Source organism: Enterobacter quasihormaechei (assembly GCF_004331385.1).
GTDB classification, from domain to species: Bacteria; Pseudomonadota; Gammaproteobacteria; order Enterobacterales; family Enterobacteriaceae; genus Enterobacter; species Enterobacter quasihormaechei.
Window position 1 is genome coordinate 170,909 of sequence record NZ_SJON01000006.1, and the last position, 43,777, is coordinate 214,685.

General features: G+C 56.0%; 42 protein-coding genes and 2 pseudogenes. 23 read left to right on the forward strand and 21 right to left on the reverse strand.

Features of this window, described 5'->3' with window-relative positions:
* The first annotated feature begins 146 nt into the window (after nucleotides 1-146).
* Nucleotides 147-938, forward strand: coding sequence for a DNA-binding transcriptional regulator KdgR (gene kdgR / locus E0L16_RS10805; protein ID WP_063449625.1), 792 nt, complete (start codon nucleotides 147-149; stop codon nucleotides 936-938).
* 64 nt (nucleotides 939-1,002) lie between these two features.
* Here the strand turns inward: kdgR and E0L16_RS10810 are convergent, their stop codons facing one another.
* The gene (locus E0L16_RS10810; protein ID WP_063449624.1) at nucleotides 1,003-1,242 is read right to left on the reverse strand and encodes a YobH family protein; all 240 of its coding nucleotides are present in this window, start codon (nucleotides 1,240-1,242) and stop codon (nucleotides 1,003-1,005) included.
* 160 nt (nucleotides 1,243-1,402) lie between these two features.
* Between E0L16_RS10810 and mgrB the strand changes: the two genes are divergently transcribed.
* The 6 genes and pseudogenes from mgrB (at nucleotide 1,403) to rlmA (ending at nucleotide 5,762) form a co-directional block, all read left to right on the forward strand.
* A complete protein-coding gene (gene mgrB / locus E0L16_RS10815) occupies nucleotides 1,403-1,546 on the forward strand; it encodes a PhoP/PhoQ regulatory lipoprotein MgrB (RefSeq protein WP_063868482.1) in 144 nt (47 codons plus the stop codon).
* A 74-nt stretch (nucleotides 1,547-1,620) separates the two neighbouring features.
* The gene (locus E0L16_RS10820; protein ID WP_131636902.1) at nucleotides 1,621-1,908 is read left to right on the forward strand and encodes a YebO family protein; all 288 of its coding nucleotides are present in this window, start codon (nucleotides 1,621-1,623) and stop codon (nucleotides 1,906-1,908) included.
* A gap of 670 nt (nucleotides 1,909-2,578) precedes the next feature.
* A pseudogene (locus E0L16_RS10825) lies at nucleotides 2,579-2,723 on the forward strand (DUF2627 domain-containing protein).
* Between the two features lie 12 nt (nucleotides 2,724-2,735).
* Nucleotides 2,736-2,945: a transcription antiterminator/RNA stability regulator CspE gene (gene cspE, locus E0L16_RS10830; protein ID WP_001062678.1), complete on the forward strand. Its 210-nt coding sequence runs from the start codon at nucleotides 2,736-2,738 to the stop codon at nucleotides 2,943-2,945.
* A 216-nt stretch (nucleotides 2,946-3,161) separates the two neighbouring features.
* Complete coding sequence (ftsI, locus tag E0L16_RS10835) at nucleotides 3,162-4,907, forward strand: peptidoglycan glycosyltransferase FtsI (protein WP_063868484.1); 1,746 nt, start codon at nucleotides 3,162-3,164, stop codon at nucleotides 4,905-4,907.
* A 39-nt stretch (nucleotides 4,908-4,946) separates the two neighbouring features.
* A complete protein-coding gene (rlmA, locus tag E0L16_RS10840) occupies nucleotides 4,947-5,762 on the forward strand; it encodes a 23S rRNA (guanine(745)-N(1))-methyltransferase (RefSeq protein WP_131636903.1) in 816 nt (271 codons plus the stop codon).
* Here the strand turns inward: rlmA and mntP are convergent.
* From mntP to manX, 5 genes are all read right to left on the reverse strand, one after another.
* Nucleotides 5,759-6,325: a manganese efflux pump MntP gene (mntP, locus tag E0L16_RS10845; RefSeq protein WP_063449661.1), complete on the reverse strand. Its 567-nt coding sequence runs from the start codon at nucleotides 6,323-6,325 to the stop codon at nucleotides 5,759-5,761. The genes rlmA and mntP overlap by 4 nt on opposite strands.
* 397 nt (nucleotides 6,326-6,722) lie before the next feature.
* Nucleotides 6,723-7,181: a DUF986 family protein gene (locus tag E0L16_RS10850; protein ID WP_131636904.1), complete on the reverse strand. Its 459-nt coding sequence runs from the start codon at nucleotides 7,179-7,181 to the stop codon at nucleotides 6,723-6,725.
* A 54-nt stretch (nucleotides 7,182-7,235) separates the two neighbouring features.
* On the reverse strand, nucleotides 7,236-8,087 hold the full coding sequence (locus E0L16_RS10855; RefSeq protein WP_006810994.1) for a PTS mannose transporter subunit IID: 852 nt from the start codon (nucleotides 8,085-8,087) through the stop codon (nucleotides 7,236-7,238).
* A gap of 12 nt (nucleotides 8,088-8,099) precedes the next feature.
* The gene (gene manY, locus E0L16_RS10860) at nucleotides 8,100-8,900 is read right to left on the reverse strand and encodes a PTS mannose transporter subunit IIC (protein WP_063868486.1); all 801 of its coding nucleotides are present in this window, start codon (nucleotides 8,898-8,900) and stop codon (nucleotides 8,100-8,102) included.
* Between the two features lie 47 nt (nucleotides 8,901-8,947).
* The gene (gene manX, locus E0L16_RS10865; protein WP_131636905.1) at nucleotides 8,948-9,910 is read right to left on the reverse strand and encodes a PTS mannose transporter subunit IIAB; all 963 of its coding nucleotides are present in this window, start codon (nucleotides 9,908-9,910) and stop codon (nucleotides 8,948-8,950) included.
* Nucleotides 9,911-10,373: 463 nt separating this feature from the next.
* Between manX and yoaE the strand changes: the two genes are divergently transcribed.
* A complete protein-coding gene (yoaE, locus tag E0L16_RS10870; protein ID WP_063449617.1) occupies nucleotides 10,374-11,933 on the forward strand; it encodes a CNNM family cation transport protein YoaE in 1,560 nt (519 codons plus the stop codon).
* A gap of 6 nt (nucleotides 11,934-11,939) precedes the next feature.
* Here the strand turns inward: yoaE and E0L16_RS10875 are convergent, their stop codons facing one another.
* The 4 genes from E0L16_RS10875 to pabB all read right to left on the reverse strand — a co-directional run bounded on the left by E0L16_RS10875 (nucleotide 11,940) and on the right by pabB (nucleotide 17,126).
* Nucleotides 11,940-13,538, reverse strand: a complete 1,599-nt coding sequence (locus E0L16_RS10875; RefSeq protein WP_131636906.1) for an EAL domain-containing protein — start codon at nucleotides 13,536-13,538, stop codon at nucleotides 11,940-11,942.
* Between the two features lie 129 nt (nucleotides 13,539-13,667).
* Nucleotides 13,668-15,032: an L-serine ammonia-lyase gene (gene sdaA, locus E0L16_RS10880; protein ID WP_047354210.1), complete on the reverse strand. Its 1,365-nt coding sequence runs from the start codon at nucleotides 15,030-15,032 to the stop codon at nucleotides 13,668-13,670.
* Nucleotides 15,033-15,216: 184 nt separating this feature from the next.
* Entirely contained in the window at nucleotides 15,217-15,795 is a 579-nt protein-coding gene (locus tag E0L16_RS10885; RefSeq protein ID WP_063868489.1) for a CoA pyrophosphatase, read from the reverse strand.
* Nucleotides 15,792-17,126, reverse strand: a complete 1,335-nt coding sequence (gene pabB, locus E0L16_RS10890) for an aminodeoxychorismate synthase component 1 (protein WP_131636907.1) — start codon at nucleotides 17,124-17,126, stop codon at nucleotides 15,792-15,794. The genes E0L16_RS10885 and pabB overlap by 4 nt, the downstream gene beginning before the upstream one ends.
* Nucleotides 17,127-17,187: 61 nt before the next feature.
* On the opposite strand from pabB, the gene E0L16_RS10895 reads away from it, so the two are divergent.
* Nucleotides 17,188-17,370, forward strand: coding sequence for a YoaH family protein (locus E0L16_RS10895; RefSeq protein WP_003859925.1), 183 nt, complete (start codon nucleotides 17,188-17,190; stop codon nucleotides 17,368-17,370).
* A gap of 5 nt (nucleotides 17,371-17,375) precedes the next feature.
* On the opposite strand, the gene E0L16_RS10900 is transcribed toward E0L16_RS10895, so the two are convergent.
* Nucleotides 17,376-17,720, reverse strand: coding sequence for a RidA family protein (locus E0L16_RS10900; protein ID WP_003859927.1), 345 nt, complete (start codon nucleotides 17,718-17,720; stop codon nucleotides 17,376-17,378).
* A 133-nt stretch (nucleotides 17,721-17,853) separates the two neighbouring features.
* On the opposite strand from E0L16_RS10900, the gene yoaA reads away from it, so the two are divergent.
* From yoaA to rnd, 5 genes are all read left to right on the forward strand, one after another.
* Nucleotides 17,854-19,764 carry a DNA repair helicase YoaA gene (gene yoaA / locus E0L16_RS10905; RefSeq protein WP_131636908.1) on the forward strand — a complete coding sequence of 637 codons (1,911 nt, stop codon included), beginning with the start codon at nucleotides 17,854-17,856 and terminating at the stop codon, nucleotides 19,762-19,764.
* Nucleotides 19,765-19,830: 66 nt separating this feature from the next.
* Nucleotides 19,831-20,526 carry a tRNA (adenosine(37)-N6)-threonylcarbamoyltransferase complex dimerization subunit type 1 TsaB gene (tsaB, locus tag E0L16_RS10910; RefSeq protein WP_131636909.1) on the forward strand — a complete coding sequence of 232 codons (696 nt, stop codon included), beginning with the start codon at nucleotides 19,831-19,833 and terminating at the stop codon, nucleotides 20,524-20,526.
* 37 nt (nucleotides 20,527-20,563) lie between these two features.
* Nucleotides 20,564-21,145 carry a Slp family lipoprotein gene (locus E0L16_RS10915; protein WP_063449611.1) on the forward strand — a complete coding sequence of 194 codons (582 nt, stop codon included), beginning with the start codon at nucleotides 20,564-20,566 and terminating at the stop codon, nucleotides 21,143-21,145.
* Between the two features lie 203 nt (nucleotides 21,146-21,348).
* Nucleotides 21,349-23,034 carry a long-chain-fatty-acid--CoA ligase FadD gene (gene fadD, locus E0L16_RS10920; protein WP_129741659.1) on the forward strand — a complete coding sequence of 562 codons (1,686 nt, stop codon included), beginning with the start codon at nucleotides 21,349-21,351 and terminating at the stop codon, nucleotides 23,032-23,034.
* Between the two features lie 83 nt (nucleotides 23,035-23,117).
* A complete protein-coding gene (gene rnd / locus E0L16_RS10925) occupies nucleotides 23,118-24,233 on the forward strand; it encodes a ribonuclease D (protein ID WP_131636918.1) in 1,116 nt (371 codons plus the stop codon).
* A gap of 93 nt (nucleotides 24,234-24,326) precedes the next feature.
* Here rnd and minE read toward each other — a convergent pair whose 3' ends face one another.
* Genes minE through minC form a run of 3 tightly spaced genes read right to left on the reverse strand, consistent with a single transcriptional unit; the run spans nucleotide 24,327 to nucleotide 26,139 of the window.
* Entirely contained in the window at nucleotides 24,327-24,593 is a 267-nt protein-coding gene (minE, locus tag E0L16_RS10930; protein WP_003859937.1) for a cell division topological specificity factor MinE, read from the reverse strand.
* A 3-nt stretch (nucleotides 24,594-24,596) separates the two neighbouring features.
* A complete protein-coding gene (minD, locus tag E0L16_RS10935) occupies nucleotides 24,597-25,409 on the reverse strand; it encodes a septum site-determining protein MinD (RefSeq protein WP_063449608.1) in 813 nt (270 codons plus the stop codon).
* Nucleotides 25,410-25,431: 22 nt separating this feature from the next.
* Complete coding sequence (gene minC / locus E0L16_RS10940; protein WP_063868495.1) at nucleotides 25,432-26,139, reverse strand: septum site-determining protein MinC; 708 nt, start codon at nucleotides 26,137-26,139, stop codon at nucleotides 25,432-25,434.
* Between the two features lie 123 nt (nucleotides 26,140-26,262).
* On the opposite strand from minC, the gene E0L16_RS10945 reads away from it, so the two are divergent.
* The 3 genes from E0L16_RS10945 to E0L16_RS10955 all read left to right on the forward strand — a co-directional run bounded on the left by E0L16_RS10945 (nucleotide 26,263) and on the right by E0L16_RS10955 (nucleotide 27,779).
* Nucleotides 26,263-26,538 (forward strand): YcgL domain-containing protein, encoded by a 276-nt coding sequence (locus tag E0L16_RS10945; RefSeq protein WP_063449606.1) that lies wholly within the window; start codon nucleotides 26,263-26,265, stop codon nucleotides 26,536-26,538.
* Between the two features lie 47 nt (nucleotides 26,539-26,585).
* A complete protein-coding gene (locus tag E0L16_RS10950; RefSeq protein WP_063449605.1) occupies nucleotides 26,586-27,245 on the forward strand; it encodes a fumarylacetoacetate hydrolase family protein in 660 nt (219 codons plus the stop codon).
* Nucleotides 27,246-27,338: 93 nt separating this feature from the next.
* Nucleotides 27,339-27,779: a YcgN family cysteine cluster protein gene (locus tag E0L16_RS10955; protein ID WP_063449604.1), complete on the forward strand. Its 441-nt coding sequence runs from the start codon at nucleotides 27,339-27,341 to the stop codon at nucleotides 27,777-27,779.
* Between the two features lie 73 nt (nucleotides 27,780-27,852).
* On the opposite strand, the gene dsbB is transcribed toward E0L16_RS10955, so the two are convergent.
* Both dsbB and nhaB read right to left on the reverse strand, forming a co-directional pair.
* Complete coding sequence (gene dsbB, locus E0L16_RS10960) at nucleotides 27,853-28,383, reverse strand: disulfide bond formation protein DsbB (protein ID WP_063868496.1); 531 nt, start codon at nucleotides 28,381-28,383, stop codon at nucleotides 27,853-27,855.
* A gap of 46 nt (nucleotides 28,384-28,429) precedes the next feature.
* Nucleotides 28,430-29,968 carry a Na(+)/H(+) antiporter NhaB gene (gene nhaB / locus E0L16_RS10965; protein WP_131636910.1) on the reverse strand — a complete coding sequence of 513 codons (1,539 nt, stop codon included), beginning with the start codon at nucleotides 29,966-29,968 and terminating at the stop codon, nucleotides 28,430-28,432.
* A 202-nt stretch (nucleotides 29,969-30,170) separates the two neighbouring features.
* Between nhaB and fadR the strand changes: the two genes are divergently transcribed.
* Nucleotides 30,171-30,890 carry a fatty acid metabolism transcriptional regulator FadR gene (gene fadR / locus E0L16_RS10970; protein WP_003859951.1) on the forward strand — a complete coding sequence of 240 codons (720 nt, stop codon included), beginning with the start codon at nucleotides 30,171-30,173 and terminating at the stop codon, nucleotides 30,888-30,890.
* Between the two features lie 114 nt (nucleotides 30,891-31,004).
* On the opposite strand, the gene E0L16_RS10980 is transcribed toward fadR, so the two are convergent.
* The gene (locus E0L16_RS10980; protein WP_063449601.1) at nucleotides 31,005-32,537 is read right to left on the reverse strand and encodes a SpoVR family protein; all 1,533 of its coding nucleotides are present in this window, start codon (nucleotides 32,535-32,537) and stop codon (nucleotides 31,005-31,007) included.
* A gap of 322 nt (nucleotides 32,538-32,859) precedes the next feature.
* Between E0L16_RS10980 and E0L16_RS10985 the strand changes: the two genes are divergently transcribed.
* The 3 genes and pseudogenes from E0L16_RS10985 to E0L16_RS22350 form a co-directional block, all read left to right on the forward strand.
* On the forward strand, nucleotides 32,860-34,158 hold the full coding sequence (locus E0L16_RS10985; RefSeq protein ID WP_131636911.1) for a D-amino acid dehydrogenase: 1,299 nt from the start codon (nucleotides 32,860-32,862) through the stop codon (nucleotides 34,156-34,158).
* 9 nt (nucleotides 34,159-34,167) lie between these two features.
* The gene (gene dadX, locus E0L16_RS10990; RefSeq protein ID WP_063449599.1) at nucleotides 34,168-35,238 is read left to right on the forward strand and encodes a catabolic alanine racemase DadX; all 1,071 of its coding nucleotides are present in this window, start codon (nucleotides 34,168-34,170) and stop codon (nucleotides 35,236-35,238) included.
* Nucleotides 35,199-35,363 (forward strand): annotated as a pseudogene (locus tag E0L16_RS22350) (hypothetical protein); the annotation flags it as partial. The gene dadX and the pseudogene E0L16_RS22350, both read left to right, overlap by 40 nt.
* Here the strand turns inward: E0L16_RS22350 and E0L16_RS10995 are convergent.
* Together E0L16_RS10995 and ldcA are read right to left on the reverse strand one after the other, a co-directional pair.
* A complete protein-coding gene (locus E0L16_RS10995) occupies nucleotides 35,301-37,034 on the reverse strand; it encodes a potassium/proton antiporter (RefSeq protein ID WP_131636912.1) in 1,734 nt (577 codons plus the stop codon). The pseudogene E0L16_RS22350 and the gene E0L16_RS10995 overlap by 63 nt on opposite strands.
* Nucleotides 37,035-37,131: 97 nt before the next feature.
* Complete coding sequence (gene ldcA / locus E0L16_RS11000) at nucleotides 37,132-38,046, reverse strand: muramoyltetrapeptide carboxypeptidase (protein WP_131636913.1); 915 nt, start codon at nucleotides 38,044-38,046, stop codon at nucleotides 37,132-37,134.
* 107 nt (nucleotides 38,047-38,153) lie between these two features.
* On the opposite strand from ldcA, the gene emtA reads away from it, so the two are divergent.
* Nucleotides 38,154-38,765: a membrane-bound lytic murein transglycosylase EmtA gene (gene emtA, locus E0L16_RS11005; protein ID WP_131636914.1), complete on the forward strand. Its 612-nt coding sequence runs from the start codon at nucleotides 38,154-38,156 to the stop codon at nucleotides 38,763-38,765.
* A 37-nt stretch (nucleotides 38,766-38,802) separates the two neighbouring features.
* Here the strand turns inward: emtA and ycgR are convergent, their stop codons facing one another.
* Entirely contained in the window at nucleotides 38,803-39,534 is a 732-nt protein-coding gene (ycgR, locus tag E0L16_RS11010; protein ID WP_063868503.1) for a flagellar brake protein YcgR, read from the reverse strand.
* A 159-nt stretch (nucleotides 39,535-39,693) separates the two neighbouring features.
* Here ycgR and E0L16_RS11015 point away from each other — a divergent pair, with 159 nt between their 5' ends.
* On the forward strand, nucleotides 39,694-41,796 hold the full coding sequence (locus tag E0L16_RS11015) for a TonB-dependent siderophore receptor (protein WP_131636915.1): 2,103 nt from the start codon (nucleotides 39,694-39,696) through the stop codon (nucleotides 41,794-41,796).
* Between the two features lie 84 nt (nucleotides 41,797-41,880).
* Here E0L16_RS11015 and E0L16_RS11020 read toward each other — a convergent pair whose 3' ends face one another.
* Nucleotides 41,881-43,563 carry an alpha,alpha-trehalase gene (locus E0L16_RS11020; protein ID WP_131636916.1) on the reverse strand — a complete coding sequence of 561 codons (1,683 nt, stop codon included), beginning with the start codon at nucleotides 43,561-43,563 and terminating at the stop codon, nucleotides 41,881-41,883.
* Between the last annotated feature and the right edge of the window lie 214 nt (nucleotides 43,564-43,777).

Sequence of the window (43,777 nt, forward strand, 5' to 3'; positions counted from 1 at the left end):
CAGGGTAACTATTTTAGCACCGTTATTTCGGTTTTATGTCGCAGATTTGTAACGAAGTAAAGCCAGATAGATTGCAGCACGCATCACACGAATTTATAATAAAAACCGGTTCTGATTTTTATAAAACACTCTCCATGAGGTGATAAATGGCAATCGCAGATTTGGATAAGCAGCCAGATTCTGTTTCTTCCGTGCTGAAGGTGTTTGGCATCTTGCAGGCGCTCGGAGAAGAGCGTGAAATTGGTATTACAGAGTTGTCTCAGCGTGTGATGATGTCGAAAAGCACCGTTTATCGCTTTTTGCAGACGATGAAATCATTGGGTTATGTCGCGCAGGAAGGAGAATCAGAAAAATATTCTCTGACCCTGAAGCTGTTTGAACTGGGCGCTCGTGCCTTGCAAAACGTGGATCTGATCCGCAGCGCGGACATTCAGATGCGTGAACTTTCACGGCTGACGAAAGAGACAATTCACCTCGGCGCACTGGATGAAGACAGCATTGTTTACATCCACAAAATTGATTCCATGTACAACCTGCGCATGTATTCACGCATCGGTCGCCGTAACCCGCTCTACAGTACCGCAATTGGTAAAGTGCTGCTGGCCTGGCGCGATCGCGAAGAGGTGAAGCAAATCCTTGACGGCGTGGAATACAAGCGTAGCACCGACCGCACTATCACCAGTACGGATGAACTGCTGAGCGTGCTGGATAGCGTGCGCGAGCAGGGCTACGGGGAAGATAACGAAGAGCAGGAAGAAGGGCTGCGCTGCATCGGTGTGCCGGTGTTTGACCGCTTCGGCGTTGTCATTGCGGGCCTGAGCATTTCGTTCCCAACGCTGCGTTTTTCCGAAGAGCGTCTTCATGAGTATGTGGCAATTCTGCATACCGCAGCGCGCAAAATCTCAGAGCAGATGGGCTATAACGACTACCCGTTCTGATCGATGCCGTCAGTAAAAAACGCCGCATTTTTGCGGCGTTTTTGCAGATTGAGTTCAGCGCTGATTAGCCGTTATCAACCACGACAGAAGACTTACGCAGTACGGGACAGTTGCTTAGCCCGATGATCCCGCTGTCTGAATGGATGTACTGCGCCGTGCTTACCCCCTGTGCGGTGAGATATTTACATTGAATACCCAAACCCGCGGCATTTTCTTTGCTTCCCATTAATACGCCATACCCACTTAACAGCAGGCCGATCCACACAAGTGCCAGTACAATTACCGTACGAACGAGTAAACGCATCGATGCCTCTTTTTTCTTTGTTGTCATGGAGTAAGCGTAACGGGTTTACGCAGTGAAACAAGTGCACGATTCCGAAAAGAGTCAGTTGAAGGTACAGTTAGCCCCTGTTTAAGATAGCCGTGATAACCTGGCTACATCAGGTCATAAGACGGAGTGTGGAGTGAAAAAAATACGCTGGGTAATTCTGGTTATAGTGTTGATAGCATGCGTGGTGCTGTGGACGCAGACTATCAATGTGATGTGCGATCAGGATGTACAGTTCTTTAGCGGCATTTGTTCAATCAATAAGTTTATCCCCTGGTAGACGTCATTTTTACGCTGAGCGATGTTCTTACGTGGCGGCAGTGGTAAAATAGCGGTTTTTACTGAGGTGGTGAAATGGGTGAGTTACTGAATTCGGGGCTGCTGAGCATTGCATCCCTGGTAATGGCGTTGGTTGTGCTGGCTGTTGGCCTGGTACTGTGGTTCTTCGTTAACCGCGCCAGTTCCCGCACAAACGAGCAAATTGAGCTGCTGGAAGCATTGCTTGATCAGCAGAAACGGCAGAATGCGTTGCTGCGTCGTTTGTGTGAAGCCAACGAACCGGAAGCGAAAGCGATACCGAAGGACGCTACTGCTCCGCAACAAGAGGAAGAAGACTTCATTCGCCTGGTAGCCGAACGATAGTCTGCCCGGATCGGGGAGGTGGCCTGAGCGTACGGCGTAAATCTCCTCCCTTATCACGTTTTTCCCGCAACATCCCCGCAAAGAATTAAGCAGTAGTTAACTCTTGTTTCAGCGCACTGAAAACTGGCGAATATTTATCCTTATTTAACAAATACCGTTTCGTTGAATAAATAGTGTGCTTTAATTCGCCAAAAGTGTTTTATTTTTATCGAAACGTTTTGCTTGCCTTCTTTTGAGGCAGAGTCATAAAAATTTCATTATTTTGGTGCAGAATAACGCTTATTAAATGGTGGATTTTAATACAGTTAGCAATAGCTGATTAACTTTTTATATTCACTGTCACACGTTGGTGCGTTGCATTGTTTTCAGCATAACTTTTCACAAAAAGTTCTAACTCAGTCATTCCTTTAAAGAAAAGTAGGGTTTGGGATGGACGCTTTGAAATGATTGAGCTATGTTTAAAAAGTCTTTGGTTACAGGGCGCGTCAAGGCACTCTGTAGGCTGTTAGATCAGGTGGCGCTTCATTTGACAATACGCATAACCGTGCAGATTGTTCTGGAGTAACACGTGAATTTGTGCGGCGGATCGAGACACGTTTAAAAATGGCTTGCCATATTAAACGTTGTGTGTGATAACACGTTTTGGGTCAAACGAGGTACAGTTCTGTTTATGTGTGGCATTTTCAGTAAAGAAGTCCTGAGTAAACACGTTGTCGTTGAATACCGCTTCTCTGCCGAACCTTATATTAGTGCCTCAAGCAGTAATGTCTCAGTTTTATCTATGTCAAAGCCTGCGGGCTAAGAAAACACTCTAAGGAATTTTGCAAATGGCAAAGATTAAAGGTCAAGTTAAGTGGTTCAACGAATCTAAAGGTTTTGGTTTCATTACTCCTGCTGACGGCAGCAAAGACGTGTTCGTACACTTCTCTGCAATCCAGGGTAACGGCTTCAAAACTCTGGCTGAAGGCCAGAACGTTGAGTTCGAAATTCAGGACGGCCAGAAAGGCCCAGCTGCGGTTAACGTAACTGCTATCTGATCGAATCACTGCTGACTGAAGCGCCAGGCGCTTCGCTCTCAGACATAAGCCTCGCCGATGCGGGGCTTTTTTATTCGCTTATTTTTCAAAATATTACTTAATCCACCTCTGTTAGTATCTTGTTGCAAACCCGTGAGGTTATTAGCATTCTTTTCCCGTCTTATTATCCGTTTTTCCCGTTAAATCAGGGCGTTGATCAATAGCCCTGGGGTTAAGGTGAAAAAAAAGACAATAACGACCACCGGAAACTTTACGCCGGCACGTTTTGCACTTCTGTGTCTCGCCATCTTTTGTAGCCTCGCGTTTCTGCTGGGTCGCGTGGCGTGGCTACAAATTATCAAACCGGATAATCTGGTGAAGCAGGAGGATATGCGCTCCCTGCGCGAAGTGGCGATAGATGCCCCGCGTGGAATGATTGTTGACCGTGAAGGGCGTCCCCTTGCGGTAAGCGTACCCGTGCAGGCCGTCTGGGCCGATCCCAAAACCGTGCTGGAAAAAGGGGGCGTCGGGTTTGATTCGCGCTGGCAGGCTCTGGCAAATGCCCTACACCTTTCTCTGAGCACGCTCGCATCCCGGATTAACAGCAACCCGCACGGGCGATTCATTTATCTTGCCCGTCAGGTTGATCCCTCTCAGGCAAAGTGGATCGATAAGCTGCGTCTACCCGGTATTAACCTTCGCGATGAGTCCCGCCGCTTTTATCCTGCCGGACACGTGGCGGCTAACCTGATTGGCTTCACGAACATTGATGGTCAGGGTATTGAGGGCGTCGAGAAAAGTTTCAACACCCAGCTCACCGGGAAAGCAGGCGTGCGGCTGGTCAGGAAAGATCGCTATGGACATGTGGTGGAGAACCTCACTGAGGTGGCCCCCGTTCCTGCCCACAATATCCAGCTAAGTATTGATGAACGCCTGCAAACCATCACCGAAGACGCGCTGGATAATGCCGTGGCGTGGAACAAAGCCGAGTCAGGCGCGTCGGTACTGATTAATATCCAGACGGGCGAAATACTGGCGATGGCCAGCTTCCCGGACTTCAACCCCAACAATCGGGAAGGGGCAACGCTGGATGATTTTCGCAATCGCGCGATCAGCGACACCTTTGAACCGGGCTCGACCGTTAAGCCTCTGGTGTTGATGACGGCGCTACAGCAGGGGCTGGTTCAGCCTGACAGCGTGATAGACACGCATCCCTACACTATTGATGGGCATCGTATTCGCGACGTGGGCTACTATCCGGAACTGACGATGACCGGGATCCTGCAAAAGTCCAGCGACACGGGCGTATCCCGTCTTTCGCTGGCGATGCCCGTGCAACGGTTACTGGATACCTATAAGCACTTTGGGTTTGGCGAGAGTACCGGGCTTGGCTTAACGGGGGAAAGCGCTGGCTTACTGCCACAGCGAAAATTCTGGAGCCAGTTAGACCGGGCGACCTTTGCATTCGGCTATGGCCTGATGGTCACCCCCCTCCAGCTGGCGCATGTGTATGCCACCATCGGCAGCTATGGCATTGAACGGCCTCTGTCCATCACCCGTATCGATCCGCCGGTGATTGGCAAGCGGGTGATGCCCGAGGAAATTGTTCACGAGGTGGAACACATGATGGAGAGCGTCGCGTTACCCGGCGGTGGCGGGATCAAAGCAGCGGTGCGTAACTATCGCGTGGCGATTAAAACCGGGACGGCCAAAAAAATCGATGAACACGGTAAGTATGTGGATAAATACGTCGCCTACACTGCGGGCGTTGCGCCCGCCAGCGATCCCCGTTTTGCGCTGGTGGTGGTGATCAACGACCCGAAAAACGGCGCCTACTACGGCGGGGCCGTTTCTGCGCCCGTTTTCAGCGAAATTATGGGGAACGTACTGCGTCTGGAAAACGTAAAGCCAGACGGGCTGCCGGCAGATTCTGACCATCTGATTGTGATGCGTCACCCGGCCGTTTATAACCCTGGCGAATAGCGGTACACTTCGCCTTTTGGTTTACGCCCTGGAGTTGTCATGTCTTTCAGCTGTCCCCTTTGCCACGCGCCGCTGACGCGCGCGGAGAAAACGTTTATCTGTCCACAGGGACATCAGTTTGACAGGGCGAAAGAGGGCTATGTGAATCTTTTGCCTGTACAGCACAAGCGCTCCCGGGACCCGGGTGACAGCGCGGAGATGATGCAGGCCCGCCGGGCGTTTCTCGATGCCGGGCACTATCAACCGCTCAGGGATTCTGTCGTCGGCTTACTCGGTAACTGTCTGACAGAAGGCGCATCCGCCATGCTGGATATCGGCTGTGGCGAAGGCTACTACACCGCAACGTTTGCAGACGTGGCGGCTGAGAAGGGCGCCGAAACGTACGGCCTGGACGTATCGAAAGTGGCAATCCGTGCGGCAGCAAAACGCTATTCCGCGGTGACGTTCTGCGTGGCCTCCAGCCACCGTCTGCCGTTTGAGGAGGCGAGCATGGATGCCGTGGTGCGTATCTACGCGCCGTGCAAGGCAGAGGAGCTGGCGCGCGTGGTTAAGCCCGGCGGGTGGGTTATCACCGTTACGCCAGGGCCTCGTCATCTGCTGGAGCTGAAAGGGCTGATCTATGATGAAGTGCACCTGCATGCGCCTCACTCAGAACAGCTGGCGGGCTTTGCGTTAAAGCAGGAGCTGTCGGTGGCGTATGAAATGACGTTACAGGGAAGCGAAGCCGTGGCGTTACTGCAAATGACGCCGTTTGCGTGGCGGGCAAAACCCGCGGTGTGGGAAACGCTGGCAGCGCAGACAGAATTTCGCTGCCAGACAGATTTCAGCATCCATTGCTGGCAGCGCGAAGGTTAACCCGCGAAGTGTGCCCAGAGGATTTGGGCACCAATCCCGATCAACACGATACCGCCCAAAATTTCGGCTCGTTTACCCAGCAGCGGGCCAATGAACCGGCCAACCATCATCCCCAGCGTTGACATGATAAGCGTCGCGCAGCCAATCGCCAGCGCGGTGGCGATAATATTGACCTGCAAAAACGCCAGACCGACACCGACGGCCATGGCGTCCAGGCTGGTTGCGATAGCGGTGGTCACCAGAAGCCAGAAGCCGTGGCGGTGCAGCGGCGCGTCATCTTCATCGCTGTTGCCCCGCAAACCTTCAATCACCATCCGGCCGCCGAGAAAGACCAGCAGCACGAAGGCAATCCAGTGGTTCCACTCCAGCACAAACTGGCTGGCGAGCATCCCAAGACCCCACCCGATAAGCGGCGTCAGCGTTTCGATAGCGCCAAAGATAAGACCGGTACGCAGAGCTTCGGAAAATTTAGGTTTATGGAGGGTGGCACCTTTACCGATAGAGGCGGCAAATGCGTCCATTGACATGCCAAAGGCCAGGAGGATCGTAGCGGAGATATTCATAAGCGCGTCCAGACCGGGGATATCCATATGACACATCACTGCCCCCAGTAAACAGCAGTTGATGTATCTATGGTCTCGCCTGATCCCTTTGGCACAGTAAGTGCTGAAAGCGATCCGTACGCGCCACGTTTTTCAACGAGTATGTTGACACGTACATTTCCTGAAGGCAGGAAATCGGCTACTCCCCAACGACGGGCGCAACCTTAACATATTTTGAGAATATAAAACAACACTCAGAAAGGCTTAATTCAGGGACTGCGTTGATAACGATTTTCATTTAGATTTATGCGTGAAAATATCGTTAAGAAATATAAGCTATTTAACGGGGAGGATATAGCATCGGCTATATTACGAACAAGAAAATTACGTAATATATAGCCGAAGCTATAATATTAACTCATTGAGTTTTAACGAGTAATCTGTAGATCTTTTCCAGGTCATCAATATTTTTAACCCGAATGAGCAGGCGGCGTTGTTCTAATTGCATCACCAGCACCCCGTCCTCGGATAAATTCATCTCTTTAATACGGTTATATTCTATCCAGACATTGGCGAAGAAGAATCCCTGTTTTTTAAAAATGAGTTTTGGCGAGCGGATCCAGAACAGGTAAATCGCCATTAATGCCAGCGCACATAATAACCATGTGGTTAATATTGCACCGTGGCTGGTCACGTTATTGTAAATCAGAATGACCACCAGCCCGGCGAAGATGAATGCATCAATGCGTCCACGGCGTAAGAGGGGAAGGGTCAGCAGCGTCTCGCCGTGGCGGCGAGGCATAATGAACTCGTCATAGATCGCGTAAGCCAGAAGGGCAACAATAAACAAAACCAGTACGGTGTCCGTAACAGCCATTCATCCTCCAGATAAAAAGACCGGGGGCAAGGCCCCGGTCGGTAACGCGTTTTATTACAGACCCAGCAGGCCGACGGCGTAGCCCGCGATACCGATGACGAAGAAGCCAACGATGATCCACAGCGGGTTTACTTTCTTACGCAGCAGCCACATGCAGGCGAAGGTTAACAGCAGCGGTACCAGGCCCGGCATCAGCTGATCCAGAATGGTCTGCACGGTGGTAACGCGCGTCTGACCATCCTGACCGGTGATGGTCGATACCACCAGCGGGATGTTCACGTGCGTCCACTTGTTAACCAGCGCCCCCATCACAAACAGGCCGAGGATTGACGCCCCCTCGGTCAGTTTTTGCAGGAAGCCGCCGCCCATATCCTTAACGATATCCACCCCTTTACGGTAGCCGTACGCCACGCCGTAGTAACGGGTCAGCAGACGCACCGCGTTAAACAGGATGAAGAACAGCAGCGGACCGAGCAGGCTGCCGCTCATGGCAATACCGGCACCCAGCGCCGCAAACACCGGACGCACGGTTCCCCAGAAGATAGGATCGCCCACGCCTGCCAGCGGCCCCATCAGACCGACTTTGATACCGTTGATGGCACCATCGTCAATCTCAGCCCCGTTCGCACGCTGCTCTTCCATCGCCAGCGTTACGCCCAGAACAGGCGCTGCGACGTAGGGATGGGTGTTGAAGAATTCCAGGTGACGCTTAATTGCCTGACGGCGCGCTTCGTTGTTTTCCGGATACAGGCGTTTGATTGCCGGCACCATGGAGAAGCAGAAGCCGAGCGCCTGCATACGTTCGAAGTTCCATGAACCCTGAAACAGGTTAGAACGGATGAACACGCCACGAATATCACCCGGAGTGAGTTTTTTCTCAGTGGTAGTTTTTGTCATATCAACCATTTCGCTCACCTGTTAGTCCAGTTCGTTATCGAGATCGTTGTTACCAGCGGCCTGCGCAGGGGCACCCGCGACGCGGTTGTATTTCGGGCTGAGCTGGATATAAAGAATTGCCATCACCGCGCCAATCACGCCCAGCGCAACCAGGTTGAAGTTGGTGAACGCAGCGGTAACGAAGCCGAGGTAGAAGAATGGCATCAGGTAGCCCGCACGCATCATGTTGATGACCATCGCGTAACCGACCACCACGATCATGCCGCCGGCGATGTTCAGACCGCTGGTGACCACTTCAGGGATGGCGTTCAGCATGCTCTGAACTTCGCTGGTCCCCACGGAGATCGCCACGATAACCGCCGGGATCGCGATACGCATCGCTTGCAGGAACAGGGAGGAAACGTGGATCCAGGAGAGCGCCGTAAGGTTGCCGTTTTCGGCTGCCTTATCCGCCGCGTGCTGGAAGGCCACGGTGATAGTACGAACGATGATGGTCAGCACCTGGCCCGCAGCGGCCAATGGGATAGCCAGCGCGATACCGGCACCAATACTCTGGTGACCGGCGATAACCAGAACGGTTGAGATAATGGACGCCAGGGCGGCATCTGGCGCAACGGCTGCACCGATGTTCATCCAGCCGAGGGCGATCATTTCCAGCGTACCACCGATAATGATACCGGTTTTCATGTCACCGAGAACGGCGCCAATCAGCGTACAGGCCACCAGAGGACGGTGGAACTGAAATTCATCAAGTACGGATTCCATACCCGCAATACATGCGACGATGAACACCAGTACAATTTGAAGAGTAGTAATCTCCATTGCACTTCTCCTATTACATAAGCTTTATATGAAAAACCGGCCCGGGCTTATTTCCCCACTTTGCCGATCAAATCCATCATTTTCAGTTTCTGATCCGTGGAAACCTTACGGGCTTCCAGTTCGATACCGCGGGCATTCAGCTTGTTGAAGGCCTCGATATCTTTCGCATCCACTGAAATCGCGTTATTGACCTGCGTTTTGCCCTGACGGAATGCCATACCGCCAATGTTAACGGAGGTGATTTTCACGCCGCCTTCAACAAGGCGTTCGACGTCTGTCGGGTTGGTGAAGAGAAGCATCACGCGTTCGCCCGCATATTTCGGGTTGTTGTAAACGCGGATCATTTTGGCGACATCCACGACGTGCGCGGTAACGCCCGGCGGTGCAACCTGGGTAAGAAGTGTTTTGCGGACAGTATCAGCGGCCACTTCGTCACTGACCACGATAATGCGTTGTACGTTTGTCTCTTTGGTCCAGCGTGTCGCCACCTGGCCGTGGATCAGACGGTCATCAATACGCGCAAGGCCGATGACCATGTAATCGTTCGGACCCATTGGCTTCGCCGGTGCAGCGGCCTTTGGTGCAGCTGGGGCAGGGGCGGGTTTTTTAACCGGCTGTGCTTTCAGCGCTTTAACGCCTTCGCGACCGGTTTCCACCGCCAGCGCCACCAGCTCGTCAAAGCCTGGGTTGTCGTCACGCGCCATCAAGGTTTCCACCAGCATCGGGATATTCACCCCGGCGACGACTTCATAATGCTCTTTATCGACGACAATGCGGCTGGCAGCGTTGAACGGGCTGCCGCCCCATGTATCCACGAGAAACAGCACGCCTTTGCTGGTATCCAGCTTCTCAAGCTGAGCAGTGTATTTTTCAATCAGCGTCTCGGCGTTTTCACCGGGAACGAAATCGATCCAGCCGACGTTTTCCTGCTCGCCCAACAGCATCTCTGCCGTTTTGAGTAACTGCTCCGCAGCCCAACCATGTGTGCCTATGACAATAGCAATGGTCACTTGCTACCTCCTATTATTATCATTTATACGTCTGCCAGGCAGGCGTACTGAGAATCGTATTGGCGAACCGAATCGATTCAGATAAGGGTTAGAGTTCTAAAAAACCAAGACTTCCGCGAATTATTTTAGATAGTGAAAAAATAATTTATGTGATGAAGATCCGTAATTTAGCTACGCATTACAGATTTTTCTAAAAGATAAACCGCGTGTGTTACAGAAGTTTGCAAAGGAACGTAAATCTTTGCTAAATACCAATTGTCTCTGATATGTTTAGCGTCCGTTTAATTATTCAGGAGTATAGGGCTACAGCCCACTATATGGACCGTCACCGACGTCAGTCATCTTCCAGGCCATCCCGCGCCTTATTCACCGGCGATCTTCGCCACGCATCGACTCTCATTTCCTTTGAACTGCCCGAAATCAGCGGGGCACCGTTTTGTCATTCCTTTAGCAGGAGCGTGTCATGGAATTCTTAATGGACCCGTCAATCTGGGTAGGACTGCTTACGCTGGTCGTGCTGGAGATCGTTCTCGGTATTGATAACCTGGTGTTTATCGCCATCCTGGCGGACAAGCTGCCGCCGAAACAGCGTGACAAAGCCCGTCTGATCGGCCTCTCGCTGGCGCTGATCATGCGACTGGGCCTGCTGTCCGTGATCTCGTGGATGGTTACGCTGACGAAGCCGCTGTTCACCGTGATGGATTTCACCTTCTCCGGTCGCGATTTGATCATGCTGGTGGGGGGGCTTTTCCTGCTGTTCAAAGCCACAACGGAGCTGCATGAACGGCTGGAAAACCGGCAGCACGACGGTGGACACGGTAAAGGCTATGCCAGCTTCTGGGTCGTTGTTCTTCAGATCGTGGTGCTTGATGCGGTCTTCTCGCTGGATGCGGTGATTACGGCGGTCGGCATGGTGAACCATCTGCCGGTGATGATGGCGGCGGTTGTGATTGCGATGGCGGTAATGCTGCTGGCCTCGAAGCCGCTGACGCGTTTCGTCAACCAGCATCCGACGGTAGTGGTGCTGTGTCTGAGCTTCCTGCTGATGATTGGTCTGAGCCTGGTGGCAGAAGGTTTTGGCTTCCATATTCCGAAAGGCTACCTGTACGCCGCGATTGGCTTCTCGATCTTAATCGAGCTGTTTAACCAGATTGCGCGCCGTAACTTTATTAAGCAGCAGTCGAATCAGCCGCTGCGCGCCCGTACCGCCGATGCGATCCTGCGCCTGATGGGCGGCCGTCGCCAGGTGAACGTGCAGGCGGACAGCGAGAACCGCAACCCGGTTCCGGTGCCGGAAGGCGCGTTTGTGGAAGAAGAACGCTATATGATCAACGGCGTGCTTTCGCTGGCCTCCCGCTCCCTGCGCGGCATTATGACGCCGCGCGGAGAAATCAGCTGGGTGGATGCCAACCTGAGCGTCGACGAAATACGTCAGCAGCTGCTCTCCTCGCCGCACAGCCTGTTCCCGGTCTGTCGGGGCGAGCTGGATGAGATCATCGGCGTGGTGCGCGCGAAAGAGATGCTCGTGGCGCTGGAAGAGGGCGTCAACGTCGAGGCCGTTGCGGCCGCGTCGCCTGCCATCGTGGTGCCGGAGACGCTGGATCCGATTAACCTGCTGGGCGTGCTGCGTCGTGCCCGCGGCAGTTTTGTTATCGTTACCAACGAATTTGGTGTGGTACAGGGTCTGGTCACGCCGCTTGACGTGCTGGAAGCGATCGCGGGTGAATTCCCCGATGCGGATGAAACGCCGGAAATCGTTGCCGACGGTGACGGCTGGCTGGTGAAAGGTACCACCGATCTGCACGCGCTCTCGCACACGCTGGGCGTTGAAAACGTAGTCAATGACGATGAAGACATCGCCACCGTGGCGGGGCTGGTGATTGCCGTTAACGGACAGATCCCGCGTGTCGGGGATGTGCTGGAGCTGCCGCCGCTGCAAATTACCATCGTTGAAGCCAACGACTATCGCGTTGATATGGTGCGTATTGTTAAAGAGCAGTCTGCACACGACGAAGAAGAGTAACGCTTGCTAGCGTAACGGCAATAACGGCACGATGTGTCCATTGTGACGGGCTGGCGGAGAGGCACTTTCCGCCAGCCATGTCGGAAACTCCCGCAGCGGCATTGGTCGCGCATACAAGAACCCCTGCAAAATGTGTACGCTGTGACGGCGCAAATAGCGCGACTGCTCCTCGGTTTCAACCCCTTCCGCAACCAGTTCTATATTCAGCCGCTGGCCCAGCGCAATAATGATATCCGTGACCGTTGAGTTCACGGCGTCGGTGCCAATCGCGGTGGTGAAGGATTTATCAATTTTCAGCACGTCCGGACGCAGCTTTTCAAGCCACGAAAGTGAGCTATTGCCGGTACCAAAATCATCAATCGCAAGTTTCACCCCTTTACGGTGCAGCTCGCGCACGATGCGGTAATCCACATCAAGCAACGCATCGCGTTCAGTTAACTCCACAATCAGCCGCTGAACCGGATTGGCGTTAAACCAGATGCGGTTGAGATCCCGGATCAGCGCAGCGCGGCGAAAATGGCTGGCGGCCACGTTAATGCCGATATGGAAATCGCGCGAGGCCGGGAAATAGCCTATCTGCCGCACCGTTTCGCTGATGACGTAGCGGGTAAGCGGAACAATCAGGTTATGTTCTTCGGCCAGAGGGATAAAGACATCCGGTGAGATCCATCCCTGACGCGGGTTATTCCAGCGCAGAAGGATCTCGACGCCGACGCACTCCCGCGTGCGGGCATTCATCAGCGGCTGGCAGAAGAGTTCAAACTCCCGGGCGGCAATCCCCATATTGATTTCCCAGGTGAAACTGATGCGCCGCGCCGTGGCGAGCCAGACGATATAGCCCATCAGTAAGCTGAGCATCAGCGCCAGCGGCAGCTGAGTGGGCAGATTCCTCAACGCCATTTCGCCTGGCCCCGGGCCGCTGACCGTGACGCTGAAGGGATACCGCTGTGACGACTGTTCCAGCAGGGAGGCGTGTTCATCGAAGGTCAGCATATTCGTGACCTGTTGCCCGTCGCGGAGAAAATTATCGCCCACCTTGAGGACAACGTCGGTAATCAGCGGCCGCTGCGGCTCAAGGATCATTTTGGTGATGAGATCGATATTCACCACCTCCATCACCCCATCCTTGCTCCGGCCCGCCACGGGGGACCACTGGATCAGCACCGGGCTGCCCTTTAACAGCCACCGGTCGGTCAATAACAGCAGCCTGGGATCGCTCGCCGGCAGTATCGGGTGAAATTCGCTGACGGGAACATTACGAATGCCGAACACGCTTGAACAATACAGCGTGCCGTCTCTTACGAGGGCGATTGAGCGTACGGTTTGCAGAATCGCCGCCTGTTTTCGCAGGACAAGATTCACCCCGGAACAGGGTTCACCCACCAGCGCGATGAGGGTTTCACGGTGGGTTTCCAGGGACATCAGCACCTTGTCCAGCGCGCGGACGGTGCTCTGAGCGAAGTCCTGGATACGATCCTGATTTATGTTGCGCTGTGAAATAAAGCGAATGCCCAACGTCAGGACGAGCGTCATGAACGCAACCGTGACGCAGACGATAACGCGTTTTCGGCGATAGTCTTTAATGATCGTTTGTGCATTTTGCATGAACGGTCGCCTGTTAAGCACCGGCCGGAAGAGCCAGACGCAACAGTGACAGTGTAGTGGGGATTACGTGAAGCGACGAGACGAGAGGAGAAAATTCGCCCATCCGTTGTGGATGGGCGAAAGGAAGGCTTAGTCGCACTGCACCTTAATGGCCAGACCACCGCGGGAGGTCTCGCGGTACTTCGCGTTCATGTCCTTGCCGGTTTCGTACATGGTTTCGATAACCTTATCCAGCGACACGCGTGGCTCGCTGGTGCGGCGCATCGCCATGCGCGAGGCGTTGATGGCCTTAACGGAGGCGATGGCGTTACGCTCAATGCACGGCACCTGCACCTGGCCAGCAACCGGGTCACAGGTCAGACCGAGGTTATGCTCCATGCCGATTTCCGCCGCCACGCAAACCTGCTCAGGGCTTGCGCCCAGCAGCTCCGCCAGTCCCGCAGCTGCCATGGAGCAGGCAACGCCCACTTCACCCTGACAGCCCACTTCCGCACCGGAAATAGAGGCGTTCATTTTGTACAGCGCGCCGATGGCACCTGCCGCGAGGAAATAACGGATGTAAATGTCCGGCGTGACGGGCTCGATAAAGTGATCGTAGTAGGCCAGCACCGCCGGAACGATACCGCACGCGCCGTTGGTCGGCGCGGTTACCACGCGGCCCCCTGCGGCGTTCTCTTCGTTCACCGCCAGAGCAAACATGTTCACCCAGTCAACCACGTTCATCGGGTCGTTGGAGAATTTGTCGGTGGTGACCAGCATACGGCGCAGCGCGGATGCACGACGCGGCACGCGCAACGGGCCCGGCAGAACGCCTTCGGTGTTCATACCGCGATCGATACAGGCGCGCATGGTTTGCCATACGTTAGCAAAATAGTCTTCGATCTCTTTCTTGCTGTGCAGCGCCAGCTCGTTCTTCATCACCATGCCGGAGAGGGACAGACCGGTCTCTTTGCAGTAGCCCAGCATTTCGGTGGCGGATTTGAACGGATAGGGCACATTGACGTCGCCCGCGCTCTCTTTACCAAAGTGTTCTTCGTCAACGATGAAGCCACCGCCGATGGAGTAGTAGGTTTTGCTGTAGATCTCTTTTTCGCCGCTCCAGGCGTGGATGGTCATGCCGTTTTCGTGCAGCGGCAGGTTGTCGCTGCGAAAACGCATCCCGTCATCCTGCGGGAAGTCCACTTCATGCTGACCGTTAGCCAGCAGCAGGCGTCCGCGCGTTTCCACGTCGCGGATAAATGCCGGAATGGCATCAATATCAACAGTGTCCGGCATGTTGCCCGCCAGACCCATAATAATGGCGATATCGGTGTGGTGGCCTTTACCCGTTAATGAAAGTGAACCGTAAACGTCTACGGCGACACGGGTAACGCTTTCCAGTAATCCTTTTTCGACCAGATCATCGACGAACTGTTTACCGGCCTTCATCGGCCCTACAGTGTGGGAAGAGGACGGGCCAATCCCCACTTTGAACATGTCGAATATACTAATCACTTTCACACTCCTGACAGGGTTACTGGGGTTCCAGTAACGATGTTATAACTGCGCATAGTGTAAGAGGGAACACCAACCTCGGCTTAACTATTCACATGAATTAAACTAATGGTTAACGATGGTTTTGCTAATAGCGCGACGCCGATCGCAAACCTGCCAGAAAAGGGTGGAATGTAAAGTATAGTCAAGGCTTCAGGCCGATTTGCAGCGCCAGTTCACGAATAATGCCTGCCGTCATGCCCCAGACAAAATAATGCTGATACCACGACAGCCAGACCCGATGATCGTGCCCGCGTCGGTGAATATCCAGCGGGTGATAGCGACCCAGACGAAGGGCCTCTTCAAGCGGCATTTCGAACACGGCTGAAACTTCATCGACGCTGGCGTGATATTGAAGATCGGGCGGAATAATGCCGACCACCGGCGTGACCTGAAAACCGGTGACGCTGTCGACCGGCGGCAGCACGCCGATCACCTCCACCGCTTCCGGGGGGATCGCCACTTCCTCGTGCGCCTCGCGCAGCGCGGCGGCAATCAGGGAAGCATCGGTGCTGTCCACCGCGCCGCCGGGAAACGCAACCTGACCGGCGTGTTTTCGCATATGCGGTGCGCGCTGGGTAAGCAACAGACCCGGCTGTTCACGACGCACAACCGGGATCAGCACCGCCGCCTGACGTTGATTCAACGTGGCGCGGTTAACCTGGGGCCGCAGAAGCTGAAAGCGCGACAAAAAATCATCCAGCGTCAGGTTTTCTTTCTTCACCGTGAGTTCTCCAGTTGTTTCAGGATACGATTCACTTTATCAAACGTTTCCTGATATTCCGCCCCGGCCTGACTGTCGGCCACAATGCCACCGCCTGCGGAGCAGTACAGATTCCCGTCGCAGGCGGTGAGCGTGCGAATGGTGATGCTGGTGTCCATGGTTCCGCACAGGCTCACATAGCCGATGCTGCCGCACCAGGCGTTGCGTCGATGGGGTTCCAGTTCGTCGATAATCTCCATCGCGCGCACCTTTGGCGCGCCGGTGATGGAGCCTCCCGGAAACGCGGCGCGGAGCAGATCGCAGGCGGTGCGCGAGGACGGCAGACGGGCGGTAATGGTGCTGACCAGATGATGCACCGCCGGGAAAGGCTCCACGATAAACAGCTCCGGTACGCGCACGCTGCCCGGCTCGGCGACGCGGCCAATGTCATTGCGCATCAGATCGACAATCATCAGGTTTTCGGCACGATCTTTGGGCGAGGCAGCCAGCTTCTGCGCCTGCTGACGGTCTGCATCCGTATCGGCAAGGCGCGGCAGGGTGCCCTTGATCGGCCGGGTCTGAATCGTCCCTTCCGCCAGATGGATAAAACGCTCGGGCGAAAGGCTGAGGATCGCGCCGCGCTCCAGGCGTATAAACGCGCTGAACGGGGCCTTGTTGCTGGCATTGAGGCGGATAAACGCCTGCCATTCATCCCCCCGGTATGCTGCCTGGAAGCGCTGGGCCAGGTTCACCTGATAGCAGTCGCCGCTTTGCAGATACGCCTGCACGCGGGAGAATTTTTCCGCGTATTCCATCGCGCTCATGTTTGAGCGCCAGCCGGAGGTCAGCATAAACTGATCCGTTACGGCGGGCCGTTGCGCCTCAAGCCAGGCCAGACGCGCCTGCACGTCACGGTGGCTCAGCAGGGAGACCGTCTGTTTACGGTGATCCACGATCAGCGCCCAGTCATACAGCCCCACCGCCATATCCGGCAGGGCAATATCCGCCTGCGCTAACTCGGGCAGCTTTTCGAATCGACGACCCAGATCGTAACCAAACACGCCCAGCGCGCCTCCCTGGAAAGGAAGGTCCGGGTTCGGCGTGGCGGATAAGCCCAGCGCGTTAATCTCCTGCTGAAGCCGCAGTAGCGGATCGTCCGTTGGCGAGAGCTCATCGGTCGTCAGCGTTTTCACCGGATCGGCCACCAGAATATCAAAGCGGCTGTAAGGGTGATCCGCATGGCCTGAGTGCAGCAGCATGGCAAAAGGAAGATGGCTCAGACGGGCAAACCAGAACTCGGCGGCGTCCGTACGCCAGGACAAGGTAATAACAGTGGGGAAGCGCATGTTCATGTATGGCATACTACCGGGCAGCGTGAAATAATTAGCGCGAATAATTTAGCAGGAGTTAACGATGTTTGCAGGTTTACCTTCTCTCAGCCATGACCAACAGCAGAAAGCCGTTGAACGTATTCAGGAGCTGATGTCCCAGGGGATGAGCAGCGGACAGGCGATTTCCCAGGTCGCGGAAGAACTTCGCGCCACCCATACCGGTGAGCGTATCGTGGCGCGTTTTGAGGATGAAGATGAAGAATAACCGGCTTACACTGCCGCGATAATCTTGATCTCAACTTTGTATTCCGGTTTCATCAGCGTGGCCTGTACGGTGCAGCGTACAGGCGCGTGACCCGCCACGACCCACGCATCCCAGGCTTTGTTCATCGCCGCGAAATCGTCTTTATTCGCCAGAAAAATCGTCGCATCCAGAATGCGGGATTTATCGCTGCCCTGTTTTTCCAGCACAGCATCAATTTGCGCCAGGGTGTTCGCCGTCTGCTCGAAGGCGTCCGCGTCCAGATTGGCAGGGACACCGGTGTAGTACAGCGTCTGGTTATGGATCACCACATCAGACCAGCGGGCTTCGGCATCAATGCGCGTAATTGTCATAAACGTATCCTCGTTATCTTTCGTCGTCAGGCGGCAAGACTGCCATAATGTTCCGCCGCCGTCACTATTTGGGGTGGCACCGGAGAGAAGGGGCTGACATAATCCCTGTGCAAAAATACAGTGAGAGAACACCGTGGCAGACGATTTTTCCCCAGAAGGTCAGTTAGCACAGGCTATTCCCGGTTTTAAACCGCGTGAACCCCAGCGTCAGATGGCGCATGCCGTCGCGCACGCTATCGACAACGCGCAGCCGCTGGTCGTGGAGGCCGGAACCGGTACGGGGAAAACCTACGCTTACCTCGCCCCTGCGCTGCGGGCGAAAAAGAAGGTGATCATCTCTACGGGGTCGAAAGCGCTTCAGGACCAGCTTTATAGCCGCGACTTGCCCACGGTGGCGAAAGCGCTGAAATACAAAGGGCGTCTGGCCCTGCTGAAAGGGCGCTCAAACTACCTGTGCCTGGAGCGTCTTGAACAGCAGGCGCTGGCCGGCGGAGATCTGCCGGTACAAACCCTGAGTGATGTGATCGTCCTGCGCGCCTGGGCCAACCAGACGGAGGAGGGGGACATCAGCACCTGCGCGAGCGTGCCGGAAGACTCCCCGGCCTGGCCGCTGGTGACCAGCACCAACGACAACTGCCTCGGCAGCGACTGCCCGCTGTACAAAGACTGTTTTGTGGTGAAAGCGCGTAAAACGGCGATGGATGCCGACGTGGTGGTGGTGAACCATCACCTGTTTCTTGCGGATATGGTGGTCAAGGACAGTGGATTTGGCGAGCTGATCCCGGAGGCAGAGGTGATGATCTTCGATGAAGCCCACCAGCTTCCGGACATCGCCAGCCAGTATTTTGGCCAGTCGCTCTCCAGCCGTCAGCTTCAGGATCTGGCGAAAGATATCACCATTGCCTATCGCACCGAACTCAAAGATACCCAGCAGTTGCAGAAGTGCGCGGACCGCCTGGCACAATGCGCGCAGGATTTCCGCTTACAGCTTGGCGAGCCGGGTTATCGCGGCAACCTGCGTGAACTGCTGGCAGACAAAAATATCCAGCGCGCGCTGCTGCTGCTCGATGATGCCCTTGAGCTCTGCTACGACGTGGCGAAGCTGTCACTGGGCCGTTCCGCCCTGTTAGACGCTGCCTTTGAACGCGCCACGCTCTATCGCGGGCGGCTTAAACGGCTAAAAGAGATCAACCAGCCGGGGTACAGCTACTGGTACGAATGCACTTCCCGCCACTTCACCGTGGCGCTGACGCCGCTGACCGTTGCCGATAAATTCAAAGAGGTGATGGCGCAAAAGCCCGGCACCTGGGTCTTTACCTCGGCCACGCTGTCGGTGAATGACGATCTGCATCACTTTACCGAGCGCCTCGGCATTGAGCAGGCTGAATCTCTGCTTCTGCCGAGCCCGTTCGACTACGAAAAACAGGCGCTGCTGTGCGTGCCGCGCAATCTGCCGCTGCCTAACCAGCCGGGGGCCGCGCGCCATCTGGCGGCCATGCTGAAGCCGATGATTGAGGCCAACAACGGGCGTTGTTTCATGCTGTGTACATCCCACGCCATGATGCGCGATTTAGCCGAGCAGTTCCGCGCCACCATGACGCTGCCGGTGCTGTTACAGGGAGAAACCAGTAAAGGCCAGCTGCTCCAGCAGTTTGTCAGCGCCGGTAATGCCCTGCTGGTGGCGACCAGCAGCTTCTGGGAAGGGGTGGACGTGCGCGGCGATACGCTCTCACTGGTGATTATCGATAAGCTGCCGTTCACATCCCCGGACGATCCGCTCCTGAAAGCGCGCATGGAGGATTGCCGTCTGCGCGGGGGCGATCCGTTCGACGACGTCCAGCTGCCGGATGCGGTCATTACGCTTAAGCAGGGAGTAGGGCGACTGATCCGCGACGTCACCGACCGCGGCGTGCTGGTGATCTGCGATAACCGCCTGGTGATGCGCCCCTACGGCGCGACCTTCCTCGCCAGCCTGCCGCCCGCGCCGCGCACGCGGGATATTAAACGCGCGGTCCGCTTCCTGGCGAACCCAACGGCGGAGTAATTCTCGCCGGAGTGTGTTAAGATGCGCGCCATTTTGTGACTGACCCTTGCGAGAGCGCGACGACCAATGCGAATTCTGGCTATTGATACCGCAACAGAGGCGTGTTCCGTTGCCCTGTGGAACGACGGTAAGACCTTTGCCCATTTCGAAGAGTGCCCCCGGGAGCATACCCAGCGTATTCTTCCCCTGGTAAAAACCATTTTGACCGAGGGCAACGCCGCCCTGACCGACCTCGACGCGCTGGCCTATGGCCGTGGCCCGGGCAGCTTTACGGGCGTGCGTATCGGGATTGGCATTGCGCAGGGGCTGGCGCTGGGCGCTGACCTGCCGATGATCGGCGTCTCAACGCTTGCCACGATGGCGCAGGGCGCCTGGCGTATGACTGGCGCTACCCGCGTGCTGGCTGCCATCGACGCCCGTATGGGAGAAGTGTACTGGGCGGAATATACCCGTGATGAAAACGGCGTCTGGCACGGCGAAGAGACCGAGGCGGTGCTCAAGCCCGAAGCCGTGACTGAGCGCCTGAAGCAGCTCTCCGGCGAGTGGGCGACGGTGGGAACCGGCTGGCCGGCATGGCCTGAGATGGCGAAGGAAACCGGTATTACGCTGGTGGACGGCAACATGCTCCTGCCCGCCGCAGAAGATATGCTGCCGATTGCCCGTCAGCTGCTTGACGCAGGTAAAAGCGTGGCGGTTGAGCACGCTGAACCCGTTTATTTACGAAACACCGTCGCGTGGAAGAAACTTCCAGGCCGCGAATGAATCTCAGTAACAGGAACTGAGAAAAAGGAGTCGCATCATGGCGGTTCAGACTAAAGTTGTACGCCTTCTTATGGCAGGCGTTGTTGCCATAGCACTGAGCGGTTGCGTCACCGTTCCTGATGCGATCAAGGGCACCAGCCCGACGCCACAGCAGGATCTGGTACGCGTGATGAACGCCCCGGAGCTCTATGTCGGGCAGGAAGCGCGGTTTGGCGGCAAGGTGGTTGAGGTCGTTAACCAGCAGGGTAAAACCCGTCTGGAAATCGCCACCGTTCCGCTGGACGACGGCGCGCGGCCGATTCTGGGTGAAGCCTCGCGCGGGCGGATCTACGCTGACGTCAGCGGCTTCCTCGATCCGGTTGATTTCCGCGGACAACTGGTGACCGTCGTCGGGCCGATTACCGGTTCGGTAGCAGGTAAAATCGGCAATACGCCGTACAAATTCATGACCATGCAGGTCAACGGCTACAAGCGCTGGCGTATCGCCCAGCAGGTGGTGATGCCGCCACAGCCTATCGATCCGTGGATGTGGGGCCCTCATCCGTACCGTTACGGCTACGGTGGCTGGGGCTGGTATAACCCCGGTCCTGCACAGGTACAAACCATCGTAACTGAGTAACTTCCTGTTATTTATAGTAAAGAGACAGCGGCTCAGCCGCTGTCTCTGTTTTTTTACGCTTAAAACGAAAAAAAAGAGTGACGCGCTTCGCAACCTGTAATCTGAACAATTAATAAACTGGTACGCTGAGTTAATATAATGTTAACAAACTGTTTATTATCGGGGCTGTGATGACGACGAATACTCATTTCAGAGGTGATGCATTGAAAAAGGTTTGGCTTAACCGTTATCCCGCGGATGTTCCTGCGGAGATCAATCCTGACCGTTATCAATCCCTGATTGAATTATTTGAACACTCGGTACGGCGCTACGCCGACCAGCCCGCATTTGTGAATATGGGCGAAGTGATGACCTTCCGTAAGCTGGAGGAGCGCAGCCGGGCGTTTGCGGCCTATTTACAGGAGGGGCTGGGGTTGCAGAAAGGGGATCGCGTCGCGCTGATGATGCCAAACCTGCTGCAATATCCGGTGGCGCTGTTCGGGATCCTCAGGGCAGGGATGATCGTTGTTAACGTCAACCCGCTTTATACCCCGCGCGAGCTGGAGCATCAGCTGAATGACAGCGGTGCGGCGGCGATTGTGATTGTCTCCAACTTTGCCCACACGCTGGAAAAAGTCGTTGAAAGAACCCAGGTTAAGCACGTCATTCTGACGCGCATGGGCGACCAGCTCTCTACCGCGAAAGGTACGCTGGTCAACTTTGTCGTTAAATACGTTAAGCGACTGGTGCCGAAATACCATTTGCCGGATGCCATCTCCTTCCGCCGCGCGCTGCATGCGGGCTATCGCATGCAGTACGTCAAGCCTGAAGTGGTCTCAGAGGACCTGGCCTTCCTGCAATACACGGGCGGCACCACCGGCGTGGCGAAAGGGGCGATGCTGACCCACCGCAACATGCTGGCGAACCTGGAACAGGTTAACGCCACTTACGGGCCGCTGCTGCATCCGGGCAAAGAACTGGTGATCACCGCGCTTCCGCTGTATCACATTTTTGCGCTGACCATGAACTGCCTGCTGTTCATCGAGCTGGGCGGCCAGAACGTTCTGATCACCAACCCGCGCGACATTCCGGGGCTGGTCAAAGAGCTGGCGAAATACCCGTTCACCGCCATGACCGGCGTGAACACGCTGTTTAACGCTCTGCTCAACAATAAAGAGTTTCAGCAGCTGGATTTCTCCACGCTGCACCTCTCTGCGGGCGGCGGGATGCCGGTTCAGCAGGCGGTTGCCGAGCGTTGGGTCAAACTCACCGGGCAGTATCTGCTGGAAGGCTATGGCCTGACGGAGTGCGCTCCGCTGGTCAGCGTTAACCCGCATGACATCGACTACCACAGCGGCAGTATCGGCCTGCCGGTGCCGTCAACGGAAGCTAAACTGGTAGACGATGAGGGTAACGAAGTGCCTCACGGCGAGCCGGGCGAGCTGTGCGTAAGAGGGCCGCAGGTGATGCTGGGCTACTGGCAGCGCCCGGATGCCACGGACGAGATCATCAAAGACGGCTGGCTGTACACCGGCGACATCGCGGTGATGGACGACGAAGGCTTCCTGCGCATCGTCGATCGCAAGAAAGACATGATCCTCGTTTCCGGTTTCAACGTCTATCCGAACGAAATCGAAGATGTGGTCATGCAGCACAGCGGCGTGCTGGAAGTGGCAGCGGTGGGCGTTCCCTCCGGCAGCAGCGGGGAAGCGGTGAAGATATTTGTGGTCAGGAAAGATCCTTCTCTTACCGAGGAAGCGCTGATAACGTTTTGTCGCCGGCAGCTGACGGGCTATAAAGTGCCGAAGCTGGTGGAATTCCGCGATGAGCTGCCGAAATCCAACGTCGGGAAGATATTACGACGAGAATTACGTGACGAAGCCCGTGCCAAAGTGGACAATAAGGCCTGAGCTTCACGTTAATCGCCCAGACGCCGGTTAAGCCGGCGTTTTTTATGGGCGCAAACAAAAGAGAGTCCGATTTGAATTACCAGATGATCACTACCAACGACGAGCTGGCTTCGCTGTGCGAGGTGACGCGTGATTTTCCCGCTATCGCCCTGGATACGGAATTTGTCCGCACCCGCACGTACTACCCGCAGCTGGGCCTGATCCAGATGTATGACGGCAAGCACGTGTCGTTGATTGACCCCCTTGGCGTCACCGACTGGGCGCCGATGCGCGCGCTGTTGCTCGATACCGCCGTGACCAAATATCTGCACGCCGGCAGTGAAGATCTGGAAGTGTTCCTCAATACCTTTGGCATCATGCCGGAACCGCTGATTGATACCCAGATCCTCGCGGCGTTCAGCGGTCGCCCGCTCTCCTGGGGCTTCGCCGCGATGGTGGAAGAGTACACCGGCCTGACGCTGGATAAGAGCGAATCGCGCACGGACTGGCTCGCGCGTCCGCTGACCGCGCGTCAGCTTGAATATGCCGCGGCGGACGTATTCTATCTGCTGCCGATTGCCGGCCAGCTGATGAAAGAGGCGGAGGCGTCCGGCTGGCTGTCTGCCGCGCTGGACGAGTGTCGCATGACGCAGCAGCGTCGCCAGGAAGTGGTTGACCCGAAAGACGCCTGGCGTGATATCACCAACGCCTGGCAGCTGCGCACGCGTCAGCTGGCCTGCCTGCAACTGCTGGCGGACTGGCGCCTGCGTAAAGCGCGCGAGCGCGACCTGGCGGTTAACTTTGTGGTGCGCGAAGAGCACCTGTGGGCGGTAGCGCGCTATATGCCGGGCAGTCTTGGCGAGCTGGACAGCATTGGCCTTTCCGGGAGCGAGATCCGCTTCCACGGTAAAACGCTGCTGGCGTTGGTGGAAAAAGCCCAGCAGGTGCCGGACGACGCGCTGCCAGAGCCGCTGCTTAACCTGATGGATATGCCGGGCTACCGCAAGGCGTTCAAGGATATCAAAGCGCTGGTGCAGACGGTGGCGAGCGAAAGCAAGCTGAGCGCGGAGCTGCTGGCTTCACGTCGTCAGATTAACCAGCTGCTGAACTGGCACTGGAAGTTGAAACCGCAAAATGGTTTACCGGAACTGGTCGCCGGATGGCGGGGGGAACTGATGGCAGAACGCCTGAACACCTTGCTGGAAGGGTATCCGCGCTAAAGCAGTGTAACCCCGGTAAGCGCAGCGCCACCGGGGAAATTGCCGGGCGGCGCGATGCTTGCCCGGCCTACAATACGACGAACCGCAAACGGTTTAACGCGACTCTTCTGCTTCCGGAAGCGTCACGTTCAGCTCCAGAATCGAAATATCCCCGTCTTTTTGCTCCAGCTGAACGGTGACCATTTCCGGGTCAATCTGCACGTACTTGCAGATCACTTCCAGAATGTCTTTGCGCAGCTGCGGCAGGTAGTGCGGTTCGGCGTCGCTACGACGACGCTCCGCAACGATAATTTGCAGACGTTCTTTTGCGATGTTGGCGGTGCTTTTTTTCCGCGAGAGAAAAAAGTCCAGTAATGCCATAACTTATCCTCCGAACAGGCGTTTGAGGAAACCTTTCTTCTCTTCTTCAATGAAGCGGAAAGGACGTTCTTCTCCCAGCAGACGGTCAACGGTATCCGCATACGCTTTACCCGCGTCTGCCTGTGTATCCAGAATCACCGGCTCGCCCTGGTTAGAGGCGCGCAGTACGGACTGATCTTCCGGGATCACGCCAACCAGTTTGATGCGCAGGATTTCCAGCACGTCTTCCATGCTCAGCATGTCACCTTTATTTACGCGGCCCGGGTTGTAGCGGGTCAGCAGAAGGTGCTCTTTGATCGGCTCCTGGCCATTTTCCGCACGACGAGATTTCGACGCCAGAATGCCGAGAATACGGTCGGAGTCGCGTACTGACGAGACTTCCGGGTTGGTGGTGATGATGGCTTCATCTGCGAAGTAGAGCGCCATCAGCGCGCCGGTTTCGATACCGGCAGGGGAGTCGCAGACCACGAAGTCGAACTCCATCTTTTTCAGTTCGTCGAGCACCTTTTCCACGCCTTCACGGGTCAGCGCGTCTTTGTCACGGGTCTGGGACGCCGGGAGGATGTAGAGGTTCTCGGTGCGCTTGTCTTTAATCAGCGCCTGGTTAAGCGTGGCATCGCCCTGAATGACGTTGACGAAGTCATACACCACGCGACGCTCGCAGCCCATGATCAGGTCCAGGTTACGCAGACCGATATCAAAGTCGATTACGACGGTTTTCTTTCCCTTCTGGGCCAAACCAGTAGCGATGGCCGCGCTGGAGGTGGTCTTGCCAACGCCTCCTTTACCCGAAGTCACAACAATAATGCGTGCCATAGAAATTCCTTGTTAAAAGGGATCAATTTAACGGTTGAACGGTCAAAGCGTTGTCTGCCAGTTGCAGACGGGCCGCTTTGCCATAAAATTCGGCTGGGATTTTGTCGCTCAGCCAATATTCACCTGCGATAGACACCAGTTCTGCCGTCAGGTGAGTACAAAAAATTTGTGCTTCTCGATCGCCGCTGGCGCCTGCAAGCGCACGCCCTCGCATCATACCGTAAACGTGAATATTGCCATCCGCAATCAGTTCCGCGCCCGCGCTGACGTGGCTTGTAACAATCAGATCACAGTTTGGCGCATAAATGCGCTGACCGGAACGAACCGGCAGATCAATCAATCGCGTTTTTGTGACTGGGGTTACATTTTGCGCCGGAGGCGGGGGAGCGGGAACGGGTGCAGGCGCTGCACGTGGGGCCTTTTCTTTGCCTTCGTTCAGCAAAGGCAAACCTGCGCGGTCAATTTCGGCTTTCAGTTCAGCGTCTTTGCAGCCGCTAATGCCCACGATGCGTAAGCCCGTAGAGGTGACGGCCTGCTGGAGTCGCTTCCAGTTAACCGGACCCTCAAGGTCGCTTACGTTGACGACGACAGGAGCATGCTTAAGAAAAGCGGGAGCCTGCGCGATTTTGTCTTCTAACGCCTGACGAATAACCTCGGGTTTTGCATCATGCAAATGAACCACTGATAAGGTGAAGCTACTGCCTTTAAGCTCGATGGGCGTATTTGACATCCTGGCCTTACTCAATTTGCTATTAACCGCAACACATCGCCGCGATATTCCGAAGAGTATCAGGCATGTTATAGTCAGGAGTATATTGAGGCAAGCAACCACCCGTTAATTCAGAGTAAAAACATGTTTTGTGTGATCTACAGAAGTACGAGCCGCGACCAGACCTACCTTTATGTCGAAAAGAAAGACGATTTTTCCCGCGTGCCTGAGGAATTAATGAAAAGTTTTGGCCGACCGCAGCTGGCGATGCTGCTGCCGCTGGACGGCCGCAAGAAGCTGGTGAACGCCGATCTGGAAAAAGTCAAAAAGGCGTTGACCGAACAAGGCTATTATTTACAGCTTCCGCCACCGCCGGAGAATTTATTAAAACAGCATCTTGAGATGAGCGGAAAGAAATAAGCCCGGGTCACCCCGGGAACAACCCATCAACCGATTAGGGGTCGAGCATGTATCAACATCATAACTGGCAAGGTGCATTACTGGATTATCCCGTCAGCAAAGTGGTCTGCGTAGGCAGCAACTATGCAAAACACATTCAGGAGATGGGGAGCGCCGTGCCGGAAGAGCCGGTTCTGTTTATTAAGCCAGAAACTGCACTGTGTGATATTCGTCAGCCGCTGGCTCTGCCGCAGGGACTGGGCTCGGTGCATCATGAAGTGGAGCTGGCGGTGCTGATCGGCGCCACGCTGCGTCAGGCCACCGAAGAGCACGTAGAGAAAGCGATTGCGGGTTACGGTGTTGCGCTTGACCTGACGCTACGCGACGTTCAGGGCAAAATGAAGAAAGCGGGGCAGCCGTGGGAAAAAGCCAAGGGTTTTGATAATTCATGCCCGATTTCCGGTTTCGTTCCGGTGAGTGAATTTACCGACGATCCGCAGAATACGCCGCTCAGCCTGAAGGTCAACGGCGAGATCCGCCAGCAGGGCTCGACCGCTGATATGATCCATAAGATCGTTCCGCTGATTGCCTACATGAGCCGCTTCTTCACCCTGAAACCCGGCGATGTGATCCTGACCGGCACCCCGGAAGGCGTGGGCCCGCTGCACGCTGGCGACGAGCTGGACGTCAGTTTTAACGGCCTGTCGCTAAAAACCCGCGTGCTGTAAAAGCACCTTGCCGCCTGAAAAGGGCGGCAAAACTTGCATCAACGTGCCAGACTCGTTATAAGGTGCGCTCTATTTTGACGTGTGGACATCCCGATGAACGATATTCCTTTCTGGCAAAGCAAAACGCTCGACGACATGACCGACGCGGAGTGGGAATCGTTGTGTGACGGCTGTGGGCAGTGCTGCCTGCATAAGCTGATGGATGAAGATTCGGACGAAATCTATTTCACCAACGTAGCGTGCAAGCAGTTAAACATCAAAACCTGCCAGTGCCGCAACTACGAGCGCCGTTTCGAATATGAGCCGGACTGCATCAAGTTAACCCGTGAAAACCTGCCGACCTTTGAGTGGCTGCCGCATACCTGCGCGTATCGCCTGCTGGCGGAAGGAAAGGATTTGCCTGCGTGGCATCCCCTGCTGACGGGGTCGAAAGCGGCGATGCACGGCGAACGTATTTCTGTGCGTCATATTGCGGTGAAAGAGTCAGAGGTGCGGGACTGGGAAGACCACATCATGAATCATCCCAACCGCTGATAATAAAAAACCCGCCGAGGCGGGTTTTTTATTGTGCGCTGTTGTGGCGGGTGGCGCTGCGCCACCGGGCACATTAACGCCCAAAAAGATCGCGTTTTTTCGGTCTGAACGGCTGGGCAATCAGCACCAGCAGCGCCACCACGAAGTAGGCGACGAAAATGCCCACCAGCCATTGCGGCATCTCCAGCGTCAGAAACTCCCACTGGCGTACGGAGCAGTCACCGGAGGCAACGAACACCTGCGGCAGCCACTTATCCAGCGGCAGCCAGCCCGGGAAGCGGGCCGCAAAATCGCAGGTCATAAACGGTGACGGATGAAGCTGCATCTGGGTGTGCTCCCAGGAAAGCGCAATCCCTTTCCAGGCGCTGTACAGCCAGATGGCAATCGCCGCATAGCGTAACGGTGTTTTGGGTGCAATTGCACCGACCAGACCCGCGCCCATAATGCCGAACAGCGCACAACGCTCATAAATACACAGTACGCAAGGTTTCAGCCCCATCACATGCTGAAACCACAGCGCGACCATTTCCAGCGCAAAGGCGGTCAGGGCCATCAACAACCACGCTCCGCGACCGCGTGAGCACTGGTTCAAAAATCGCAACATAATCATTTCCCTGGAACATGCTTAGACAGCGCAGTGTAAACGAATTTTAATGCGCCGCAAGTATACCTGCTTGTAACAACCATTGCGTACAGGGAACGAGAGTAATTTTGATGCACAGCAAACCAACCAGGGTAAGCACCAGCGTATACGGCAGCGCCATCCAGACCATTCTTCCATAAGAAAGCCGTATGAGCGGCGCCAGCGCCGAGGTCAGCAGGAAGAGGAATGCCGCCTGACCGTTCGGGGTTGCCACCGAGGGCAGGTTGGTTCCGGTGTTGATCGCCACCGCCAGCAGCTCAAACTGTTCACTGCTGACGATCCCTTGCTCCATCGCGGCTTTGGCCTCATTAATGTATACCGTCCCGACGAAGACGTTATCGGAGATGGAAGACAACAGGCCATTAAACAAATAGAACAGCGTAAGCTGAGAATCTGGCGTAGCCTGAAGCACAAAAGCGATAATGGGCGCGAACAGATGTTGGTCAATAATCACCGCCACGACGGCAAAAAACACCGCCAGCAGGGCGGTAAACGGCAGCGCTTCGGTAAAGGCTTTACCGATAGCATGTTCGTCCGTTACGCCGCTCAGGCTGGTTGCCAGAATAATCACCGACAGGCCAATGAGCCCCACTTCGGCAAGGTGCAAGGCCAGCGCAGCGATAAGCCACACGCCAATAAGACCCTGTGCAATCAGGCGCAGCGTCTCCTGACGCGTACGTTGTTTGCGGCTCTGCTCGTCAAACTTTTGCAGCTCATGGCGGACCTGATCGGGCAACGTCGCGCCATACCCAAAGAGGTTAAATTTCTCGACCAGCACGCAAGTCGCTAATCCACAGACCAGCACGGGCACGCTGACCGGCGCCATGCGCAGGAAAAATTCGCCAAAATGCCACCCGGCGGCTTTAGCGATAATCAGGTTTTGCGGCTCCCCGACCATGGTCATCACGCCGCCCAGCGCCGTACCCACGCCCGCGTGCATCATCAGGCAGCGCAGAAACGCGCGGAACTGTTCCAGCACGTCGCGGTTGTGCGCCTCAACGTGGCTGTCGTCCTGCAAGTTATCGCCGGGACGAGACGAGGCCACCCGGTGGTAAATTCCGTAAAAACCGACGGCGACGCTGATCACTACCGCCACCACCGTCAGCGCGTCCAGGAAGGCTGAAAGGAAAGCCGCGGCGATGCAAAACGCCAGCGAGAGAAGCGTTTTCGACGGAATGCTCAGCAGCAAACGGGTAAAGATAAACAGCAGGAGCTGCTTCATAAAGTAGATCCCGGCCACCATGAAGATCAGCAGCAGCAGGACTTCAAGATTCGACGCAATCTCGTTTTTAACGTGCTCCGCGCTGGTCATTCCCGTGGCCACGGCCTCCAGTGCCAGCAGCCCGCCGGGCAATAGCGGATAGCACTTCAGCGCCATCGCCAGGGTAAAGATAAACTCGGCGACCAACAGCCATCCGGCAACAAAGGGATTCAGCAAGAAGATAACGGGATTAACGACCAGGAATACCAGTAAAGTGAGTTTGTACCAGTCAGGTGACTGACCTAAAAAGTTGCGCCACAGCGCGCGCCCAAACGAAATTTCCACGACAGACGTCCTTTCCCCGTCAAATAAGACAAGACATAAGTATACGCAAAAATGGCGTCGGTGAGGGCGTTAACGCCATTTTGTAAATTTCATAAAAATGAAACGGCGATCCCTCTTTTCTGTCTCGGCTGCGCTATCTGCCTCTGTCCGCCTCTGGTATGATGAGTGCAATTTGCTAAAGCTGTGTAATGGAAATCTCACTATGGTCATTAAGGCGCAGAGCCCGGCGGGTTTCGCGGAAGAGTACATCATTGAAAGCATCTGGAATAATCGTTTCCCTGCGGGATCAATTCTACCTGCTGAACGCGAACTCTCTGAACTGATTGGCGTCACCCGTACCACGCTGCGAGAAGTGCTCCAGCGTCTGGCGCGCGATGGCTGGTTGACGATACAGCATGGAAAACCCACTAAAGTGAACAACTTCTGGGAAACGTCCGGGCTGAATATTCTGGAAACGCTGGCGCGTCTCGACCACGAAAGCGTACCGCAGCTGATTGATAATCTGCTTTCGGTGCGCACCAACATCGCTACTATTTTCATCCGCACCGCGTTTCGTCAGCACCCTGAAGATGCGCTGAAGGTGCTCGCCACCGCCAATGAGGTGGAGGACCATGCGGATGCCTTTGCAACCCTGGACTACAACGTGTTCCGCGGTCTGGCGTTTGCCTCCGGCAATCCGGTTTACGGTCTGATCCTGAATGGGATGAAAGGGTTATATACGCGCATTGGTCGTCACTACTTTGCTAACCCTGAAGCCCGTAGCCTGGCGCTCGGCTTCTACCATAAGCTGAGCAAACTCTGCACCGAGGGGCTGCACGACCAGGTTTATGAAACGGTGCGTCGTTACGGTCACGACTCCGGTGAAATCTGGCACCGGATGCAGAAAACGCTGCCGGGCGATCTGGCGATTCAGGGCCGGTAAAAGAAAAAACCTCTCGATTGAGAGGTTTTTTTTCGCCGGGTCGCGGCTTCGCCTGACCGGGCCTACAGGTCCCGTAGGCCCGGTAAGCGTAGCGCCACCGGGCAAAAAACCCCACTACAGCGTATTCATCCGCGCCGGACACCGATCCAGCAGTTCCACGCTGCCGTCTTCATTCTGCTGCTCCAGCAACACGTCAAACCCCCACAGGCGATGCACGTGCTTCAGCACTTCCTTACGCCCTTTATCCAGCGGCGCGCGGTTATGCGGGATATAGCGCAGCGTCAGAGAGCGGTCGCCGCGCAGATCCACGTTCCACACCTGAATGTTCGGTTCAAGGTTGCTCAGATTGTACTGGGATGACAGACGCGAGCGGATCTCCCGATAGCCTTCCTCGTTATGGATCGCCGAGATCTCCAGGTAGTTGTTGCGGTCATCATCCAGTACCGTGAAGAAGCGGAAATCACGCATGATCTTCGGCGACATGAACTGGCTGATAAAGCTCTCATCCTTAAAATCACGCATCGCAAAGTGCAGCGTTTCCAGCCAGTCGGAGCCCGCAATATCCGGGAACCAGTATTTGTCCTCTTCGGTGGGCGACTGGCAGATACGCTTGATATCCTGGAACATAGCAAAGCCGAGCGCGTACGGGTTAATGCCGCTGTACCACGGGCTGTTGTACGCCGGCTGGAACACCACGTTGGTGTGGCTGTGCAGGAACTCCATCATAAACCGTTCAGAGACTTTTCCCTCGTCATAGAGGTGGTTCAGAATGGTGTAATGCCAGAAGGTCGCCCAGCCTTCGTTCATGACCTGGGTCTGCTTCTGCGGATAGAAATACTGGCTCACCTTGCGTACGATGCGCAGGATCTCACGCTGCCACGGCTCCAGCAGCGGGGCGTTTTTCTCCATAAAGTAGAGCAGGTTTTCCTGCGGCTCGGAAGGATAGCGACGCGCTTCGGCGACGGTTTTCTCCTCCTCACGTTTCGGCAGGGTACGCCACAGCATATTCACCTGGCTTTGCAGATACTCCTCGCGGCTCTTCTGCCGGGCTTTCTCTTCCTGCAAGGAGATTTTCTGCGGGCGCTTATAGCGGTCAACGCCGTAGTTCATCAGCGCGTGGCAGGAGTCCAGCAGCTTCTCCACTTCGTCCACGCCATAGCGCTCTTCGCAGTCGGTAATGTAGTTACGGGCGAAGATGAGGTAATCAACGATGGAGCTGGCGTCCGTCCAGCTGCGGAACAGATAGTTATTTTTGAAGAACGAGTTATGACCGTAGCAGGCGTGCGCCATCACCAGCGCCTGCATGGTAATGGTGTTCTCCTCCATCAGATAGGCGATACACGGGTTAGAGTTAATGACGATTTCATACGCCAGCCCCTGCTGCCCGTGCTTATATAGCCGCTCTGTCTCAATGAACTTTTTGCCAAACGACCAGTGGGGATAGTTAATCGGCATCCCGACGCTGGAGTAAGCGTCCATCATCTGTTCAGAGGTGATGACTTCAATCTGATGGGGGTAGGTATCCAGACGATAGAGTTTGGCAACCCGGTCGATCTCCGCCAGGTAGACATCCAGCAACTCGAAGGTCCAGTCGGGTCCATCGCTCAGACGGGTGCTGTCCCTGGACATGGAATCTATTGTAGCCATTAGCGCGCCCTCGTTGTCGGTCGCTCTCTCTGACTGGAGAGCCTCCTTTCAAGCATAGATCACCCCATTCAAATACGCGGGGCGCAGAAATTTTTTTCTTTGCGATTTCCCGTTTTCGATACGGCAAAAAAAGCGGAGGTCGCAGAATTTTATACTGGTTAAAAATAACGCGCAGCAGGAGATCCCAAATAAGCGTTATCCCCTGATACAGCGGGATATGTGAGTTAAGTCACCATAAAAAAGTCATATGTTGAATAATATTTTCAACTAGGTTATCAATCTGTAATTAGATGATTGTTCTTTTGCTCATAATGGAGTGGCTATGCGTGTTGTCATACTGGGAAGTGGTGTCGTTGGCGTAACCAGCGCCTGGTATTTAAGTCAGGCAGGACATGAGGTTACCGTTATCGATCGCGAATCCGGTCCGGCTCTGGAAACCAGTGCGGCGAATGCGGGGCAAATTTCCCCGGGCTATGCTGCCCCGTGGGCGGCCCCCGGCGTGCCGCTGAAGGCGATTAAATGGATGTTCCAGCGACACGCGCCGCTGGCGATCAGCCTGGACGGTTCGCCCTTCCAGCTGAAGTGGATGTGGCAGATGCTGCGCAACTGTGACACCCGCCACTACATGGAAAACAAAGGGCGCATGGTTCGCCTGGCGGAATACAGCCGCGACTGCCTGAAGGCGCTGCGCGCCTCGACGGGCATTGAATATGAAGGGCGCCAGGGCGGTACGCTTCAGTTGTTCCGCACCGAGCAACAGTACGAAAACGCTACCCGCGATATCGCCGTGCTGGAAGATGCGGGCGTACCGTATCAGCTGCTGGAAGCCAGCCAGCTGGCACAGGTGGAGCCGGCGCTTGCCGAGGTGGCGCACAAGCTCACGGGCGGCCTGCGTTTACCGAACGATGAAACCGGCGACTGCCAGCTGTTCACTCAACGTCTGGCGCGCATGTGCGAGCAGGCGGGAGTGACGTTCCGCTTCAACACCTCTGTCGACAAGCTGCTGTCAGAAGGGGAGAAGATTTACGGCGTGAAGTGTGGGGAAGAGGTGATAAAAGCCGATGCCTACGTGATGGCGTTTGGCTCCTACTCTACCGCGATGCTGAAAGGCATTCTGGATATCCCGGTCTATCCGCTGAAAGGCTACTCCCTGACCATCCCGGTGAAAGAGGACAGCGGCGCGCCGGTCTCTACCATTCTTGATGAAACCTACAAAATCGCCATCACCCGCTTCGATAACCGGATCCGCGTGGGCGGCATGGCGGAGATCGTGGGCTTCAATACCGAATTGCTCAAACCGCGTCGTGAAACGCTGGAGATGGTCGTCGGGGATCTCTTCCCGCGCGGCGGCTTTATTGAGCAGGCGACGTTCTGGACGGGCCTGCGCCCGATGACCCCAGACGGCACGCCGATTGTTGGCCGTACGCCGTACAAAAATCTGTGGACCAACACCGGTCACGGCACGCTTGGCTGGACCATGGCCTGCGGTTCGGGCCAGCTGCTAAGCGACCTGATCTCCGGTCGCACCCCGGCTATACCGTTTGACGATTTGAGCGCCGCACGCTATCAATCAGGGTTTACCCCCTCGCGCCCCCAGCACCTGCACGGCGCGCATAATTAAGGAGTTGTCATGTCCCGTCCAATTCTGGCCCAGCTGGATTTGCAGGCGCTGAAGGATAACCTGCAAATTGTTCGCCGTGCTGCGCCGGGTTCTCGTGTCTGGTCGGTGGTGAAGGCTAACGCCTACGGTCATGGTATCGATCGTATCTGGAGTGCGCTCGGCGCCACCGACGGTTTTGCCTTGCTCAACCTGGAAGAGGCCATCCTGCTGCGCGAGCGCGGCTGGAAAGGGCCGATTCTGCTGCTGGAAGGGTTCTTCCATGCGGAAGATCTGCCGCTGCTGGACAAGTACCGACTGACGACCAGCGTGCACAGTAACTGGCAGATCAAGGCCATTCAGGACGCGAAGCTGCATGCCCCGCTGGATATCTATCTCAAAGTGAACAGCGGCATGAACCGTCTGGGCTTCCAGCCCGAGCGGGTTCACACGGTCTGGCAGCAGCTGCGTGCGCTGAAAAACGTCGGTGAGATGACGCTGATGGCGCACTTCGCCGATGCGGAAAAGCCGGACGGCATTGCCGATGCCATGGTACGCATTGAGCAGGCGGCAGAAGGGCTGGACTGCCCGCGTTCGCTGTCGAACTCAGCGGCTACGCTCTGGCATCCTGAGGCGCACTACAGCTGGGTGCGTCCGGGGATCGTGCTGTACGGCGCGTCGCCTTCCGGCCAGTGGCAGGATATCGCCAACAGCGGCCTGAAGCCGGTGATGACCCTGCGCAGTGAAATCATTGGCGTGCAGACGCTGAAAGCGGGCGATACGGTGGGCTATGGCAGCCGCTTCCGGGCGTCGGGCGAACAGCGTATTGGTATTGTGGCGGGTGGCTATGCGGACGGTTATCCGCGCATCGCCCCGAGCGGCACGCCGGTTTGGGTCGATGGCGTACGCACGGGCACGGTAGGTACCGTTTCAATGGATATGCTGGCCATTGATTTAACGCCGTGTCCACAGGCGGGTATCGGCTCGCCGGTTGAGCTGTGGGGCAACGAGGTTAAAATCGACGACGTGGCCGCTGCGGCGGGCACCGTTGGGTATGAACTGATGTGCGCGCTGGCGCCAAGAGTGCCTGTTGTGACGGTGTAACGTGTTCGTGTGCCGGGTTTTGTAGGCCGGGTAAGGCGAAGCCGCCACCCGGCAAAAAACAGCTACTCCGCATCCTCCTCCATCGGCCTTACGCCGACTTTGCGCACCGCGTTATCTTCTTTTTCCGCCACCGTCCAGATCATCCCGGCAAACTCCACCTGGTCACCCACAACCGGCGCAGCGCCTAATAGTCGCTGAATGATCTCGCCCAGCGTTTGCTGGTTATCGCGATTCTCAAGGCCATCTTCCAGGCCGTAAATCAGCGCCACGTCCGCAAAGCGGGCGCTGGCTTCCAGAATAAAATCGCCAAAGAAACGCTGATCCAGCGCCACCGGCGGCGACTGGCTGAACAGCTTACCGAGGGCAGGCAGGTCGCGCTCGCGGCCAATCACGCAGAGGATATCGTTCTCACGCAGCCGTGTGCTGCCGGTCGGGTGGAGCAGGGCGTTATCCCGGAACAGGGCAGCAATGCGCGTTTCAGCCGGCATGTGCAGATCGCGCAGGGAAGCGCCCACGCACCACTTATCGGCGCTCAGCTGATAGACAAACTGTTCCCACGGATTCTCAGGGTGAAGATCCAGCCCCACGCGGGAGACCGGCCAGCCGACGGGCGGCACCACCACTTTGGCCTTTTTCGCCGCCCAGCCCAGGGACGTCCCCTGAAACAGCAGCGACACCAGCACCACGAAGAAGGCGACGTTGAAGAAGAGACGGGCGTTGTCCAGTCCGGCCATCATCGGGAATACCGCCAGAATAATCGGCACCGCGCCGCGCAGCCCCACCCAACTGATAAACACCCGCTCGCGCAGGTTAAACCCGCGGAACGGCAGCAGGCCGGCAAACACCGACAGCGGACGGGCGATGAAGATCATCCAGGCCGATAAAAGCAGCGCCGGTACGACGATGGGCAGCAGGTCTGAAGGCGTCACCAGCAGGCCCAGCACCAGGAACATCGCGATCTGCGCCAGCCAGGCCAGCCCGTCAAAGTTTTGCAGAATCGCATAACGGTTACGAATCGGTCGGTTGCCCAGCAGGAACCCGCAGAGGTAAACCGCCAGAATACCGCTGCCGTCCAGCGCGGTGGTGACGGCAAAAATCAGAATGCCGCCGCTCAGGGCCAGCAGCGGGTAAAGGCCGGAGGGGAGCGTAATACGGTTGATCGTATGCTGTAAGAGATAACCGCCGCCAAGACCAATGATAATGCCGAGGCCAAACTGCTGGAGGATGTGCCAGGCAAACATCCAGCTCAGGCCGGTTTCGTGCTGCTGGATCATCTCAATCAGGGTGATGGTCAGGAACACCGCCATCGGATCGTTACTGCCGGATTCAATCTCAAGCGTTGAGCCAACGCGTTCGTTCAGCCCTTTGCCGCCGAGCAGGGAGAAAACCGCTGCCGCATCGGTCGAGCCGACGATCGCGCCAATCAGCAGGCCTTCCATCATATCGAGGTTAAACAGCCAGGCCGCCATCATGCCGGTCAGCCCCGAGGTGATCAGCACCCCGACGGTCGCCAGAGACAGCGCCGGGCCTAAGGCCACGCGAAACGAACTTGCCTGGGTGCGCATGCCGCCGTCCAGCAGGATCACCGCCAGCGCGAGGTTACTCACCATATAGGCGAAAGGGTAATTATCGAAGGGGATACCGCCGATCCCGTCGACTCCCGCCAGCATGCCGATAGCCAGGAAAATGACAAGAATAGGTATGCCAAGGCGCGATGAAAATGAACTTAATAAAATGCTGAAGGTTACCAGGATGGAACCGAGAATGAAAAGGCTGATTATCGCTGTGGCACCCAATGTCGTCTTACTCCCACCTCAATGTGAACGCTGTTATTAAAACCCTAACATATTAACAACGGTAACAGCGTTTTATTGAGGGGGAATAACGGCTTTTTTATGCCTTTAAGACCGGATGACCACTGATTGTTAACCGACTGCCTGAATGATCATGCGTCAGGCGCGCCCGGGCGCCCAGCGGCAGCGTGACGGTTTGCTGCTCATGGCCGAAGTCCAGCCCGGCAATCACCGGAACGTCCAGCCGGGAACGAATGAAATCAATCATCGTCTCGAGGGAATAGCCCGCATCGTAATCGTTGGGGGCCGATCCGCTAAAACTGCCCAGCACAATGGCCGACTGCCGATCCAGGATCCCGGCGTGATACAGCTGCAACAGCATGCGTTCGACGCGGAACGGGTGTTCGTTGATATCTTCCAGCACCAGTATGCCGTCCTCAATCTGCGGCAGCCACGGTGTGCCAATTAGCGACACCAGCATCGCGAGGTTCCCGCCCCACAGCTGTCCTTCACATTCCCAGTGCGGTCCGTTGCCTTGCCACTCAACGGTAAAAGTCGGGTTTTGCAGGGCACGCCAGAAATGTTCCTCGGTAAAAGCATCCAGCTCCGGCGCGCCAAAGTTACCGGCCAGCATCGGGCCGCTAAAGGTAATGACGTTATGCAGTGCCAGCAGGCCGAGCTGGATCGCCGTGAAATCGCTGTGGCCGCAGATCAGCAGCGGATCCTGCTGCTGGCGTGCTGCCAGCCCGGCCCAGTCGATACTCTCGAGCAGCCGGCTCGCACCATATCCGCCGCGCACGGCCAGCACAACGTTGTTTTCGCCTTCCAGCGTTGCCAGGCTGTTGATATCGCTCAGTCTCTGCGCTTCCGTACCGGCAAAACGCTGCATGCGGCGGGGGATAATTGTCTGATTTTCTACCTGATGGCCCCTCTCCAGCAGACGCTGAACGCCCCGCTGTGCCGCTTCCTGGTTGATGCAGTAGCCCGACGGTGCGATGAGATGAAACTGAGGCATGGCAATTCCTTGCTGAATGAGAAACTAATTGTCTATATCATGCCGCTTAAACGCCGCCTGCTTCAAGGGGCGACGTACCGCGATGACCGGCTATAAGGATAGATGACGTGAAATTGAGATGGTTTGCTTTTTTGATTGTGTTGCTCGCTGGCTGTAGTTCAAAACATGATTATCAAAATCCCCCCTGGAACCCTGACGTGCCGGTGAAGCGGGCCATGCAGTGGATGCCGATCAGCGAACAAGCCGGGAAGGCCTGGAGCGTGAGCCCGCGTCTGATCACGGCAATTATTGCGGTGGAATCCGGCGGCAACCCAACGCTGGTGAGTAAATCGAATGCGGTGGGGCTGATGCAGCTAAAAGCCTCGACGGCGGGAAGGGAGGTCTATCGCTATATGGGCTGGAAGGGACAACCCTCCACCAGCGAGCTGAAAAACCCGGAACGTAATATTTCTATGGGAACCGCCTACCTGAGCATTCTGGAGCACGGCATTCTGAAGGGAATTGAAGACCCGGAAGTGATGCAATACGCGCTGGTGGTGTCGTACGTTAACGGGGCCGGCGCGCTGCTGAGAACCTTCTCCTCCGATCGCAAAGAAGCGATAGAAGAGATTAACGATATGGATAAAGATGAATTCTTCGAACACGTTGTGAAGAACCATCCGTCAGCACAGGCGCCGCGCTATATCTGGAAAGTACAGAAAGCGATGGACGCTATGTAATCCCTTTGTCGGGCGGCTGCACGCTGCCCGACGCCTTTCAGAGCACTTTATTCGCGCGTTCACGCGCTTCACGCTCCAGTGAAAAGATGATGCGCTGGAGTTCGCGCTCGGCGCCTGGCCCGACATTCAGGAAACGAAAGCTCAGGCGTGGCGTCGTAATGGTCTCGTTTTTGCCGTCCACCACCTTGCGCTCGCTGATGGCAATCAGCTGAGCATCAAACCAGAAGCGTCCCCATCCGCCCATATCCAGCTCGATCTGGCTAAAACGCATACCTTCCACCAGCCCTTCCGGCTTCGGCGTATCCATCAACGCGCCCATGCCGCCCAGCGATAAATCAAACAGGCGAAAGCGGATCTCTTTTTTGTCCGGCATTTTTGCCTTACAGAAGTAGGCCGGGTGAAGCGGGGCGCTGATGCGAAAAAACTCACGGCGCTGCACGAACCAGAGATTTTCAGGCAACGGCGCGATAAACGCTGGCAAACCCTGGTAGGCGATCGCGGTGAGGCGAGGCAGCACAAACTCAACTTTTGCTCCGTGCGTTTCGGCCATTACCGAAAGATTTTCTGCCTGTAGCGCGGCACGGTTTTCATCGCTCTGGCTACCCAGATCCACAATCAGGTGCTCTGCCGTCACGTCCAGGATCTTGCTGATAAACTGACGGGTTGTCCAGTTGATGCGCAGCGGCACCTCACCTTTTTTCAGGTCGCGTAACACCCCTAATACAGCCAGCGGATTTTGTTTCAGGAACTGCTCACTGTAGCTACTCACGCCAGATGGCTCCTCGATAGATGACAGACTGTCTCTGGGTTATCGGCACGCTCGCATGAAACTTAAGACAAACGATCTGTTTTCTCCGCGCATATTGCTTTGCTAATGGAAATAATAATAATTGGCGTTCCCAATATCATCTAATAACAAGACGACACTATGCATACTTCACGTTTGGCGTTATGCGCGTTGGCAGGCGCCGTTACGCTGGCATTGCAGACACAGGCTTTCGCAGAAGGATCCACCATCGTGGTGACAGGAACAGAGCAGGGCGATGCGCTTCCCGGCTGGACCAACAGCGCCACGAAATCAGCCGTAGCGGAAAGTAAAACGCCGCAGGTAATCAACACCATCGCCGCTAAAGAGATTGAGCAGCGGCACGCCGGTTCGGTAAACGAGATCCTGCGCTATGCGCCGGGTGTTTCCACGGAGGTGCGAGGCAGCACTTCTTATATGAGCGAATATAAAATTCGCGGGTTCAACGTTGAGCAGGAGTTCTACAACGGCCTGCAACTTCCCTATAACGTCACGGGTAACACCAAAGCGCGAATCGATCCGCTGTTGATTGAGAGCGTCGATATCCTGAAAGGGCCATCATCCGTGCTTTATGGCGGCGGCTCCCCGGGCGGGCTGGTCAATATCCAGAGTAAAAAGCCGCAGAAAGAGCCGAAAACGGAGCTGGGCTTTAATACCGGCAACCGCAATCTGAAAGAGGGGTATCTGGACTCCACGGGGCAGATCGCGACCAGCGACTGGCACTATCGCCTGCTGGGCAAAGCGACGGAAAGTGACGAACAGGCGCATACCACGCGCTATGAAAACTATCTGGTTGCCCCCTCCGTAACGTGGCAGCCGGACAGCAAAACGCGCCTGACCATTGACGCGCTGGCGCAAAATACGCCGAGCCTGACGCCGTCTGACCCGATGCCGCTGAGCTATCTGCGTTCGAAATACGCCGATCGTCGTGATTACGCCGGCGATGAGTGGAGCGGCTTTAAGCAACGCCAGTGGATGCTGGGCTACAGCTTTGAGCATGAGTTTGACAGCGGCTGGGGCTTTAACCAGAAAGCGCGCTATTTTGATGTGGACACCCACCAGCGCAGCGTCTATTCCACCGGGACGGGCAGTGAGGTCTACCAGCTTAACCGCTTCGCCTACACCACGGATGAAGATTTGCAGAGCTTCAACATTGATAACCAGGTCACCCGCACCGTTGCGCTGGGAGACTGGAAGCATCATCTGCTGGCGGGCTTTGACTATCAGAAGCTGAACTCTCACTTCCACTATCGTTACGCCTCGTCCACGCCGGGGATTGATATGCGCAATCCGGATCGCGGGCAGATCGAAAGCAATGCGCTGGGGCTTTATACCGCGCAGAAAAACCGGTTGAGCTATCAGCAGAACGGCTATTACGTGCAGGATCAGGTGGAGTTCGGCGGGCTGAACCTGCTGGCCAGCCTGCGCTATGACGACTACCGTTCGGTCACCACCAACTATCTGCAAAACGGTGACAAAGCCTGGGTATCGCAGGATCGCCTCACCAAACGACTGGGCGCGCTTTATGCCTTCGATAACGGGCTCTCGCCGTTTATCAGCTACTCGGAAGGGTTCGCCCCGGTATCGCCGCAGGGTACGCTGACCGCGAAAGACGTTAAGCCCACCACCAGTAAGCAGGTGGAGGGTGGGGTGAAATACCTGCTGGCGGAATACGCAACCACCTTCACCGCCTCGGTGTTTAACATTCGTCAGAAAAATGTGGTGACCAGCGATCCGGGCTTCCTGAACTACCGCCAGACCGGGGAAGTGGAATCTAAGGGCGCGGAGATTTCAGCCATCAGTCGTCCAACGGATAACCTGACGCTGATTGCCAACTACGCCTACACCCACGCCATTAACACCGAAGATGACAAATATCAGGGCAAACGGCCAACGCAGGTCCCTGAGAACGCCTTTAACCTTTGGGGGGATTACACCTTTGACAGCACGCCGCTGAGAGGGGTAACGCTGGGGGCCGGCGCGCGCTACACCGGGCCGATGGAAATCTCGCCGGGCAACGACGCAGGCAAGCTGGGCGGGACTACGCAGTACGATCTGGCGGCTTCTTACCGCATGGGCGAACTGGCGCCAGCGCTGGAGGGACTCACGCTGAAGGCGAGCGCGCAGAACGTCACGAACAAAGAAACGCTCACCTGCTATGACGCGACCAACTGCTGGATAGGCCGCGACCGGACGTTCCAGGTTGGGGCAAGCTACAGCTTCTGAAAAAAGCCCGGTAACGCTACCGGGCCACTTTATTGCACGGACCTTCCCCTCGCCCCTTTGGGGAGAGGGTTAGGGTGAAGGGAGCTACTGCGCCGCCTGTTTTGCAGGCGCGACATCATCGTTCGCCGCAGGCTGATTCTCCGGTACGCTGTCGCACGGCTTCTCTTTCGGGCAGACCATGTCCAGCATTCTGAGCGTCACGCCGTTACTCCAGCCGAAACCGTCCTGCAACGGATACTCGCCGCCGCCACCGCCGGTACCGGTCGAAGAGACGTCATACTTCTCAACCAGCTTCTTCTCGCGATCGTAGGTATGCTGAACGTTTTTCAGGAAACGCCAGGTTACGTCCATCGCCACTTTTTGCTGACCGTAGTTTTGTAACCCTTCCACCGCTACCCACTGCAACGGCGCCCAGCCGTTCGGCGCATCCCACTGCTGCCCGCTGTTGATGGTGGTGGTAGAGATACCGCCCGGTTTCAACAGGCGCGACGACGCGGCTGCGGCCACCTTATCGGCGCGTTCCTGTGACGCGGCCTTCACGTAAAGCGGGAAGAGGGCCGCAGCCGTAAGCTGATTACGGACTTTCTTCGTTTTCAAATCGTAATCCGCGTACCAGCCCTCTTTATCGTTCCACAGGTGGCTTTCCATCGCTTTCTGACGCGCGGAGGCCAGCGCGTCGTATTTGCTTGCGCTGGCGCTATCGCCGTCTTCCTGGCTGGCGCGGGCCAGCAGTTTCTCCATCTTAAACATCAGCGCATTCAGATCCACCGGCACGATGCTGGTGGTGCGGATGGTATCCAGTTTCTGCGGATCGTCCATCCAGCGGGAGCTGAAATCCCAGCCCGAGGCGGCGGCAGAGCGCAGATCGCGGTAAATCTCCGTGGCCGGACGGTTAGGGTTGTTTTTGGCGGTCGTCACGTCATCCAGCCAGGATTCAGGTCGCGGCGTGTCCCGATCGTCCCAGTAGCGGTTGAGAAGGGCGCCGTCATCCAGCTTCACCACGCGTTTGTTCGCCTGGCCGGGCTGAAGTCCCTCTGCCCCCTCCATCCAGTAGGCATACTCTTTCTCCATCTGCGGACGGTATTTCTTTAACGCGTCGCTGTCATGCGTGGCGAGCAGTTCCACCATCAGCGAGAAGAACGGCGGCTGAGAGCGGCTCAGGTAGTAGCTGCGGTTGCCGTTAGGGATATGGCCCCAGGTATCAAGCTCGTAAGCGAAGTTGTCCACCATGTCGCTGATTTTGTCCCAGTGTCCGCTCTCGGCCAGCCCCAGCATGGTGAAATAGCTGTCCCAGTAATAGACTTCGCGGAAGCGTCCTCCCGGCACGACATAGGGTTTTGGCAGGGGCAGGAGGGAGTCCCATTTGTTCGCTTTGTCTGTGGTACGGGTCAGTACAGGCCACAGATCGTCGATGTGTTCGCGCAGGCTTTGACCTTCCGGAGGAACGTATTTCTCACCCTCCTTCGGCAGGATAAAGTTCATCTCCACGAAGTGGCGCAGGTCAAAACCGGACTGGGTATGCTGCATCCGGTAATCCGCCAGGATCATCAGCGGGTCGCTTTTGGGTACGGCGTCCGCGAAGGTTTTCTGATCCGGGAACAGTTTGGCGCTCTGTACGTCATTAAAGAGAGGGCCAAGGAGAATATCCGGTGAGCGTTGCTGGCTCGTTGGCTGGTCTTCAGCATAACCAAATGAGGTAACACCGAGTAGTGCGCCTGCCAGCGCAAGGGGCAAAAAAGCGGGGCGTCGTGCGCGAGGTCTTATCATCGGTTCGTCTCCTGTCTTCACTGAGCAGCGTGACCGCTGTTGTCAATTACCTGAAAACCTTAGACGAATATCGTTAACTTAGCGTGTTGAATATCCCATTTTTCGCATAACCAGACAATTCGGGCGCGCTTTCACCGCACCGGGATCAGATCGATTCCTGAGGCTTTGAGCATCAAGGAAATGAAACGGTGACTGACAAGCCGGGTAAGCTTCA

Excerpts from the sequence above, each read along its gene's own strand:
- kdgR (WP_063449625.1), top strand. The coding sequence starts at position 147 with ATGGCAATCGCAGATTTGGATAAGCAGCCAGATTCTGTTTCTTCCGTG.
- E0L16_RS10810 (WP_063449624.1), bottom strand. The coding sequence starts at position 1,242 with ATGCGTTTACTCGTTCGTACGGTAATTGTACTGGCACTTGTGTGGATC.
- E0L16_RS10820 (WP_131636902.1), top strand. The coding sequence starts at position 1,621 with ATGGGTGAGTTACTGAATTCGGGGCTGCTGAGCATTGCATCCCTGGTA.
- cspE (WP_001062678.1), top strand. The coding sequence starts at position 2,736 with ATGGCAAAGATTAAAGGTCAAGTTAAGTGGTTCAACGAATCTAAAGGT.
- rlmA (WP_131636903.1), top strand. The coding sequence starts at position 4,947 with ATGTCTTTCAGCTGTCCCCTTTGCCACGCGCCGCTGACGCGCGCGGAG.
- mntP (WP_063449661.1), bottom strand. The coding sequence starts at position 6,325 with ATGAATATCTCCGCTACGATCCTCCTGGCCTTTGGCATGTCAATGGAC.
- E0L16_RS10850 (WP_131636904.1), bottom strand. The coding sequence starts at position 7,181 with ATGGCTGTTACGGACACCGTACTGGTTTTGTTTATTGTTGCCCTTCTG.
- E0L16_RS10855 (WP_006810994.1), bottom strand. The coding sequence starts at position 8,087 with ATGGTTGATATGACAAAAACTACCACTGAGAAAAAACTCACTCCGGGT.
- manY (WP_063868486.1), bottom strand. The coding sequence starts at position 8,900 with ATGGAGATTACTACTCTTCAAATTGTACTGGTGTTCATCGTCGCATGT.
- yoaE (WP_063449617.1), top strand. The coding sequence starts at position 10,374 with ATGGAATTCTTAATGGACCCGTCAATCTGGGTAGGACTGCTTACGCTG.
- E0L16_RS10875 (WP_131636906.1), bottom strand. The coding sequence starts at position 13,538 with ATGCAAAATGCACAAACGATCATTAAAGACTATCGCCGAAAACGCGTT.
- pabB (WP_131636907.1), bottom strand. The coding sequence starts at position 17,126 with ATGAACATGCGCTTCCCCACTGTTATTACCTTGTCCTGGCGTACGGAC.
- E0L16_RS10895 (WP_003859925.1), top strand. The coding sequence starts at position 17,188 with ATGTTTGCAGGTTTACCTTCTCTCAGCCATGACCAACAGCAGAAAGCC.
- E0L16_RS10900 (WP_003859927.1), bottom strand. The coding sequence starts at position 17,720 with ATGACAATTACGCGCATTGATGCCGAAGCCCGCTGGTCTGATGTGGTG.
- tsaB (WP_131636909.1), top strand. The coding sequence starts at position 19,831 with ATGCGAATTCTGGCTATTGATACCGCAACAGAGGCGTGTTCCGTTGCC.
- E0L16_RS10915 (WP_063449611.1), top strand. The coding sequence starts at position 20,564 with ATGGCGGTTCAGACTAAAGTTGTACGCCTTCTTATGGCAGGCGTTGTT.
- rnd (WP_131636918.1), top strand. The coding sequence starts at position 23,118 with ATGATCACTACCAACGACGAGCTGGCTTCGCTGTGCGAGGTGACGCGT.
- minE (WP_003859937.1), bottom strand. The coding sequence starts at position 24,593 with ATGGCATTACTGGACTTTTTTCTCTCGCGGAAAAAAAGCACCGCCAAC.
- minD (WP_063449608.1), bottom strand. The coding sequence starts at position 25,409 with ATGGCACGCATTATTGTTGTGACTTCGGGTAAAGGAGGCGTTGGCAAG.
- minC (WP_063868495.1), bottom strand. The coding sequence starts at position 26,139 with ATGTCAAATACGCCCATCGAGCTTAAAGGCAGTAGCTTCACCTTATCA.
- E0L16_RS10945 (WP_063449606.1), top strand. The coding sequence starts at position 26,263 with ATGTTTTGTGTGATCTACAGAAGTACGAGCCGCGACCAGACCTACCTT.
- E0L16_RS10950 (WP_063449605.1), top strand. The coding sequence starts at position 26,586 with ATGTATCAACATCATAACTGGCAAGGTGCATTACTGGATTATCCCGTC.
- E0L16_RS10955 (WP_063449604.1), top strand. The coding sequence starts at position 27,339 with ATGAACGATATTCCTTTCTGGCAAAGCAAAACGCTCGACGACATGACC.
- dsbB (WP_063868496.1), bottom strand. The coding sequence starts at position 28,383 with ATGTTGCGATTTTTGAACCAGTGCTCACGCGGTCGCGGAGCGTGGTTG.
- fadR (WP_003859951.1), top strand. The coding sequence starts at position 30,171 with ATGGTCATTAAGGCGCAGAGCCCGGCGGGTTTCGCGGAAGAGTACATC.
- E0L16_RS10980 (WP_063449601.1), bottom strand. The coding sequence starts at position 32,537 with ATGGCTACAATAGATTCCATGTCCAGGGACAGCACCCGTCTGAGCGAT.
- E0L16_RS10985 (WP_131636911.1), top strand. The coding sequence starts at position 32,860 with ATGCGTGTTGTCATACTGGGAAGTGGTGTCGTTGGCGTAACCAGCGCC.
- dadX (WP_063449599.1), top strand. The coding sequence starts at position 34,168 with ATGTCCCGTCCAATTCTGGCCCAGCTGGATTTGCAGGCGCTGAAGGAT.
- ldcA (WP_131636913.1), bottom strand. The coding sequence starts at position 38,046 with ATGCCTCAGTTTCATCTCATCGCACCGTCGGGCTACTGCATCAACCAG.
- E0L16_RS11015 (WP_131636915.1), top strand. The coding sequence starts at position 39,694 with ATGCATACTTCACGTTTGGCGTTATGCGCGTTGGCAGGCGCCGTTACG.
- E0L16_RS11020 (WP_131636916.1), bottom strand. The coding sequence starts at position 43,563 with ATGATAAGACCTCGCGCACGACGCCCCGCTTTTTTGCCCCTTGCGCTG.